Source organism: Lysinibacillus sphaericus, assembly GCF_000600105.1.
In the GTDB taxonomy this organism is placed as follows: domain Bacteria; phylum Bacillota; class Bacilli; order Bacillales_A; family Planococcaceae; genus Lysinibacillus; species Lysinibacillus sphaericus.
In genome coordinates this window covers 1-57,671 of sequence record NZ_CP006837.1, presented here as the reverse complement: position 1 = coordinate 57,671, position 57,671 = coordinate 1, and the positions used below count along the sequence as shown (strand labels likewise).

Annotated in this window: 35 protein-coding genes, 1 tRNA gene, 8 rRNA genes, 1 other RNA gene, 1 pseudogene and 1 other annotated feature (1 of these 47 running past the window's edge); of the genes and pseudogenes, 7 read left to right on the top strand and 39 right to left on the bottom strand. The window is 40.7% G+C overall.

The window, feature by feature from the left end:
- The 8 genes from T479_RS00220 to ffs all read right to left on the bottom strand — a co-directional run.
- Positions 1 to 1,893 (bottom strand): 23S ribosomal RNA (locus tag T479_RS00220); it reaches 1,035 nt to the left of the window's first position.
- 366 nt (positions 1,894 to 2,259) lie between these two features.
- Positions 2,260 to 3,812, bottom strand: a 16S ribosomal RNA gene (locus tag T479_RS00215).
- Together the 16S and 23S rRNA genes form the textbook arrangement of a ribosomal RNA operon.
- A gap of 291 nt (positions 3,813 to 4,103) precedes the next feature.
- A complete protein-coding gene (locus T479_RS00210) occupies positions 4,104 to 4,376 on the bottom strand; it encodes a pro-sigmaK processing inhibitor BofA family protein (RefSeq protein ID WP_024362957.1) in 273 nt (90 codons plus the stop codon).
- A 70-nt stretch (positions 4,377 to 4,446) separates the two neighbouring features.
- On the bottom strand, positions 4,447 to 4,662 hold the full coding sequence (locus T479_RS00205) for a YaaL family protein (protein ID WP_024362956.1): 216 nt from the start codon (positions 4,660 to 4,662) through the stop codon (positions 4,447 to 4,449).
- A gap of 13 nt (positions 4,663 to 4,675) precedes the next feature.
- Complete coding sequence (gene recR / locus T479_RS00200; protein WP_024362955.1) at positions 4,676 to 5,272, bottom strand: recombination mediator RecR; 597 nt, start codon at positions 5,270 to 5,272, stop codon at positions 4,676 to 4,678.
- Between the two features lie 11 nt (positions 5,273 to 5,283).
- Positions 5,284 to 5,598, bottom strand: coding sequence for a YbaB/EbfC family nucleoid-associated protein (locus T479_RS00195; RefSeq protein ID WP_024362954.1), 315 nt, complete (start codon positions 5,596 to 5,598; stop codon positions 5,284 to 5,286).
- Positions 5,599 to 5,618: 20 nt separating this feature from the next.
- Positions 5,619 to 7,406 (bottom strand): DNA polymerase III subunit gamma/tau, encoded by a 1,788-nt coding sequence (gene dnaX / locus T479_RS00190; RefSeq protein WP_025218323.1) that lies wholly within the window; start codon positions 7,404 to 7,406, stop codon positions 5,619 to 5,621.
- 144 nt (positions 7,407 to 7,550) lie between these two features.
- Positions 7,551 to 7,818: signal recognition particle sRNA large type (ffs, locus tag T479_RS23065), an RNA gene on the bottom strand.
- Between the two features lie 181 nt (positions 7,819 to 7,999).
- On the opposite strand from ffs, the gene T479_RS00185 reads away from it, so the two are divergent.
- The 4 genes from T479_RS00185 (at position 8,000) to T479_RS00170 (ending at position 11,748) form a co-directional block, all read left to right on the top strand.
- Positions 8,000 to 8,092: transfer RNA gene (locus tag T479_RS00185), tRNA-Ser, on the top strand.
- A gap of 147 nt (positions 8,093 to 8,239) precedes the next feature.
- On the top strand, positions 8,240 to 9,502 hold the full coding sequence (locus T479_RS00180; protein WP_025218322.1) for an ATP-binding protein: 1,263 nt from the start codon (positions 8,240 to 8,242) through the stop codon (positions 9,500 to 9,502).
- Positions 9,503 to 10,381, top strand: a complete 879-nt coding sequence (locus T479_RS00175) for a response regulator (RefSeq protein WP_024362951.1) — start codon at positions 9,503 to 9,505, stop codon at positions 10,379 to 10,381.
- A 92-nt stretch (positions 10,382 to 10,473) separates the two neighbouring features.
- Positions 10,474 to 11,748 (top strand): cation:dicarboxylate symporter family transporter, encoded by a 1,275-nt coding sequence (locus T479_RS00170; protein ID WP_024362950.1) that lies wholly within the window; start codon positions 10,474 to 10,476, stop codon positions 11,746 to 11,748.
- 48 nt (positions 11,749 to 11,796) lie between these two features.
- On the opposite strand, the gene T479_RS00165 is transcribed toward T479_RS00170, so the two are convergent.
- The 11 genes and pseudogenes from T479_RS00165 to T479_RS00120 all read right to left on the bottom strand — a co-directional run bounded on the left by T479_RS00165 (position 11,797) and on the right by T479_RS00120 (position 20,766).
- On the bottom strand, positions 11,797 to 12,417 hold the full coding sequence (locus tag T479_RS00165; protein WP_025218321.1) for an RraA family protein: 621 nt from the start codon (positions 12,415 to 12,417) through the stop codon (positions 11,797 to 11,799).
- A gap of 193 nt (positions 12,418 to 12,610) precedes the next feature.
- Entirely contained in the window at positions 12,611 to 13,102 is a 492-nt protein-coding gene (locus T479_RS24320) for a methyl-accepting chemotaxis protein (RefSeq protein ID WP_370510650.1), read from the bottom strand.
- A gap of 42 nt (positions 13,103 to 13,144) precedes the next feature.
- Positions 13,145 to 13,519 (bottom strand): annotated as a pseudogene (locus tag T479_RS24315) (PAS domain-containing protein); the annotation flags it as partial.
- 160 nt (positions 13,520 to 13,679) lie between these two features.
- Complete coding sequence (locus T479_RS00155) at positions 13,680 to 14,210, bottom strand: LOG family protein (RefSeq protein ID WP_038509323.1); 531 nt, start codon at positions 14,208 to 14,210, stop codon at positions 13,680 to 13,682.
- Between the two features lie 402 nt (positions 14,211 to 14,612).
- Positions 14,613 to 15,281 carry a deoxynucleoside kinase gene (locus T479_RS00150; protein ID WP_024362947.1) on the bottom strand — a complete coding sequence of 223 codons (669 nt, stop codon included), beginning with the start codon at positions 15,279 to 15,281 and terminating at the stop codon, positions 14,613 to 14,615.
- Complete coding sequence (locus T479_RS00145) at positions 15,278 to 15,916, bottom strand: deoxynucleoside kinase (protein ID WP_024362946.1); 639 nt, start codon at positions 15,914 to 15,916, stop codon at positions 15,278 to 15,280. Before T479_RS00145 ends, T479_RS00150 begins: the two co-directional genes overlap by 4 nt.
- A 369-nt stretch (positions 15,917 to 16,285) precedes the next feature.
- Positions 16,286 to 18,694: a heavy metal translocating P-type ATPase gene (locus T479_RS00140; RefSeq protein WP_025218320.1), complete on the bottom strand. Its 2,409-nt coding sequence runs from the start codon at positions 18,692 to 18,694 to the stop codon at positions 16,286 to 16,288.
- Between the two features lie 81 nt (positions 18,695 to 18,775).
- Positions 18,776 to 18,982 carry a copper chaperone CopZ gene (gene copZ, locus T479_RS00135; protein ID WP_024362944.1) on the bottom strand — a complete coding sequence of 69 codons (207 nt, stop codon included), beginning with the start codon at positions 18,980 to 18,982 and terminating at the stop codon, positions 18,776 to 18,778.
- Between the two features lie 57 nt (positions 18,983 to 19,039).
- Positions 19,040 to 19,372 (bottom strand): metal-sensitive transcriptional regulator, encoded by a 333-nt coding sequence (locus tag T479_RS00130; protein WP_024362943.1) that lies wholly within the window; start codon positions 19,370 to 19,372, stop codon positions 19,040 to 19,042.
- Positions 19,373 to 19,448: 76 nt separating this feature from the next.
- The gene (locus T479_RS00125; protein ID WP_025218319.1) at positions 19,449 to 20,399 is read right to left on the bottom strand and encodes a cation diffusion facilitator family transporter; all 951 of its coding nucleotides are present in this window, start codon (positions 20,397 to 20,399) and stop codon (positions 19,449 to 19,451) included.
- Between the two features lie 31 nt (positions 20,400 to 20,430).
- Positions 20,431 to 20,766 (bottom strand): ArsR/SmtB family transcription factor, encoded by a 336-nt coding sequence (locus T479_RS00120; protein WP_025218318.1) that lies wholly within the window; start codon positions 20,764 to 20,766, stop codon positions 20,431 to 20,433.
- Positions 20,767 to 20,904: 138 nt separating this feature from the next.
- Between T479_RS00120 and tadA the strand changes: the two genes are divergently transcribed.
- Together tadA and T479_RS00110 are read left to right on the top strand one after the other, a co-directional pair.
- Positions 20,905 to 21,420, top strand: coding sequence for a tRNA adenosine(34) deaminase TadA (tadA, locus tag T479_RS00115; protein WP_024362940.1), 516 nt, complete (start codon positions 20,905 to 20,907; stop codon positions 21,418 to 21,420).
- A 195-nt stretch (positions 21,421 to 21,615) separates the two neighbouring features.
- The gene (locus tag T479_RS00110) at positions 21,616 to 25,128 is read left to right on the top strand and encodes a S8 family peptidase (protein WP_025218317.1); all 3,513 of its coding nucleotides are present in this window, start codon (positions 21,616 to 21,618) and stop codon (positions 25,126 to 25,128) included.
- A 225-nt stretch (positions 25,129 to 25,353) separates the two neighbouring features.
- On the opposite strand, the gene serS is transcribed toward T479_RS00110, so the two are convergent.
- The 3 genes from serS to pdxS all read right to left on the bottom strand — a co-directional run bounded on the left by serS (position 25,354) and on the right by pdxS (position 28,429).
- Positions 25,354 to 26,634, bottom strand: coding sequence for a serine--tRNA ligase (gene serS, locus T479_RS00105; protein ID WP_025218316.1), 1,281 nt, complete (start codon positions 26,632 to 26,634; stop codon positions 25,354 to 25,356).
- Between the two features lie 79 nt (positions 26,635 to 26,713).
- Positions 26,714 to 26,930 (bottom strand) — a binding site (T-box leader).
- A 49-nt stretch (positions 26,931 to 26,979) separates the two neighbouring features.
- Positions 26,980 to 27,543 (bottom strand): pyridoxal 5'-phosphate synthase glutaminase subunit PdxT, encoded by a 564-nt coding sequence (gene pdxT / locus T479_RS00100; RefSeq protein WP_025218315.1) that lies wholly within the window; start codon positions 27,541 to 27,543, stop codon positions 26,980 to 26,982.
- Position 27,544: 1 nt separating this feature from the next.
- Positions 27,545 to 28,429 (bottom strand): pyridoxal 5'-phosphate synthase lyase subunit PdxS, encoded by an 885-nt coding sequence (gene pdxS, locus T479_RS00095; protein WP_024362936.1) that lies wholly within the window; start codon positions 28,427 to 28,429, stop codon positions 27,545 to 27,547.
- A 105-nt stretch (positions 28,430 to 28,534) separates the two neighbouring features.
- On the opposite strand from pdxS, the gene pdxR reads away from it, so the two are divergent.
- Entirely contained in the window at positions 28,535 to 29,965 is a 1,431-nt protein-coding gene (gene pdxR, locus T479_RS00090) for a MocR-like pyridoxine biosynthesis transcription factor PdxR (RefSeq protein WP_025218314.1), read from the top strand.
- Positions 29,966 to 29,984: 19 nt separating this feature from the next.
- On the opposite strand, the gene asnB is transcribed toward pdxR, so the two are convergent.
- The 17 genes from asnB to dnaA form a co-directional block, all read right to left on the bottom strand.
- Positions 29,985 to 31,823 (bottom strand): asparagine synthase (glutamine-hydrolyzing), encoded by a 1,839-nt coding sequence (gene asnB, locus T479_RS00085; protein ID WP_025218313.1) that lies wholly within the window; start codon positions 31,821 to 31,823, stop codon positions 29,985 to 29,987.
- Positions 31,824 to 31,930: 107 nt separating this feature from the next.
- Positions 31,931 to 33,262 carry a D-alanyl-D-alanine carboxypeptidase family protein gene (locus tag T479_RS00080; RefSeq protein WP_025218312.1) on the bottom strand — a complete coding sequence of 444 codons (1,332 nt, stop codon included), beginning with the start codon at positions 33,260 to 33,262 and terminating at the stop codon, positions 31,931 to 31,933.
- A gap of 140 nt (positions 33,263 to 33,402) precedes the next feature.
- Positions 33,403 to 34,866 carry an IMP dehydrogenase gene (guaB, locus tag T479_RS00075; protein ID WP_025218311.1) on the bottom strand — a complete coding sequence of 488 codons (1,464 nt, stop codon included), beginning with the start codon at positions 34,864 to 34,866 and terminating at the stop codon, positions 33,403 to 33,405.
- Between the two features lie 405 nt (positions 34,867 to 35,271).
- A 5S ribosomal RNA gene (gene rrf / locus T479_RS00070) occupies positions 35,272 to 35,387 on the bottom strand.
- Between the two features lie 66 nt (positions 35,388 to 35,453).
- Positions 35,454 to 38,381, bottom strand: a 23S ribosomal RNA gene (locus tag T479_RS00065).
- Between the two features lie 366 nt (positions 38,382 to 38,747).
- Positions 38,748 to 40,299 (bottom strand): 16S ribosomal RNA (locus T479_RS00060).
- 304 nt (positions 40,300 to 40,603) lie between these two features.
- Positions 40,604 to 41,497, bottom strand: a complete 894-nt coding sequence (locus T479_RS00055) for a patatin-like phospholipase family protein (RefSeq protein WP_024364927.1) — start codon at positions 41,495 to 41,497, stop codon at positions 40,604 to 40,606.
- Between the two features lie 527 nt (positions 41,498 to 42,024).
- Positions 42,025 to 42,140, bottom strand: a 5S ribosomal RNA gene (rrf, locus tag T479_RS00050).
- A 67-nt stretch (positions 42,141 to 42,207) separates the two neighbouring features.
- A 23S ribosomal RNA gene (locus tag T479_RS00045) occupies positions 42,208 to 45,135 on the bottom strand.
- Positions 45,136 to 45,501: 366 nt separating this feature from the next.
- Positions 45,502 to 47,053: ribosomal RNA gene (locus T479_RS00040) — 16S ribosomal RNA — on the bottom strand.
- 318 nt (positions 47,054 to 47,371) lie between these two features.
- Positions 47,372 to 48,460 (bottom strand): HD-GYP domain-containing protein, encoded by a 1,089-nt coding sequence (locus tag T479_RS00035; protein WP_024364622.1) that lies wholly within the window; start codon positions 48,458 to 48,460, stop codon positions 47,372 to 47,374.
- Positions 48,461 to 48,606: 146 nt separating this feature from the next.
- On the bottom strand, positions 48,607 to 51,075 hold the full coding sequence (gene gyrA / locus T479_RS00030; RefSeq protein WP_024364623.1) for a DNA gyrase subunit A: 2,469 nt from the start codon (positions 51,073 to 51,075) through the stop codon (positions 48,607 to 48,609).
- A gap of 25 nt (positions 51,076 to 51,100) precedes the next feature.
- Positions 51,101 to 53,035: a DNA topoisomerase (ATP-hydrolyzing) subunit B gene (gyrB, locus tag T479_RS00025; RefSeq protein ID WP_052599445.1), complete on the bottom strand. Its 1,935-nt coding sequence runs from the start codon at positions 53,033 to 53,035 to the stop codon at positions 51,101 to 51,103.
- A 91-nt stretch (positions 53,036 to 53,126) separates the two neighbouring features.
- On the bottom strand, positions 53,127 to 54,242 hold the full coding sequence (recF, locus tag T479_RS00020; protein WP_024364625.1) for a DNA replication/repair protein RecF: 1,116 nt from the start codon (positions 54,240 to 54,242) through the stop codon (positions 53,127 to 53,129).
- 3 nt (positions 54,243 to 54,245) lie between these two features.
- Entirely contained in the window at positions 54,246 to 54,470 is a 225-nt protein-coding gene (gene yaaA / locus T479_RS00015; protein ID WP_024364626.1) for a S4 domain-containing protein YaaA, read from the bottom strand.
- A gap of 173 nt (positions 54,471 to 54,643) precedes the next feature.
- Positions 54,644 to 55,780, bottom strand: coding sequence for a DNA polymerase III subunit beta (gene dnaN / locus T479_RS00010; protein ID WP_024364627.1), 1,137 nt, complete (start codon positions 55,778 to 55,780; stop codon positions 54,644 to 54,646).
- 168 nt (positions 55,781 to 55,948) lie between these two features.
- A complete protein-coding gene (dnaA, locus tag T479_RS00005) occupies positions 55,949 to 57,298 on the bottom strand; it encodes a chromosomal replication initiator protein DnaA (protein WP_024364628.1) in 1,350 nt (449 codons plus the stop codon).
- Positions 57,299 to 57,671 lie beyond the last annotated feature (373 nt).

Below are 57,671 nucleotides of genomic sequence, written 5' to 3'. Positions count from 1 at the left end.
ACCACTCCTCTTAACCTTCCAGCACCGGGCAGGCGTCAGCCCCTATACGTCACCTTACGGTTTTGCAGAGACCTGTGTTTTTGCTAAACAGTCGCCTGGGCCTATTCACTGCGGCTCTCATGCGCTTGCACGCTCAAGAGCACCCCTTCTCCCGAAGTTACGGGGTCATTTTGCCGAGTTCCTTAACGAGAGTTCTCTCGCACACCTTAGGATTCTCTCCTCGACTACCTGTGTCGGTTTGCGGTACGGGCACCTCTCACCTCGATAGAGGCTTTTCTTGGCAGTGTGAAATCAGGAACTTCGTCCATACGGACTCGCCATCACAGCTCAACGTTACAGTGTGCGGATTTGCCTACACACACGCCTTACTGCTTGGACGCGCACAACCAACGGCGCGCTTACCCTATCCTACTGCGTCCCCCCATTTCTCAAACGGTGAGGAGGTGGTACAGGAATATCAACCTGTTGTCCATCGCCTACGCCTATCGGCCTCGGCTTAGGTCCCGACTAACCCTGAGCGGACGAGCCTTCCTCAGGAAACCTTAGTCATACGGTGGACGGGATTCTCACCCGTCTTTCGCTACTCATACCGGCATTCTCACTTCTAAGCGCTCCACCAGTCCTTCCGGTCTGACTTCAACGCACTTAGAACGCTCTCCTACCACTGACATCGTAGATGTCAATCCACAGCTTCGGTGAATCGTTTAGCCCCGATACATTTTCGGCGCAGCGTCACTCGACCAGTGAGCTATTACGCACTCTTTAAATGATGGCTGCTTCTAAGCCAACATCCTGGTTGTCTGTGCAACGCCACATCCTTTTCCACTTAACGATTACTTTGGGACCTTAGCTGGTGGTCTGGGCTGTTTCCCTTTTGACTACGGATCTTATCACTCGCAGTCTGACTCCCGTGTATAAATATCTGGCATTCGGAGTTTGTCTGAATTCGGTAAACCGGGATGGCCCCCTAGTCCAAACAGTGCTCTACCTCCAGTATTCTCATCACGAGGCTAGCCCTAAAGCTATTTCGGAGAGAACCAGCTATCTCCAAGTTCGATTGGAATTTCTCCGCTACCCACACCTCATCCCCGCACTTTTCAACGTGCGTGGGTTCGGGCCTCCAGTAAGTGTTACCTCACCTTCACCCTGGACATGGGTAGATCACCTGGTTTCGGGTCTACGACCACGTACTAATTCGCCCTATTCAGACTCGCTTTCGCTGCGGCTCCGCCTTCTAAAGCTTAACCTCGCACGTAATCGTAACTCGCCGGTTCATTCTACAAAAGGCACGCTATCACCCATTAACGGGCTCTAACTACTTGTAGGCACACGGTTTCAGGATCTCTTTCACTCCCCTTCCGGGGTGCTTTTCACCTTTCCCTCACGGTACTGGTTCACTATCGGTCACTAGGTAGTATTTAGCCTTGGGAGATGGTCCTCCCGGATTCCGACGGAATTTCACGTGTTCCGCCGTACTCAGGATCCACTCTGGAGGGAACGAACTTTCGACTACAGGGCTTTTACCTGCTCTGGCGGACCTTTCCAAGTCGCTTCATCTAACTCATTCCTTTGTAACTCCGTATAGAGTGTCCTACAACCCCAAGAGGCAAGCCTCTTGGTTTGGGCTCTTCCCGTTTCGCTCGCCGCTACTCAGGGAATCGATTTTTCTTTCTCTTCCTCCAGGTACTTAGATGTTTCAGTTCCCTGGGTCTGCCTTCAAGACGCTATGTATTCACGTCAAGATACTACGCGATTAAACGTAGTGGGTTCCCCCATTCGGAAATCTCCGGATCAAAGCTCACTTACAGCTCCCCGAAGCATATCGGTGTTAGTGCCGTCCTTCTTCGGCTCCTAGTGCCAAGGCATTCGCCGTGCGCCCTTAATAACTTAACCTATCGGCTTCCAATCCACTGCGCATTTCGTTGTCAGCTTCTCTCGTTCAATCAGTCACGTACGTAAGTACGCTCCTTCATTCACTCGTTCGCTTCCTAGAACTGCTTGTGTCTTGAAACCCTATTTCGTTATTAAGCCTATAAAAAACTTAAAAAAATAAATGTGTTTGTTACAATTTCAATGTCGTTTTATCCAGTTTTCAAAGAACAAATTCACTACCTGTTTCTACTTCTTCGCAAATTTGCGACGAAAGCGTAGCGACAGGAGCACAGTTTTGAAGTATTTCATCGTAATGATGAACCTTCAAAACTGAACGCAAAACGTAATCTTACAAACCCAAGGTTTGTATTCCGAAAATATCCTTAGAAAGGAGGTGATCCAGCCGCACCTTCCGATACGGCTACCTTGTTACGACTTCACCCCAATCATCTATCCCACCTTCGGCGGCTGGCTCCAAAAGGTTACCTCACCGACTTCGGGTGTTACAAACTCTCGTGGTGTGACGGGCGGTGTGTACAAGGCCCGGGAACGTATTCACCGCGGCATGCTGATCCGCGATTACTAGCGATTCCGGCTTCATGTAGGCGAGTTGCAGCCTACAATCCGAACTGAGAACGACTTTATCGGATTAGCTCCCTCTCGCGAGTTGGCAACCGTTTGTATCGTCCATTGTAGCACGTGTGTAGCCCAGGTCATAAGGGGCATGATGATTTGACGTCATCCCCACCTTCCTCCGGTTTGTCACCGGCAGTCACCTTAGAGTGCCCAACTAAATGATGGCAACTAAGATCAAGGGTTGCGCTCGTTGCGGGACTTAACCCAACATCTCACGACACGAGCTGACGACAACCATGCACCACCTGTCACCGTTGTCCCCGAAGGGAAAACCATATCTCTACAGTGGTCAACGGGATGTCAAGACCTGGTAAGGTTCTTCGCGTTGCTTCGAATTAAACCACATGCTCCACCGCTTGTGCGGGCCCCCGTCAATTCCTTTGAGTTTCAGTCTTGCGACCGTACTCCCCAGGCGGAGTGCTTAATGCGTTAGCTGCAGCACTAAGGGGCGGAAACCCCCTAACACTTAGCACTCATCGTTTACGGCGTGGACTACCAGGGTATCTAATCCTGTTTGCTCCCCACGCTTTCGCGCCTCAGTGTCAGTTACAGACCAGATAGTCGCCTTCGCCACTGGTGTTCCTCCAAATCTCTACGCATTTCACCGCTACACTTGGAATTCCACTATCCTCTTCTGCACTCAAGTCTCCCAGTTTCCAATGACCCTCCACGGTTGAGCCGTGGGCTTTCACATCAGACTTAAGAAACCACCTGCGCGCGCTTTACGCCCAATAATTCCGGACAACGCTTGCCACCTACGTATTACCGCGGCTGCTGGCACGTAGTTAGCCGTGGCTTTCTAATAAGGTACCGTCAAGGTACAGCCAGTTACTACTGTACTTGTTCTTCCCTTACAACAGAGTTTTACGAACCGAAATCCTTCTTCACTCACGCGGCGTTGCTCCATCAGGCTTTCGCCCATTGTGGAAGATTCCCTACTGCTGCCTCCCGTAGGAGTCTGGGCCGTGTCTCAGTCCCAGTGTGGCCGATCACCCTCTCAGGTCGGCTACGCATCGTTGCCTTGGTGAGCCGTTACCTCACCAACTAGCTAATGCGCCGCGGGCCCATCCTATAGCGACAGCGAGATGCCGTCTTTCAGTATTGTCCCATGAGGGACAAAAGATTATTCGGTATTAGCCCCGGTTTCCCGGAGTTATCCCAAACTATAGGGTAGGTTGCCCACGTGTTACTCACCCGTCCGCCGCTAACGTCAAAGGAGCAAGCTCCTTCTCTGTTCGCTCGACTTGCATGTATTAGGCACGCCGCCAGCGTTCGTCCTGAGCCAGGATCAAACTCTCCATAAAAGAAATTTGATTAGCTCAAATTGTTTTGCTGGCATCAATTTTGATGTCCAAAATTTTGTTTCGTTCACTAACGAAGTTAGCTAGTAAAAACTATATTGATTACGTTTTGCTTGTTCAGTTTTCAAGGTTCATTTTGTCGCCTCTTGTTTCAGCAACTCTTATATAATACCATCTTTTCAAATCGATGTCAACAATTTATTTTAAATTGTTTTTTGTTTTATATAAGTTGTTTCAGTTGTTATCTTAACGACTCTTATTACTATATCACAATATTTATAGTTTGCAAGCCTTTTATAAAAATAATATTAAAAAAGTGATTCCTAGTACACCTGGAATGCCCAACAATGCAATTGTGAAAACGGAAAACAGGTTAATTGGTACATTATAACCGCTATAACCAACACCTAAATGAATAATGAATAATAATAAAAATGCAAATGCAAATCGGAACCAAAATACTGATAGTCCTTCTAATACTTTACCCAATTTAATGTGTCTTCCTACTATATAAAGAAAAAGAAGCGCTACAGGAACACAAATACTCACAATTACAGTCCACGGCATATGCTTGCCCCCTTCGATCATAATTATGTAATTTTATGATTCCTATAGCACGTCTATAACTCTACAATCATTATTTTATTAGTACTCGTCGAATTCTAGCTTCTTTAAATAAATAAAAATGAATACTCTCTGCTGCTTTTCGCTGAGCAATAACTTCTAAATCATAATCATTTAATAATTCTTCAATCAATTTTGCTTGTTGTAAATCTTCTTTTGTTTGTTTAATGAGATTAACAAGCTTTTCGTCAAATTCTCTTTTTAGCTTTCCTTTATTGCGGAAGAACATTTCAATCCCTCACTCATAACTCTCGGCGGCCTTCCATTGCCTTCGATAACGTTACTTCATCAGCATATTCTAAATCTCCACCTACTGGTAATCCGTGCGCAATGCGTGTTGTGCGGATGCCAGATGGTTTAACAAGACGAGAGATATACATAGCCGTCGCTTCACCTTCAATAGTAGAATTGGTTGCTAAAATAAGCTCCTGCACCGTTTCATCTTGTAAGCGTACTAACAGTGAGGCTACATTAATATCCTCTGGGCCGATACCATCCATTGGTGAAATAGCCCCCTGTAACACATGGTACTTACCATGGTAATCACGCATTTTTTCCATTGCAATAACGTCCTTTGTATCTTGAACAACGCAAATTACTGAGGCATCGCGTTGTTTATCGGTACAAATATGACAAGGGTCTACATCGGTAATATTGCCACAAACAGAGCAATAACTTAAATTACGTTTTGCATCTATTAAAGCTTTGGAAAAAGAAAGAACGTCATCTTCTTTCATTGTTAACACAAAAAACGCCAGTCGGGCTGCGGTTTTTGGCCCGATACCTGGCAATTTCATAAAACTATCGATTAATTTTGATATTGGTTCTGGGTAATACATATTGTTACCTCCTAGAATGGAAGGTTCATGCCTTGCGTAAATTTACCCATTGTTGCATTTGTTTTTTCTTCTACTTTCTTAAGTGCTTCATTCGTTGCAACAACAATTAAATCTTGTAACATTTCGATATCGTCAGGATCTACTACTGAAGTATCAAGATTCACTTCTACTACTTCACGTTGACCTGTAACTGTTACTTTCACCATACCGCCGCCAGCAACACCTTCAAATTGTTCAGCATTTAAAGCTTCTTGAGCTTCCATCATTTCTTTTTGCATTTTTTGCATTTTTTTCATCATGCCTTGCATATTTCCCATTCCACGCATAACCTATTCCTCCTAAGTAATCAGTCTTCAATAATTTCAATAAAATCCTTACCGAACAGCTTTTCCGCTTCCGTCACCAATGGATCTTGTGATGCCAGCGGTTGCGCATCATCGATAAAAGGTTCTTCTGGCATTTCTGCCGGTGGTGGTTCCAATAATTCAACATTCGGATCATCGTTAGCTAATGGTGCTTTCTTTTGATGTAATCCGTGATCACGAATGAACTCTTCACGCAACTTTAACCATGTTTCTTCTGGCGTACAAAGCATTTCATACATCGTGCCTGTTTGACCTGCAATAAGTTGTGTGAATTGTGCTTTTAGCATTTGATTATCAGCAACCATTTGACAATGAATATCATACTTGAATTTTAACACAAAAGCACTCGAAGATGCCGCAACAGGTTCAGCTTCTGCTAAAAGAGCTGATTGTGACTTTTGCAATTGATTTAACGCCTGCGCCCATACAGCCTTTACACGTTGCACATCTTGCTTTGTCGCATCCTTTAGCACTTCTTGAATACGACCAGTAGGCGCCTTATAACCATTTGGACTTTTTGCACGCGGACGTTGTTCTTTGGCAACCTGAGTAGCTTGTGACGGCGCACCATTTTGTATTTGTAAAGATAGTTGTTGCACCATTTGCTCAAGCGCAATGATTTTTTGCGCTAGTTCTGGGCTCATTACCGCCTCACTTGATGGGGCAGTTTGATTGACTACGCCACCCGAAAACTGTGTCATTTTTAGCAATGCTGTTTCCAAATAGATTTTCGTATGATGCGAGAAACGCATTTCTTGTTGTGTTTTCGCTAAAATATCGATGTAGCCGTAAAGCATATCTGGTGCAAAGTCATGTGCCAATGCAAATACGCGCTCCTCAGGTGATACTAACTCTAATAGTTCAGCTAAATTCTCACTCGTTTGTAAAAGCAGTAAATCGCGGAAAAATGTAATTAAATCCTCCGATAAGCGCAACGGATCCTTCCCATCTGCGATTAGCTGCTCTAACAGCGCAAGCATTTGTGCCACATCTTTGACCTTTAAAGCTTCAGCTAAATCATAGAAAACATCCTGACTAATTGAGCCTGTGACTAGTAGTGCATCCTCTAGTTTCAACATTTCACCGCTAAAGGAGACAACTTGGTCCAACAAGCTCAATGCATCACGCATACCGCCCGCAGCTGACTGCGCAATCACTTTTAGACCTTGTTCTTCAAACGGGAGTTCAATATCTTCTAGTACGACCTTCATGCGCTCGATAATATCGTTAGTTGAAAGTCGCTTGAAGTCAAAACGTTGGCAACGTGAAATAATCGTTGCAGGTAATTTATGAGGTTCTGTTGTTGCTAAAATAAATACAGCGTGAGGTGGTGGTTCTTCTAGCGTTTTTAAAAGCGCATTGAAGGCACTTGTAGACAGCATATGCACTTCATCAATGATGTACACTTTAAACCTGCTACTAGCTGGAGCAAAACGTACCTTTTCAATAATGTCCCGTATTTCTTCAACACGTGAATTAGAAGCTGCATCAAATTCAATAACGTCTGGATGAGAACCATCTGTAATGCTTAAACAAGTTGCACACTCATTACAAGGTTCACTTGCTGGAGCATGCTCGCAGTTTAAAGCCTTAGCAAAAATTTTAGCTGTACTTGTTTTCCCTGTACCCCGAGGTCCAGAAAACAAGTAAGCATGAGTTGTTTTATTCGCTAGGAGAGCATTTTGCAGCGTTCTTTTGACATGCGCTTGACCTGACATTTCTCGGAATGATTGTGGTCTATACACACGATAAAATGCTTGATACGTCAATGATTTCCTCTCCCCTTCTTTTTCAATATTAATAAAACTATTATAGCATCGGCAGCCTTGTTTATAAAACCGTGTCCTATTTTATAATATAAAAAAACGCATTCGCCTACAGTAGACGAATGCGTTTAAATTGGCAATTTAATGCCGTGCACCTTTCTTCGACAGCCGCACATAAGCGTTACTCTTGTCGTTAGCTCAGATTAGGCAACCCCGCGGCACATGAATAAGACCACTTAATGCTGCTTCCTTCCGGACCTGACATGGTTCATGGGTATCCATTGCGCAGGACCCAATCGTCAACACTACGTGCAAAAGGCAGACCAAACAATACGGACAGCCTCGAAAAAGGAATTCAGTCTCGCTAGAGCGGATTGCGAGTTACAGGACACCGCTACCTTCCCACCTAGCACGGCAATAACTAGTATACTTTCAGTTTGTATAAATTGCAACGAATTGCACAAATTATTTAAGTACATTCTTAATTAATAAAAATTAATTTTTTAAAACCTACTTTTTTTCAAAAAGATGTTGACGTCAAAATAAAATCATGATAAATTAGTTCTTGTCGATAAGACATCGAAGCAATATAGTATGGAGGTATACCCAAGTCTGGCTGAAGGGATCGGTCTTGAAAACCGACAGGCGGGTAACACCGCGCGGGGGTTCGAATCCCTCTACCTCCTCCAGTTTTTTAAAATCCGACTACACGATGTAGCCGTTTTTTTTTGCTTAAAAAATTGTATGTCATACTTATTAAATACCACTTCCGATTAGGTTGTGGTATTTTTTTATTAGCTATCTTGCTCTTAAATACTTTAGGGAGGATATTTAATATGTATTCCAAAGCCTTTATTTCTCGTAGTTCCCTCACATGGATTATATCCATCGCTTTATTAACGGCTATCGGTAGTGAAATTAAAATCATCCCTTTCGCCAATACTTCTTTTCGCTTTGGTCTGGGGACAATTATATTCTTTTTATGCACCTTACTTAGACCGACACCTATTATATTAGCGGGTATTGTAACTAGCATTGTAACAACCACTTTACGAATCGCTATTAGTTACTATACGCATAATACATCTTTAATAGATGGTATTTATACTCACTTACCTGCTGGGACATTTTATTTATTGTTTGCAATATGCCTACAGCTTTTAAATATTCATCAATATCGTGAAAAGCCATTAAAGTTAGGATTACTAGTAGCCTTCAGTGAGGTCATTAGTAATTTAGCGGAACAATTGCTACGTTTCCTTGTCCAATCTTATACAATTTTATTTATTCATGACCTGCTCATCTTATTAGCCGTTGCCCTATTACGTAGTTTTTTTGTTGTTGGCATTTATAGCTCTATTGTTATTGCCGAGCAAAAAAAACGCGTGCAGGAAATGCTTACGATTGGTTCAGATTTATATGTAGAGACGCTCTATTTAAAAAAATCTATGAATCATATTGAAACGATTACTGCTAATGGGTTTGATTTGTATAGACAATTAAAAGCACAGGGCAATCGTTCAGAAAGTATACAAGCACTTCATATTGCCCAGGAAATTCATGAAGTCAAAAAAGATTCTCAGCGTATTTATGCGGGTATATCTAAAATTGTTGGGGACAAGAGCTTTGGCTCATTACGATTATCAGAATTATTACATTATATAGAAGACGGCAATCGCAAATACAGTGAGTTACTCGGTAAAGACATCCAGTTTAATATAAGTTTAGATACTGATTTTTTAACGAAAGAGCATATTGCCTTGCTGGCACTATTAAATAATTTAACTGCTAATGCCATTGAAGCAATAGAAAAGCAAGGTATCATATCTATTGATATTCAACAGCAGGAGGTTGATACTGTAATAACAGTAAGTGATGATGGAAAAGGCATCTCCGAAAGTGACCTTTCTATTATTTTTGAACCTGGCTATACGACGAAATACAATGTTGAAGGTGTAGCAGCTACAGGAATTGGACTATCACATGTCGCTGAATTAATTTCAAAATTAAATGGCTCCATTTCAGTTGAATCAAATAACTACAAAACGGTGTTTAAAATTATAATTCCTACGCAAACTATTCTAACGGGAGAGACTTAAATGAGGTATTTTATTGTAGATGATGATCGTGCAAGCCGCGTGATGCTAAAACAAATTATTGAAGATAGTGGTTTAGGTACAGTAATCGGCGAAGCACGCAATGGAGTAGATGCCATTCCACAAATATTAATGACACAACCTGAATTTGTACTAATCGACTTACTTATGCCTAAGTTAGACGGTATAGCAACAGTGGAGCATCTTCTTCAGAATCGATTTGAAGGACAGTTTATTATGATTTCACAAGTTGTGAATAAGGAAATGGTCGGCGAGGCCTATGAACAAGGGATAGATTTCTTTATTCATAAACCCATTAACCGTATTGAGGTTGAAAATGTTTTACGCAAAACAACGGAACAATTTCGCCTAAAAAATTCCCTATTAGTTATTCGACAATCGCTAACGAACATCGATCTAAGTGAGCAAATAAACAATAAAGCTACATCGCGAGACCACATCCAATCGATCTTAAATGATATGGGGATTGTCGGTGAAATTGGAAGTGAGGATATTATAGCAATTATTGAAACATTATTAGCTCATCAGCACAAAATTGCGCCACTTCCTCCATTAAAAGAGCTCTATGAGGAAATAGCAGCTGTCACAAAGTCAACTCCTGATGAAATATTGAAAGAGAGTAAAGCGATTGAACAGCGTGTACGTCGAACGATTTTAGCTGCCATGATTAATCTCGCCAATTTAGGAGTCGTTGATTATACAAACTCTGAATTTGAATATTATGCACCTCGATACTTTGATTTTAAAGAGATTCGCCAGCTTATGACGCAAATCGAAGACCACGGGAATCGCAAAGCAAAGGTCAATATTAAAAAGTTTATTCAGGTGTTATATTCAGACATTTTAACAAAAGTAAATTAATTTTCTCGGATTTTGTCGGATTTCATAAGTCCTCCGTATTATTAAAGTAAGGCGTGTCCTAAAAATTTTAATATAGGGGAGGAATTAAGATTTTGAAAAAGAAATTTAAAATCAGTTTAGCCGCTCAAATTTTAATCGGTTTGATTTTAGGGATAATTATTGGTGGTATCTTTTATGGTAACCCCAAAGTTGAAACATATTTACAACCATTAGGGGATATCTTCCTACATCTAATTAAGATGATTGTAGTACCTATTATCATTTCGACTTTAATTGTTGGTGTTGCTGGAACTGGAGACATGAAACAGCTCGGAAGATTAGGCGGAAAATCGCTTATTTACTTTGAAATCATTACAACAGTAGCGATTGTTGTTGGATTACTTTCAGCAAACCTGTTCCAACCAGGTGCTGGCATCAATATGAACGAACTTTCGCAAGGGGATATTTCAAAATACGTTTCAACAACTGAAGAAGTACAGCATGAAGGTCCATTTGATATTATTGTAGGTATTGTACCGACAAATATTATTCAATCAATGGCTGAAGGCAATATGCTTGCCATCATCTTCTTCTCTGTTATTTTTGGTTTAGGGGTAGCTGCAATTGGAGAACGAGGTAAACCAGTATTGGACTTCTTCCAAGGTGTAGCAGATGCTATGTTCTGGGTAACGAACCTTGTGATGAAATTCGCTCCAATTGGGGTATTTGGTTTAATTGGTGTAACCGTTTCCAAATATGGTTTTGCTTCCCTCATACCTTTAGGTAAGCTTGCAATACTTGTATATGCCACAATGTTATTCTTCATCTTTGTTATTCTTGGCCTCGTTGCAAAATTTGCCGGTGTCAACATTTTCTACTTAATCAGAGTGTTAAAAGATGAGTTAATTTTAGCCTTCTCCACTGCTAGTTCGGAAGCTGTCTTACCACGAGTGATGTTGAAAATGGAGAAATTAGGTGCACCAAAAGATATTGTTTCTTTTGTTATTCCAACAGGTTATTCTTTTAACTTAGATGGTTCAACATTGTATCAAGCAATTGCTGCATTATTCATTGCCCAAATGTATGGTATTCACCTAAGCATCGGGGAACAAATTACATTAATGCTTGTATTAATGGTTACTTCTAAAGGGATTGCCGGTGTACCAGGCGTATCATTCGTAGTATTACTTGCCACTTTAGGTACTGTTGGTATTCCAATCGAAGGTTTAGCATTTATTGCTGGTATCGACCGTATCCTTGATATGGGACGAACAGTAGTTAACGTAATCGGTAACTCACTAGCTTCATTAGTAATGGCGAAATGGGAAGGCCGCTTCGATAAAGAAAAAATGAAAAACTACTTTAAAGAAAATGAAAATTTAGCATAAATTCATAAAAAATGCCTCACGATGGCTTATGACATCGTGAGGCATTTTTTATTTTGTCAGTACTTTATCTAAATAAGCAATAATAGACGCTTTGCCATTGACATGGGCTTCTTGTGCACGCACTTCATCCTTTTCGACTTTCGCCTCAGCGGCTGCAACAATACGCTCTGCATCCTCTTGAGGCACGACAATAACGCCATCTATATCTCCAATAATATAATCACCTGGTTGCACTGTTACACCGCCAATTGCGATTGGCACATTCACTTTACCGCCGCCATTTTTGTTGCCTGCTGCTACGGTTGTCCCAAGTGAAAATACAGGAAAATCTAGTTCCCGAATCGCGGCAATATCACGAATAACCCCGTCTACTACAAAGCCCTGTACACCCATACCCTTTGCTAAAGAAATAACAAAATCTCCTGCTACCGCACGATTTCTATTACCCTTTGCATCAATGACCAAAATATCACCCTCGCTAGCTGCTCGAATCGCTTCAAGTACAGCTCCATTTTCGCCATCTGGTAAACGTACAGTAACCGCTCGACCTGCTATTTTAAAATGGTCTGCTAACGGTTTAATGTCACTGCGTAAATTTGTATGTCCCCCAGTTGCATCTGAAATTGCTGTCGTTGGTAAATGTTTAAAACTTATTTCCACCTTTTCCATGCATAACACCCCTATTATGATTTATGAATACCTTACACAATTATTGTAAATAAAACACATCTACTATTTCAATATAATTCAGAAAATTTAGTAAAATATGTTGTTAAAAACAAATCGCCGTTATCCCGTTTTTTAAACAAAATAAAACACCTAAGGCAATGTTCATATCATGACCATTTGCCTCAGGCGTCTTTTAAATTATTTCAATAAATTGTTTAGACCGTTCATCTAAAGCCTCTGCTGCAGAAGCGATTTCAGCAAAATCACTCGTCGTCACAGTAATTTGCCCATTCGTTTTTTCAATTTCCTCAGAAATTCGCGTGATGCTTTCTGTTACTTGCCCAACCTCGCGTACAATCCCTTCCACATTTTCTTTCACTTCTGAAATTGATTGCTCTACTCTTACGGAAAGTTTTCGTACCTCTTTGGCGACAACATCAAAACCTCTGCCATACTCTCCAGCTCTTGCGGCTTCAATAGCTGCATTTAAAGCTAGTAAGTTTGTTTGGGAGGCAATTCCTTGAATTGTTTTGACAATGCCTTTAATGGAATCTGCTTGATTTTGTAATTGATCTAAATTTTTAACATTTTCCGAAGATTCCTTTGAAACTTGTTGAATTGTTGCAAGTAAATTTTCACTATTTTTAATACCTGCCTCTGAACGACTGTAAAGCTTAGTGGACATTTGTTTTAACTGATCTGCTACATTGACAATGGTATTTTGACGTTCCGTAATATTTGTTGCTATTTTGGATACACCAATAACTCTTCTTGAATGATTATCAAATACGGGCATATAGGTAGCTTCTAGCCAAATACTATTTCCACGAGCATCCATTCGTTCTACTTTATCTTGATAGCTCTTACCTGCTGCTAAATTACGCCAAAACCTCTCGTATTCAGGACTCTTCACGTAATTAGGAAAACAAAATTCCTTATGGTCTTTCCCCATCATTTTTTCTACTGTATAGCCCATTGTTTTCGCAAAAAGCTCATTTACATAAGCAACTTTTCGGTTCATATCAAATCGGATAATCGCTATATTACGCTCAATTGCTTGAACAACTAAATCATCTGTGACTTGTGTATCATTCTTTTGCACAACATCCACCTCTATCACCCTATTGTACTAGCGTTATCTCTAATCTACTTTCTTCTTTTTAAAAAATGCATTGTTATATATTATAATATATCTAATAGCATCTTAAAAATACTATAAATTTGTATTTTTACTATTCTTATGCTCAATTATGCTTTTTTTCTTATTTTATCATTGTTAAAACTTCTTCTGCCGTTGTTGCGACACGAATTAACGCCTTGTGTTCTGGGCGTATAAAGCCCTCCTCTAGCATTATAGAAAAATGTTGTAGCAGTGCGTCATAAAAACCATTGACGTTAAATAAAATAACAGGTTTTTCATGTAATCTAATCTGCGCCCATGTAAATACTTCAAAATATTCGTCCAGTGTACCGCCACCACCTGGTAACGCAATAAAAGCATCTGCTAATTCAACCATTTTTGCCTTACGTATATGCATGGATTCTACAAAATGGATTTCTGTCAATGCGGCATGAACAATTTCTTGTTTTTGTAAATGAGTAGGCATGACACCAATCACTTCTCCACCTGCTACTAATGCAGCATCTGCCACTTTGCCCATCAATCCTATTTTAGAACCTCCATAAACAATACCATGTCCATGGTGTGCTAATACCGTTCCTAATTCACTTGCCTTTTCAGCATAAATCGGGTTATTGCCAAGTCCTGATCCACAATATACTGCGATTCTCATATTTATTCCTCCTATTACAAAAGACGTGAAAACAATAGGTATCATATTGTCTCACGTCTCTTGGTCTTATTTCTGTTATTTATTTTAAAATACAAAGTCCTTATATTTCTATCTGGAAGCTTTCTACGTTCCTTTTGCTTTCGGCCAGAACGCTTTGATATTCCCTTCTTCAACGTCTTTACTGTTACATAGCTTTTCTTCTATTTACGTAAATGACTTGTTTGGGCCTGACGCTTTGCTTTCGGCCAGAACGCTTTGATATTCCCTTCTTCAACGTCTTTACTGTTGCATAGCTTTTCTTCTATTTACGTAAATGACTTGTTTGGGCCTGACGCTTCGCTTTCAGCCAGAACGCATGGAGATTCCCTGTTTTAAAGCATAGGGGTTTTCCTAGTACTTCTCTTATTTTCGTAAATGACTTGTTTGCTTTAGCATATGACTTATGCGACTGACAATTGATTCAATTGCGTCTGGATTTTTTAATAAATCATAATCATTAATATCTAAACGTAGGACAGGGCATGAATTAAAATTATTTATCCAATTTTCGTAACGCTCATGCATTTCAATCCAATAATCATTCGGTGTTTGCTGCTCCATCTCACGACCACGCTCTTGAATACGTCCAATGACATCATCAATCGGCCCCTCTAAATAAACTAATAAATCTGGGTGCGGGAAATACGGTGTCATCACCATCGCATCAAATAAATTACGATACGTTTCATAATCAGTTGGACTCATTGTTCCTTTATCATAATGCATTTTGGCAAAAATCCCTGTATCTTCATAAATAGAACGATCTTGCACAAAGCCCCCACCATATTCGAAAATACGCTTCTGCTCTTTAAAACGCTCTGCTAGAAAATAGACTTGTAAATGGAAGCTCCATTTTTCAAAGTCATCATAAAACTTATCTAAGTATGGATTGGTATCTACTTTTTCAAATGATGTACGGAAATTTAACGCTTGTGCTAGCGCCTTTGTCATCGTTGATTTTCCTACACCTACTGTTCCGGCAATTGTAATAACAGTTTGTGGTGGAATATCATATTTCTCTCTCAAATTCATTGTTGCAAGCTCCTTTGTTGTAACGTATCTTCGATTGTTTTTAATACATATTGTAAATCTTGTGGGTTTTTCACAAAATCAAGTTGATCTCCATTAAATCGGATTACAGGTATTTCGGGATGTAGCTGCTCAAAGTGCTCTGTAAAAGTATGATAGTCTGCTACTAACTGCTCCATATATTCACGTGAAATCATTTTCTCAAATTCACGCCCTCGTTTAGCAATGCGTTTCATTAACGTATCAACACTAGCATGTAAATAAACAACGACATTAGGCACAGGCATATCCTTTGTTAAAATTTGATAGATTTCTTCATACTTTTCGTACTCGGCAGGTGGCAATGTACGCTTTGCAAAAATTAAATTTTTAAAAATATGATAGTCCGATACAACTGATGTCTTTTGTGCTAAACGTAACTTCTTTATATCTGTTAATTGTTTATAGCGATTACATAGGAAGAACATTTCCGTTTGGAAACTCCATTCCTCTATATTTTCATAAAACTTATTTAAAAACGGATTTTCGTCTACAATTTCTTTTAATAGATGGTAATTAAATGTCGCCGCTACCTCTTTTGCCAATGAAGTTTTGCCTACACCAATCGGACCTTCTACTGCAACAAATGGAACCGTCACTAGAAGTTCCTCCTTTATATTTAGGATTCTATAAGTCAATTATGCCACTATTTTAAGGCTATATTGTATGAAACTAAAATGAATCAGTGCTTTTCATTGTATCATAGTGAGAAAATGAAAAACAGAATCAACATGTATCTCAATTTTTAACATTATTTGACCTGCCCAGTTGATAGATATCAAACAAACTTATAGCTCCATGCAACAAAAAAGACCCACCTTAGTGGGCCTAACTTTAGCCAGCAAATACTGCATAGATTTCCGCTAGGTGGACGCTTTCCTCTCTGCACAAGTAACGTCCATTCTACGCAGGCGTTTTAGTAAAAATCTACTTAGAGAATTGTTTCAGAATTGTTTGAGTGACTGGCACTATAATTTTACTCGTTGTAAACGTAAGGCATTTAACACGACGGACACTGAGCTGAATGCCATAGCTGCACCCGCTACCCATGGTGCAAGAAGGCCCATAGCTGCAATTGGAATCCCTAATGTATTATATGCAAATGCCCAAAATAGATTTTGCTTAATATTGCGCATTGTTTTACGACTCATAATAATGGCATCCGCAATGCTAGTTAAATCACCACGAATAAGCGTAATATCAGCAGCCTCCATTGCCACATCTGTACCAGTTCCTATGGCCATCCCAATATTGGCAGTTGCTAATGCTGGTGCATCATTAATGCCATCACCAACCATCGCTACGTTTTTGCCTGTAGCTTGCAGTTTTTTCACTTCATCCGCTTTTCCTTCTGGAAGTACTTCTGCGATAACATGGTTAACCCCAACTTCCTGACCGATTGCTTGCGCAGTCCGTTCGTTATCACCCGTCATCATAATGACTGTAATACCCATATCCTGTAAACGACGAATGGCTTCTTTTGACGTATCTTTTACCGTATCTGCAACAGCAACAAGGCCAGCATATTGACCGTTTATAGCAGCCAACATAGCGGTTTTACCGTTTTCCTCTAATGTCTCCATTGTCGGCAATATATGCTGAATATCTATATCATATTGTTGCATTAATTTACGTGTCCCGATTACCACACCTTGACCAGAAACGGTTGCTTGCACGCCGTAACCTGGAATGGCCTCAAAAAATTGAACATCGCCAAGTGTGATACTTCGCTCTTCAATTCCTTGCACAATGGCTTGTGCTAGCGGATGTTCGGATTGTTTCTCTGCTGCCCCAATCAATGAAAGAAAGGATGCTTCTTCTTGCCCCGTTGCTAGTACAACGTCTGTTAATATCGGTTTGCCGTGTGTTACGGTTCCTGTTTTATCGACAACAACTGTATCAATGCGTTGCGTTTGTTCTAAATGCTCGCCACCTTTAAACAAAATCCCAAATTCAGCGGCGCGACCAGAACCTGCCATAATAGAGGTCGGTGTCGCTAAGCCTAGCGCACAAGGACAAGCAATAACAAGAACCGCAATTAACACTTCTAGTGCAGGTGTAAATTCACCAGGTTTTACCCATAAAATCCAAACAAGGAATGTCACAATCGCAATACCAACAACAATCGGCACGAATATACCCGAAATTTGGTCTGCTAAACGTTGTATGGGGGCTTTTGAACCTTGTGCATCTTCTACAACTTTAATAATTTGAGCAAGTGCTGTGTCTCGACCAACTTTGGTTGCTGACATTTTCACAAAGCCATTTTTATTAATGGTTGAACCGTATAATACATCCCCTTGTTTTTTATCTACCGGAAGACTTTCCCCTGTTAGCATTGATTCATCAACGGCTGTTGTACCTTCTACTACTTCACCATCTACAGGAATTTTTTCACCTGGTTTAACTAATAAAATATCACCAATCACAACTTCTTCTAATGGGACTTCTTTTTCTACTCCATCTCGCACAACTATCGCAGATTTTGCTTGCAGACCCATTAGCTTTTTAATCGCTTCTGATGAACGCCCTTTTGCCTTTGCTTCGAATAATTTACCTAAAAGAATTAACGTAATTAAAACGGCACTCGTTTCAAAGTATAGATGCGGTCCATGATGTGAATTAACTGTAACAATGGCTTGATAAACGCTGTAAAAATAAGCTGCTGAAGTCCCCATAACGACAAGGACATCCATATTAGCACTGCCATTACGTAAAGCTTTATATGCACCTACATAAAATTGTTTCCCAATAATAAATTGAACTGGTGTAGCTAACACTAATTGCACCCAAGGATTCATTAAAAAATCGGGGACATATAAAAACGATGTCAATGAAAAGTGAGCAACCATCGTCCACAGTAATGGTAGCGAAAGAATAGCTGAAAAAAGAAATTTTTGTTGCTGTTGTTTTATTGCCTTTTCTCGATAATCTTCAGTTGCTCGCTCATCCGCTTTTTGATGAGCACCATATCCCAGCTTCTCAACCTTACCGATAATATCCGATACAGAAACCTCTGTTGGATTAAATTCGATGGATGCTTTTTCAAGTGCCAAGTTTACAGTTGCTGTAACACCTGAAAGCTTATTTAAACCTTTCTCAATACGAGTGGCACATGCAGCACACGTCATACCTGTAATATCAAGTTCCGCTTTCTGTTTTACGACGCCATAGCCTAACGCTTCGATTTTCTTTTCAAAGTCTACTTCACTCAATATTGCTGGATCATATTTTATAGAGGATTTTTCAAGCGCTAAGTTTACGGTTGCTTGCTCGACACCCTCCATTTTTTTCAAGCCTTTCTCAATACGCGTAGCACACGCTGCGCAAGTCATGCCAGTAATTTGTAGGTTCGTTTCCTTCAATTCAGAACGCATTAACTTCCCACCTCTTTCTATACCATATAGGGGTATATAAATTTGAAAATAATAGAGTGCCTTGTGAGCACCCTATTGATCTTATTCTACCTCGTAGCCTTGATCGTCAATCGTTTCTTTAATTTGCGCAAGTGATACTTGGGCATCGTCAAATGCGACATCTACCAAACCATCTGCTAAATTTACTGTTACTTGTTCTACACCTGCTAAAGCGCCGACACTTTTTTCCACTGCATTGACACAATGTCCACATGACATTCCTTGTACGTTTAATGTTACATTTTGCATAAATATCTCTCCTTTAAATTTAATGTACATGCTATATAAGAGTAACTACCCGTAAAATTATTTTTTCATTAATTTTTGAATGGTCACGACTAACTCATCTAGAACCGCTTCATCGCCTTCAGATAGGCGATCTACGACACAGCCTTTTAAATGACCTTCTAATAAAATTTTCGCTACGCTATTCAAAGCTGATTGCGTGGCAGACAGTTGCGTGATGATATCATCACAGTAAACGTCTTTTTCAATCATTCCCTTAATACCTCGGATTTGACCTTCTACTCGATTTAAGCGAGTCGTTAAATCCTTTTTCACGCGCTCAGGGTGATGACTTTTTCGACACGATGCAGTTTCCTCTGTATGACAAGCATCCTCTTTCACTGTGTCCTCCAAATTCTTCACCTCCTATTTGCTAATATCATACTATACCCACGAAGGGTATGTAAATAGGCGTTTTATTTTTTTATAATTAATGGTGATCGTGATGAACTGGCTCACTCTTTAGATTACATAAAATTGATTCATCATGGCGGTTCTCTGCGGTTTCCAATTGAATCGTTATATGCTTTATGCCCTTATGTTCAAGATTATGTTCAATTTCACGTAAAATATGCTCGCTTTCTCCAATGTTTAGCTGGTCATCGACAACTGCATGACAGGACAGTGCATTTGTTCCGCTAGTTATCGTCCAGATATGAAGATCATGAATACTTTGCACACCTTCAGTTTGCTCCATTATTTGAATGATTTCCTGAACGTCGACATTTGAAGGTGTTCCTTCCATAAGAACATGGATAGCAGACTTTGTCACAAAATATCCACTACGTAGTACTAATAATGCAACAATAACACTGGCAAGTGGATCGGCCCAGCCCCAGCCGAAAAACATAATGACTAAAGCAGCAATGATGGCACCGACAGAGCCAAGCATATCACTAAGAACATGTAAAAATGCACCACGCATGTTTAAATTGTCTTCCGTATCTCCACCCCGCATCATAATCCAAGCCACTACTATATTAATTAACAAACCAATTACACTAATAATCAGCATACCTGTTGTTGCTACTTCTGGTGGATTTGCAAAACGCTCAATGGCTTCGAAAAAAATAAATAACGCAATTAAAATTAATGTTACACCATTTAACACTGCAGCTAATATTTCAAACCTTTTATAACCATATGTTTTACTAAAGCTAGCTGCTTTTTCTCCAAAAATAAAAGCAAGAAGTGCAATGGCTAAAGAAATTGAGTCACTTAACATATGGCCAGCATCCGATAAAAGTGCCAAACTATTTGTTAAGAACCCACCAATTGCTTCAATCACCATATAACTCGTAATGATGATAAAGGATAGTAAAAGCACCTTTTTATTTGCACCATGTGTATGATCATGACCGTGATCGTGATTATGCCCCATCGTTTTCCCCTCCAAATATTAATTCATACAATTAGTTGTGCGTAGCGTGTTCAATTGCCTGCTTCAATAAATTCATAATGTGGTCATCATCTTTTGAATAATATAAGCTTGTTCCTTCCCTCCTGAATTTTACTAATCGTAAATTTTTTAAAAATCGTAATTGATGGGATACCGTTGACTGACTTAAGTCTAATATTTCAGCAATGTCGTTAACCGAATGCTCATCTGAACATAATAAATTTAAAATCCGTATTCTTGTTGGATCACTCAATGCTTTAAACGTTTGAGAAACAACAAATAACGTTTCCTCATCTAAGTGCTTGCCATTACCGATTTCTATTTCGCCCTGTTTAACTTGTTCATCCATTTTCCGTTCCTCCTATAGTTTATTTATATATGAGCATGTGTTCATATATAAATATATAGGGTTATTTTAGAAATGTCAATTCAAAGCAAAATACAAAACGCCACCCGCATGATACACTACTCTTAAGGAGAGATTCTAGTGGATATTTTTGAAAAAGACCGCATATTTATGAACCAAGCTTTAGAGGAAGCAAAAAAAGCTGCTTTGCTTGGTGAGGTACCAATAGGGGCCGTTCTTGTATATGAAGGAGAAATTATTGCGCGCGCGCATAATCTACGTGAAACAACTCAAAATGCAACTACTCATGCCGAATTAATGGTGATTCAAGAAGCATGTAAAAAACTTGGTAGTTGGCGTCTTGAACAAACAACACTTTATGTCACACTGGAACCTTGCCCTATGTGTGCAGGGGCTATTTTGCAGTCGCGAGTGCCACGTGTTGTATACGGCGCACGGGACATAAAAGCTGGCTGTGTCGATTCACTCTATCATTTATTAAATGATGCGCGCTTCAACCATGACTGTGATGTAACGGAAGGTATATTAGCTGAAGAATGCGGACAAATTTTAACCGATTTTTTTAGAGCATTACGCGAACGAAAAAAAGCTGAGAAAAAAGCACGGAAAATGGCAGAATCTAGTGAGCCACAATAAGTGGTATTTACGAGAGCATTTGCTGTCAACATGAAAAAGGTACCCCAAAATTTAGGTGGGTACCTTTTTCTATTCTCTAATAATAGGGGGTAAATCAGGAAAGTAGACCGAAATTATCCTTTTATCCGAAACTTTTCCACGTTTCATTCGTATTAGATATAGAAAATAAATAAAACATCATGGGAGAGAGAACAATTGAAAAAATGGATGAAGAAATCAATTGCTTTAGTAGCGTCAGCTTCACTAATGGTTCCTGCTGCTTCTGCCTATGCTACAGCACCAGAAAAAACAGCACAGCACACAGAAGTAGAGAAAAGTCTTATAGCTAGCAATAAGGAAAAAGCATTAAAGTATGTAAAAAATGATAAGGAATGGATTAGTAAAGATACCATTATCGTCAAGCATACAGGTCTTGCTAAGAACGCACATAAAAACATTGGCTCCAAAGTAATACGATCTATTCCATCACTAGGATATGATGTAATCCAACTGAAAAAGGGAATTTCTTTAGAAAAAGCAGTTTCTTATTATGCAAAGCAAGACGGCGTTAAAAGTGTATCCCCAAGCTACGTTTATCATTCCTTCGCTAACGGAGCAGATCCAAAGAAAAAAGATATGTATCATTTAAACTTACTTCAAATGGATAAGGCACTAGAGTTAGCAGGTAATCATGAAGTAAAAGTAGCGGTTATTGATTCTGGTGTGGATTTTAAACACCCTGATTTAAAATCTCAAGTACTTCCACCGTATAATGCCGCAGCACCAGCCAATACCACTTATAATGGTGACCACGGAACACATGTAGCGGGCATTATTGGCGCTGCAAAAGATAATAATGTAGGAGGACATGGGATTAATCCAAATGCTAAGCTTCTTCCAATTGATGTATTCAACGGAGAAGAAGGTGCCAATGATTTCGTCATTGCACAAGGTATTCTTTACGCCATTGAACAGGGCGCTGATGTTATTAACATGAGTCTTGGTGGTTATGGAGAATCTCCATTAATGAAAGACGCTGTTAAGCAAGCGATAGATAAAGGAATTACGATTGTAGCAGCAGCAGGAAACGAATCGACAGATGAATATTCTTTCCCTGCTTCTTACGAAGGTGTCATTAGCGTAGGTTCTACAAATGATATCAACAAACTATCAAGCTATTCAAACTATGGTCCATCGGTTGACGTGGTAGCACCAGGTGAGGAAATATACAGTACCGTTCACGACGAGAAAAAGGGATCATCCTTTGTCAAATTTAGTGGGACATCAATGGCGGCTCCCGTTGTAGCAGGTGTTGCCTCCCTACTAAAATCAAAACATCCAAATTTAAAGCCTCATGAAGTAGAAGCTATTCTTGAAATGACTGCAAATAATCTAGGCGAGAAAGGCTATGATCTTACATATGGACATGGTCTTATCAACCCGCTGAAAGCATTACAGTTTAATGTCAATAATCTTCCGAAAGAGTATTCAGAAACAACGGAAGAACGTATTAAAAACGCCAAAGTTCTTGCAAAGAATACATTGAATTCAGAAAAAGGTGAATTCAAACAACCAAACGAAAAAAAATGGTACAAGGTTGATTTAGATGCAAATGAATATGCTCAACTGACATTAAAGGGTGCAAACAAATACGATTATGCACTTGAATTGTATTTCTACCCTACAGATAGCAAAGAGGAAGTCGACCCAATCCATGTCAATGATGTGCGTGTAGGAAAGCAAGAGGGATACCTATACAAAGCAGATCAAAAAGGAACACTGCTTGTTGGGGTTAAAGATTATAATGGCAGCTATAACTTAAATGGTGAGTCGAATTATGTATTCACTGCTCAAACAACGAAGGATTTACCAGTCGATTCATTAGAGATGGACAAAAAGGAGAACATTCAACAGTTCCCATTCAGTACAAAAGGGAAAAACTATACCCTCCTTTCTAAAGATCAACAAAGCGACCAAGATTATTTCACATTTTCAGTAAAAGAACCAACAACGCTGCGATTTGATTTGTCTGGTATTCCAGGTGTTACAGCCTCTATGGAACTTTATCTAAAGGAAGAATTAGATGCTGTACCAGCAGAAAACGTTAATGATGAGGAAATGTATGAGGCCTATCCAATTCAAACAAGCTATAGCGCAGATAAAGGCGACGGTGTAAACCTTATTGTTGACGCTATTCCTGGGACAGAATATGTATTAAACGTATCCAATCAAGGCAGTAGTGCTTTTTCACTTGATATGTTCTTTAGCGGCGGCATTGAAAATGAAGAAACGATAAGTGAATCCATCATCCCTTATACATTAAAGGGTGAAGTCGTTACCCTTCCTGAAGATGAAGACGGGTTACCGTTAAATGAGGAAATGCCAGAAGGTAATGTAGAAAATGAGCTTTTACCTTTAACTCAATATCAAACAAAAAAAGACAATCAAATAAATAATTTATTCAATATGTTTATGGATCCTGGTGCTATGGGTAATCCGGAAGACATAGCTCTAATTATGGAGCAAGCCGTTCCTTTTGACATTGGTCAAGATAAAAAAGCTTACTTCCAAACAGAATTTGATGAAGATTACTTCTTATTAAAGCCAGAAGAAGATGCCGTATATGGTTTCCAAGTTAAAAAAGGCATGAATCAAATTCCAGCTGGAACTATTTTTGAATATGATGAGGAAACAAACGAATTATTAGCAGTTTCTTCATTAAGTAATGATATGGGGATACTAAGTTTACTTCTTGGCTCAACTAGTAATGCCAATGATGCAAAAGCAGTCGCATTGAAAAAGGACAAAACTTATGTTGTAAAGGTAATGAATCAAGGTGCTCGCTCGGCTGAACCATATACTCTTAAAACAAGTAAATTAGCAGCTATCCCATCAGATTATAAAAGTGATAATAACACAACAATAAATGCTCAAGCGGTGCAACCTGGTACAATCTATAAAGATCATATCATTTATCAAGATGATATTGATTACTACTACTATAAACAACGCGGTCAAGATGAAATCATGAGCCTTCTTGTTTCTTCTGTACCTATGACAAATGAACAGCTAAATCAATTACCTAAAGAGCTTCAAAATGCCTTTAAATTTTCAGGTTCTATAATTGAAGATACAAATGGCAACATGGAAATTGATCCAAAAGAATTGGAAACCGAAATTCAATTTGGACAAGGCAATAACATTTTTGAACTATTACTCGGTATTATTGGCACAACTGATGTTAATACCTCTTTTAAAGCGAAAAAGAATCATGGTTATTTTATTATTATTAACGGTATGAACCTTGAACAAGTATCGATTCATCCATATACTTTAAGCATGTATAAACACAATCAAGTCGATGAAGATAAGGATTCCGAATTAATCAATGGTGTACCAACAAAGCCATCTAAGCTTACGAAAAAAGATAACAAATGGGTTGCTTCGCAATATTTAAATGCCGGTGTTCCGTTTGGCGATAAAGACTACTTTGAATTAAATATTGATAGCAAACGCGATGTATTCTTCTCTCTACAAACAGAAAAAGCACTGGATGGTGTTATCCGTATTATTGATGCAAAAGGAAAAACAGTAGGAACTTTTGATCTTTACGGAACTGAAGATCCGGAAGTAGGTACAGTTGAATTAGACAAAGGAACTTACTATATTGAAGTAAGTGAATTAAACGGTAAAGCTAGTACTCAACCATATACACTTGAAGTACAATAGGGTATAAATCACCTAAACATAATCACTTCTGTTGTCTGATTTAGAACTAAAACAAAAGAGAAAAAGTGTTAGATTGACTGTAGTCAATCTAACACTTTTTTGCTATGCCGTTGTTGTCTGCAACGGCGGTGCTTTCCGCTACCAACAACTAGTGAACAGTTCTAATTTTTAAGTAGTTGCAAAAGCAAGAATAGCTAAATTCTCTATATAGTTTGGAGATTTTAATTACTTCGGTGCAATAACTTTTTTGCCGCCCATATAAGGAACTAATACCTCTGGAATAGCTACGCTTCCGTCGGCTTGCTGATAGTTTTCAAGGATGGCAGCCACTGTTCGACCAATAGCAAGACCTGAACCATTTAATGTGTGTACGTATTCTGGTTTAGCATTTGGCTCACGGCGGAAGCGGATATTGGCACGACGCGCTTGGAAATCCTCAAAGTTTGAGCAAGAAGAAATTTCACGGTACATATTTTGTGCTGGAATCCATACTTCTAAATCATATTTTTTGGCAGCAGTGAAGCCTAAATCAGCTGTACACATTTTTAATTTACGATAAGGTAAACCTAATAATTGTAATACTTTTTCAGCGTGACCTGTTAATAATTCTAGCTGTTCATAAGATTCCTCTGGTTTTACAAAACGGACTAATTCCACTTTATTAAATTGGTGCTGACGAATTAAGCCACGTGTATCGCGACCGGCAGAGCCCGCTTCTGAGCGGAAGCAAGCGCTATATGCTGCAAAGCCTTGTGGTAAAACTTCAATAGGTAGAATTTCATCACGATAGAAATTCGTCACAGGTACTTCCGCTGTTGGAATCATAAAGTAATCTGTATCATCTAGTTTAAATACATCTTCTTCAAACTTAGGAAGCTGACCTGTACCTGTTAAGCTATCTCGATTTACGATAACAGGTGGTAGCATTTCTTCATAGCCATGTTCTTCTGCATGTAAATCCATCATAAAGCTCATTAATGCACGTTCTAAACGAGCACCTAAACCACGATAGAATAAGAAACGACTGCCCGCTACTTTTGCTCCGCGTTCAAAATCTACAATTTGTAAATCTGTTGCGATATCCCAGTGAGCTTTAATATCAAAATCAAAAGTTGGTACTTCTCCCCACGTATATTCCACTACATTGTCGTCTTCCGTAGTACCGACTGGCACAGATTCATGCGGCACGTTTGGTAAACGCATCATCATATCTTTAAAACGGTCTTCTACTTCATTGAGTTGTGTATCTAGCTCTTTAATTTCATCGCCAACTTGACGCATACGTGCGATGACTTCATCAGCATTTTTTTTATTACGTTTCATAACAGAAATTTGTTCAGATACTTTATTTCGTTCAGCTTTCAGTTCTTCTGCTTTCGCGATTAATTCGCGACGTTTTGTATCTAAAGCTTCAAAATCATCTAAGTTTCCTAAATCTTCGTTGCGTGTTAATAGCATTTCTTTAATTTCCGCGAAGTTATCACGGACGCGTTTAATATCTAACATCCTTCATACCTCCAGTAGTAGATTCATAAATGATGGGAATTTATAGATAAGATAGAACACAAAAAAGCCCTCATCCCATGAAAGGGACGAGAGCTACCCGCGTTGCCACCCTAATTGACCAGACAGATTGCCTAGTCCACTTATCTCATAACGGCATTTCAGCCGGCGACAGCCTACTTCATTCACTTCGACTGCGCAACTCCAGGACGGATTCACAAGTGCTTTTATCAGCTTCCACCACCCGCTGACTCTCTAAAAAAAACGTGCTTGCTACTACTTCCCATCATCGTGTTCAATTATTTAAATTTTATCCATACTGTACTATATGAAACGACATTTTGCAAGTCACACCATAGTCGTCACAAAATATTTGGCAATGCGCAAATCTGTCGTTAGTTCAGGATGAAATGAACAGCCAAGTAAATGACCATCTCGCGCTAGCACAATTTTTCCGTCATGCTCCGCTAACACTTCAACACCTTCCCCAACTGACACAATATGCGGTGCGCGTATAAAGACAGCTGGTATTGCTTCGCCAATCGCTTGGATATTTAAATTCACTTCAAAGCTATCTACTTGACGTCCATATGAATTTCGAGCAACGACAACATCCATTACAGCTAAATGTGGATCATGGTCAACTACTTCTTTTGCCAATAATATCAATCCAGCACACGTGCCGAACATTGGTACGCCTTTTTGCACAAGTGAACGAATGGGTCCTATTAGTTCATAGCGATCAAGTAACTTGCGCATTGTTGTACTTTCTCCACCTGGTAATATAAGACCATCAAGCCCTTCTAATTGCTCCTTATGCTTGACTAAAACCGTTTGACAACCAAGTGCCTCTAACATTCGTACATGCTCTCTAACAGCACCCTGTAATGCTAATACACCGACTCTCTTCATATTACCAGCCTCGTTCTTGCATACGTTCACTTTGACTAAGTTGTGCAATATCAATACCTTTCATCGGCACACCCAGCTCTTTTGAAATTTCTGCAATCAATTTATAATCTTTATAATGCGTCGTTGCTTCTACAATGGCACGTGCAAATTTCTCAGGATTTTCCGATTTAAAAATACCAGAGCCCACAAATACTCCATCAGCACCTAACTCCATCATTAATGCTGCGTCTGCTGGTGTCGCAACACCACCTGCGGCAAAGTTTACAACTGGTAATCGACCAAGCTTTTTAATTTCTCGTAATAATTCAAATGGAGCACCCAGCAATTTTGCCTCAGTCATTAACTCATCCTCAGTCATCCCGACAACTTTTCGTACTTGGGCATTGACCTTACGAATATGGCGTACAGCCTCTACAATATTCCCTGTACCTGGCTCACCTTTCGTCCGTAGCATAGATGCCCCTTCACCGATACGACGAGCCGCTTCTCCTAAATCACGACAGCCGCATACAAATGGCACTGTATAGTCACTTTTCAATAAATGATATTCCTCATCCGCTGGTGTTAACACTTCACTCTCATCAATATAATCAACGCCCATTGCCTCTAACACGCGAGCTTCAACGATATGACCAATACGTGCTTTCGCCATAACAGGAATTGTGACAGCCGCCATAACCTCCTCTACAATACGAGGATCTGCCATGCGTGCCACTCCTCCTGCCTTTCGTATATCTGAAGGCACTCGCTCTAATGCCATCACAGCCACAGCACCCGCTGCTTCAGCAATTTTCGCCTGCTCCGCATTAATGACATCCATAATGACGCCACCCTTTTGCATTTCTGCCATCCCACGTTTTACTAATTCTGTTCCTGTTTGCTTCATTCTTTTCTACCTCCACCTTTGTGATGAAATTTAGTATAATAGAAATTGACCATATCAAAATATTCAGTTTATAAAATAATTATAAGGTCAGGTGAAAAATCGAACATGGATATGCTTTTATTTCAGCTTGAAAAAAACGGTGGAAAACCGCTATATGATCAGCTTTATAGCGGTATTAAAGAAGCGATTATTACAAAGAAAATTACGGTCGGAGAAAAATTACCTTCAAAGCGAAAATTGGCAGATTTTTTAAATATTTCTCAAACAACAATCGAAATTGCCTATGCCCAATTACTTGCAGAGGGTTATATAATATCAAAGTCTCGGGTCGGTTATTTTGTAGAGGATATTGATGAGCTCCCCTATATACAGCAAGACACATCTATGCTGCTAAAAGAGCAACCTCGGAAAAAAACATATGCCATTGATTTTAACCCTGGTTCCATAGATATTGATGCCTTCCCATTTCAAACATGGCGAAAATATGCAAAAGAACTTTTTGATGATACCTCCAAAGAATTATTATTGACTGGAGAACCTCAAGGAGAATTAGCGTTACGTACAGAGATTGCAAATTACTTATATCAATCGCGCGGCGTTATTTGCAGCCCAGAGCAAATTGTCATTGGTTCAGGTACAGAACAACTGCTCCCGATGATTTTGCGTCTTTTCAGCGAAGACACTTGCTTTGCACTCGAAAACCCTGGTTATCCGACCGTGCATCGGATGTTTTTACAACACAAACGACAGGTTTGTCCAATTGCAGTAGATGATGAAGGTATCCTTATTCATGAACTGGAAAAAACAGCTGCTAATGTTGTTTATATCACGCCGTCGCACCAATTCCCTACTGGTGCTGTCTTGTCTGCCACAAGGCGCGCACAAGCTTTAAATTGGGCGGCTCAAAGTCCATCACGATATATCATTGAAGATGATTATGATTCGGAATTTCGTTATACTGGAAAACCAATTCCCGCGCTACAAGCTTTAGATCGCAATGATAAAGTCATCTATATGAGTACATTTACCAAATCATTAATGCCTTCCTTGCGAGTCGCCTATTTTGTACTACCACCTAAGCTACTTACTACTTATAATGATGTCTTTAATTATTATTCATCAACAGTACCAAGGTTCGATCAGCACATTGTAGCTAATTTCATGAGAGACGGACATTTTTCAAAACATTTAAATCGTATGCGAAAAGTATATCGAAAAAAGCATGAGAAGCTCACGACGATATTAGAAAATTATTCTAATCAAATAAAAATCACTGGGGAGCAGGCAGGTATGCATATCTTGCTCAATGTGCAACATGAACTATCCGAGCAACAATTACAGCACAGTGCCAATGATGCAGGTATCGGTATCTATCCATTATCCGCTTATCGTCTTGATGAAAATACGGCCACACAAGCTCAATTTTTACTCGGCTTTGGCGGCATTCCTGTACACGAGATTGAATCTTCCATTGAGAAGTTAATGAATTGTTGGGCAATACAAACGAAACAACCATCTCCGTCACGATTCAAGTGACAAGATGGTTGTGCTTTTTTTAATTTTCTTTTAGTTGAATGTTATAATGCTTAAACCATGTATCAATTTGCCCCAAATAGGCTAACAGTTGTGGTCCTGCCATTAATTGTCCATACCAAGGTTCTTTAAATGAACTTCCTCCAGAGTCAATTAGCTCCACTAGTTTTTGTCGTTCAAAAAATTCATGAAGAACTGAATGTTTATCGTTCATAATTTCTGTTAACCATCGTTGAACACCTGCTGTATAAACTGGATGATAGGTTTTTGGATAAGGATTTTTTTTTCGATATAATACTTCCTCTGGTAATAAATGCGACATCGCCTTGCGAAGCAAACCTTTTTCCATACCGTCTAAATTTTTCATTTCCCAAGGAATATTCCATGCGTATTCCACAAGCCGATGATCTGCAAATGGCACGCGCACCTCAAGACTCGCGCCCATACTCATCCGATCTTTTCGTTCTAGCAATGTTTGCATAAACCATACCGTGTTTAAATAAAACATTTCACGATGTTGAGCTGCGTCTGTACTTTCCCCTTCTAAATAAGGTACTTCACCAATCGTTTGTTTATAAACATGCTGCGCGTAATTTTCAACAGCTAACTTTGTACGCCATTCCTCGCGTAACATAGCTGTTCTTTCGGGTAATGAACGAATCCAAGGGAAACCAGTCGCTCTTTCTTTGAACCATGGATAACCACCGAATATTTCATCGGCACATTCCCCTGATAAAGCAACCGTAAAATCTTTTTTTATTTCTCGGCAAAACCATAGTAAGGATGAGTCAACATCAGCCATACCAGGTGCATCTCTTACAAAGACAGCTTCTTTCAACAAGTCAATTAACTGTTGTTGGCTAATTTGCTCCGCATGATGTGTTGTATCAAACGAGTCTTTCATTTTTTGTATCCAATAGGTATCCGTTGAATTTTGAAAAGCATGCGGATTAAAGAAACGTTCATTGTCCTCATAGTCGATAGAGTACGTGTGGATTTTACCTTTCTTTTGTTGTTGAAAGCTGTTTGCCGCAATTCCAGTAATAATACTGGAATCAAGCCCTCCAGAAAGGAATGTACAAATCGGTACATCTGATACTAGCTGACGCTCAATAGCATCGGTTAGTAAATACCGTACATGGTCAATCGTTTCTTCTAATGATTCTTCATGTTTTTTACTTTGAAGTTGCCAGTATTGCCATATACGTAATCCTTCTTTTGAATACCGCATTGCGTATCCTGGTCGTAGCTCATGAATATTATGGAACAGCGACTTTCCGGGCGGTTTAGATGGTCCTACAGCCATGATTGTCGCAAGCCCTTCCCTATTAACAATTGGTTGGACTGCTGGATGTGCAAATAATGCCTTGACCTCCGAGGCAAATAGTAATCCTTCTTGTTGCTCAGTGTAATACAGAGGCTTTACACCTAGACGATCACGACACAGAAAGAGCGATGCCGTTTGTTCATCCCACACACCAAATGCAAAAATGCCATTTAGATAGTTCACACACTGTTCTTTCCACTCAATATACGCAGTTAATAATACTTCTGTATCTGACTGGGTTGTAAAGTCGTGTCCTCTTGTTTGCAGTTCTTTTCGCAATTCTTTGGTATTATACAGTTCGCCATTATATGTAATGACATATGTTACGCCATCATGTTTTTTCACCATTGGTTGCTTGCCACCTATTAAGTCAATGACCGCTAACCGTCGGTGGCCAAATGCGATATGTTCATTACACCAAATATTTTCATCATCTGGTCCCCGTTTACTTAATGTTTGCGCCATTAACTTCACAATGCTCTCGCTTGTTCGTAAATCTTTTTTAAAACTAGCCCACCCGGTAATTCCACACATTTAGCCACATCCTTTCGCCTATTAGCGTATGCACATTGACTGTAAAACGTGAAAAAAAGAACACGCTATGTTTTTTCAAACATAAACGTGTTCTTACTAGTTAGTTTTTAAAATAATCCACCAACAAAATCAGTAATGCCGCCCCATAAGTTTCCGAAGAAGTTACCGATACCTTGGAAGAATAGAGAAATACCGCTAGCACGTTCTACAGACGCTGTTGTCACGACATCAGATGTAAACTCCTTACCATCAATAAAGCCGTAATCTTTGCCTTCTGTGCGCTCTATAACGACCTTCCCTACTACTGTATCTTTCTTAACTTTAGCTTCAAGGCTTTTTTTATCTAAAACTAATTTAGGTTGATATAAATCCTTTTCAGAAGATTTCACCATAAATGAAATTGGTTCTTTCACAGCAATGGCTACTTTGTCTTCTTGCCCTTTAGTTACTTTCACGGTCTTTTGGTCTTTAAACTTATAGTTTGCTGGAATAATTTCATGTTTTGTAAATTGTGTGAAGCCATAATTAAATAACTTAGCCGTAGCATCAAAACGTGCTTTATAAGAGCCTTCTCCTTTTGCATCGACAGCTTTCATTACGACTGCGATTAAGCGTGTCCCATTGCGTTCTGCAGTACCAGTGAAGCAATGCCCTGCAAAGTTAGTAGTACCTGTTTTTAGGCCATCTACGCCTTCATATTGGAATACTAGACCTGGTAACATAAAGTTCCAGTTTGACATTTCAATCGCGTCATCTGTTCCTTCACGGAATATCTTTTTTGTTATTTTAGATGTCTCTAAAACCTTTGGATGATCTTTTAATAAATGATAGGCTAATTTTGCTACAGATTTAGCAGGCATTACATTCTCATCTTCTGGACCAGTACCTGATGGGTGCATACCAAATAAATCAGCATTGTTAAGACCTGAAGCATTTACAAACTTATAGCCTTCAAGGCCAAGCTCTTCTGCCTTTTTGTTCATTAGTTTTAAAAACTCAGTTTCAGTACCAGCAATTGTTTCTGCAATTGCCACTGTAGCTGCATTAGCAGAGTAGATAGCCATTGCTTCATATAGTTCACGAATTGTATATGATCCGTCTCTTCGTAACGGTACATTACTTAATGCACGGTTTTGAGACATACGATACGTATAATCCGTCACATGATATTCCTGATCCCATTTCACCGTACCTGCATCAATTGCGTCCAGTAGTAGGTACTCCGTCATCATCTTCGTCATACTAGCGATACCTAGTGAAGTATCTGCATTTTGTTCATATAAAATTTTTCCTGAATCTGCGTCTATTAAAATCGCAGCATCAACCGTCAGCCCTAAATCTGTTTCTGCATTTGCTTTTGCAGGAAGACCTGCAAATATACTAAATAATAGAACAGGAATTAGGAGCAAACGTAATACGGTGTTCGTTGTTTTTTTCACCTTTATTGCCCTCCAAAAAATAATCTTGTCCTCGACATTTTAACATAGATATCCTAGTAGGTGCGCAATCTATCTCATAAAAAATGCCCTCGTATCATCTTTGTAGACGATACGAGAGCATAAAAGTTGCTTGAAATATATTACATTGAATAGTTCGGTGATTCTTTTGTAATTTGAACATCATGCGGGTGTGATTCACGAAGACCTGCACCTGTCATACGGACAAACTGAGCGTTGTCACGTAAATATTCAAGGTTAGGAGCACCACAATAACCCATACCTGCTCGAATACCACCAATCAATTGATAAACTGTATCTGCTAGAGGACCTTTATAAGGAAGTCGACCTTCAATTCCCTCTGGTACTAGTTTTTTTGCATCTTCTTGGAAATAGCGATCTTTTGAACCTTTTTCCATTGCGCCAATAGATCCCATACCACGGTAAACTTTGAAGCGACGACCTTGGAAAATTTCAGTATCTCCTGGAGATTCAGAAGTACCTGCAAGAAGTGAGCCAAGCATTACGATATTACCGCCTGCTGCAAGAGCTTTTACGATGTCTCCAGAGTATTTAATACCACCATCGGCAATAATTGTTTTACCTAATTCACGCGCTACTGTAGCACAATCATAAATGGCTGTAATTTGAGGTACACCTACACCTGCAACAACTCGTGTTGTACAAATTGATCCTGGTCCAATACCAACCTTCACTACATCTGCACCAGCTTCAAATAATGCACGCGCTCCCTCTCCAGTTGCCACGTTACCAGCAATAATTTCTAATTCTGGGTATGCTTCGCGGATAGAGCGAATTGTTTGTAGTACACCCTCTGAGTGACCGTGAGCTGTATCGATTACTACGATATCCACCTGTGCTTCAACAAGCTTCTCAATGCGAATCATTGTATCTTTAGATACACCTACAGCTGCTCCTACTAATAAACGACCATGTACATCTTTTGCAGCATTCGGGAACTCAATTACTTTTTCGATATCCTTAATTGTAATTAAACCAGTTAACTTACCTTCTTCATCTACAATAGGAAGTTTTTCGATTTTATATTGTTGAAGAATCTTTTCCGCATCCTCTAAAGTCGTTCCAATAGGAGCCGTAATCAAATCTTCTTTTGTCATTACATCTTCAATTTTTAAAGAGTAGTCAGAAATAAAACGTAAATCACGATTTGTAATAATTCCTACTAGCTTTTGGTTTTCCATACTATCCACAATTGGTACACCTGAAATTCGGTATTTACCCATTAAATGTTCAGCATCAAAAACTTGGTGAGTCGGAGTTAAGAAGAATGGGTTTGTAATAACACCATTTTCAGAACGTTTTACTTTTTCAACTTGTTCCGCTTGCTCATCTATGCCCATATTTTTATGGATAATACCGATACCACCTTGACGTGCCATAGCAATAGCCATCTTAGATTCTGTAACTGTATCCATACCTGCACTGACCATTGGAATATTTAATTTAATCTTTGGTGTAAGTTGAACTGATAAATCAACATCTTTCGGTAGTACTTCTGAATGAGCTGGTACTAATAATACATCATCAAAAGTTAAACCTTCTTTGGCAAATTTAGATTCCCACATTTTCGTAACTTCCTCCTATAGTTAAAAGAATATTAATTGTAAGATTAACAACGTGTCATGCTACTGTCAAGAAACTTATAAAAGAAAGACAATTCAGATTTTTTAGTTTGTCCAAACTTATACCTAATTATTCATTTTTAAAACCATTTTTCTATATTTAATGCTGAAATATCTCTTTTTAAAATATTTTTCTGTTAAACAATCAGCTACCAAGAAAAAATTAAACATCCAAACATTATTGATAGAATTAATAGTTAGCATATTTAATTTCCTTTATTTTTTCACACGATTTGAAAAAATAATAGCACTAATGGACTCATAAGAACGCTTACAATTTTATTGAAATCGTTTTCGAAAGCTAAAAATAGACAAAAAACAGCCAGCAATATGCTGACTGCTTTGTGTGCCTAGCGACGTCCTACTCTCACAGGGGGAAGCCCCCAACTACCATCGGCGCTAAAGAGCTTAACTTCCGTGTTCGGTATGGGAACGGGTGTGACCTCTTTGCCATCATCACTAGACAGTATTTAATTGAAAGATTGTTCTTTCAAAACTGGATAAACGGTTCATTGAATGTTTCAAACTTTTTGGTTAAGTCCTCGATCGATTAGTATTCGTCAGCTCCATGTGTCACCACACTTCCACCTCGAACCTATCTACCTCATCGTCTTTGAGGGATCTTACTTACTTGCGTAATGGGAAATCTCATCTTGAGGGGGGCTTCATGCTTAGATGCTTTCAGCACTTATCCCGTCCACACATAGCTACCCAGCGATGCCTTTGGCAAGACAACTGGTACACCAGCGGTGTGTCCATCCCGGTCCTCTCGTACTAAGGACAGCTCCTCTCAAATTTCCTACGCCCACGACGGATAGGGACCGAACTGTCTCACGACGTTCTGAACCCAGCTCGCGTACCGCTTTAATGGGCGAACAGCCCAACCCTTGGGACCGACTACAGCCCCAGGATGCGATGAGCCGACATCGAGGTGCCAAACCTCCCCGTCGATGTGGACTCTTGGGGGAGATAAGCCTGTTATCCCCGGGGTAGCTTTTATCCGTTGAGCGATGGCCCTTCCATGCGGAACCACCGGATCACTAAGCCCGTCTTTCGACCCTGCTCGACTTGTAGGTCTCGCAGTCAAGCTCCCTTGTGCCTTTACACTCTACGAATGATTTCCAACCATTCTGAGGGAACCTTTGGGCGCCTCCGTTACCTTTTAGGAGGCGACCGCCCCAGTCAAACTGTCCGCCTGACACTGTCTCCTGCCCCGCTAAGGGGCATGGGTTAGAATTTCAATACAACCAGGGTAGTATCCCACCGACGCCTCCTTCGAAGCTGGCGCTCCGAGATCTCTGGCTCCTACCTATCCTGTACAAGTTGTACCAAAATTCAATATCAGGCTACAGTAAAGCTCCACGGGGTCTTTCCGTCCTGTCGCGGGTAACCTGCATCTTCACAGGTACTATAATTTCACCGAGTCTCTCGTTGAGACAGTGCCCAGATCGTTACGCCTTTCGTGCGGGTCGGAACTTACCCGACAAGGAATTTCGCTACCTTAGGACCGTTATAGTTACGGCCGCCGTTTACTGGGGCTTCAATTCGCAGCTTCGCTTGCGCTAACCACTCCTCTTAACCTTCCAGCACCGGGCAGGCGTCAGCCCCTATACGTCACCTTACGGTTTTGCAGAGACCTGTGTTTTTGCTAAACAGTCGCCTGGGCCTATTCACTGCGGCTCTCATGCGCTTGCACGCTCAAGAGCACCCCTTCTCCCGAAGTTACGGGGTCATTTTGCCGAGTTCCTTAACGAGAGTTCTCTCGCACACCTTAGGATTCTCTCCTCGACTACCTGTGTCGGTTTGCGGTACGGGCACCTCTCACCTCGATAGAGGCTTTTCTTGGCAGTGTGAAATCAGGAACTTCGTCCATACGGACTCGCCATCACAGCTCAACGTTACAGTGTGCGGATTTGCCTACACACACGCCTTACTGCTTGGACGCGCACAACCAACGGCGCGCTTACCCTATCCTACTGCGTCCCCCCATTTCTCAAACGGTGAGGAGGTGGTACAGGAATATCAACCTGTTGTCCATCGCCTACGCCTATCGGCCTCGGCTTAGGTCCCGACTAACCCTGAGCGGACGAGCCTTCCTCAGGAAACCTTAGTCATACGGTGGACGGGATTCTCACCCGTCTTTCGCTACTCATACCGGCATTCTCACTTCTAAGCGCTCCACCAGTCCTTCCGGTCTGACTTCAACGCACTTAGAACGCTCTCCTACCACTGACATCGTAGATGTCAATCCACAGCTTCGGTGAATCGTTTAGCCCCGATACATTTTCGGCGCAGCGTCACTCGACCAGTGAGCTATTACGCACTCTTTAAATGATGGCTGCTTCTAAGCCAACATCCTGGTTGTCTGTGCAACGCCACATCCTTTTCCACTTAACGATTACTTTGGGACCTTAGCTGGTGGTCTGGGCTGTTTCCCTTTTGACTACGGATCTTATCACTCGCAGTCTGACTCCCGTGTATAAATATCTGGCATTCGGAGTTTGTCTGAATTCGGTAAACCGGGATGGCCCCCTAGTCCAAACAGTGCTCTACCTCCAGTATTCTCATCACGAGGCTAGCCCTAAAGCTATTTCGGAGAGAACCAGCTATCTCCAAGTTCGATTGGAATTTCTCCGCTACCCACACCTCATCCCCGCACTTTTCAACGTGCGTGGGTTCGGGCCTCCAGTAAGTGTTACCTCACCTTCACCCTGGACATGGGTAGATCACCTGGTTTCGGGTCTACGACCACGTACTAATTCGCCCTATTCAGACTCGCTTTCGCTGCGGCTCCGCCTTCTAAAGCTTAACCTCGCACGTAATCGTAACTCGCCGGTTCATTCTACAAAAGGCACGCTATCACCCATTAACGGGCTCTAACTACTTGTAGGCACACGGTTTCAGGATCTCTTTCACTCCCCTTCCGGGGTGCTTTTCACCTTTCCCTCACGGTACTGGTTCACTATCGGTCACTAGGTAGTATTTAGCCTTGGGAGATGGTCCTCCCGGATTCCGACGGAATTTCACGTGTTCCGCCGTACTCAGGATCCACTCTGGAGGGAACGAACTTTCGACTACAGGGCTTTTACCTGCTCTGGCGGACCTTTCCAAGTCGCTTCATCTAACTCATTCCTTTGTAACTCCGTATAGAGTGTCCTACAACCCCAAGAGGCAAGCCTCTTGGTTTGGGCTCTTCCCGTTTCGCTCGCCGCTACTCAGGGAATCGATTTTTCTTTCTCTTCCTCCAGGTACTTAGATGTTTCAGTTCCCTGGGTCTGCCTTCAAGACGCTATGTATTCACGTCAAGATACTACGCGATTAAACGTAGTGGGTTCCCCCATTCGGAAATCTCCGGATCAAAGCTCACTTACAGCTCCCCGAAGCATATCGGTGTTAGTGCCGTCCTTCTTCGGCTCCTAGTGCCAAGGCATTCGCCGTGCGCCCTTAATAACTTAACCTATCGGCTTCCAATCCACTGCGCATTTCGTTGTCAGCTTCTCTCGTTCAATCAGTCACGTACGTAAGTACGCTCCTTCATTCACTCGTTCGCTTCCTAGAACTGCTTGTGTCTTGAAACCCTATTTCGTTATTAAGCCTATAAAAAACTTAAAAAAATAAATGTGTTTGTTACAATTTCAATGTCGTTTTATCCAGTTTTCAAAGAACAAATTCACTACCTGTTTCTACTTCTTCGCAAATTTGCGACGAAAGCGTAGCGACAGGAGCACAGTTTTGAAGTATTTCATCGTAATGATGAACCTTCAAAACTGAACGCAAAACGTAATCTTACAAACCCAAGGTTTGTATTCCGAAAATATCCTTAGAAAGGAGGTGATCCAGCCGCACCTTCCGATACGGCTACCTTGTTACGACTTCACCCCAATCATCTATCCCACCTTCGGCGGCTGGCTCCAAAAGGTTACCTCACCGACTTCGGGTGTTACAAACTCTCGTGGTGTGACGGGCGGTGTGTACAAGGCCCGGGAACGTATTCACCGCGGCATGCTGATCCGCGATTACTAGCGATTCCGGCTTCATGTAGGCGAGTTGCAGCCTACAATCCGAACTGAGAACGACTTTATCGGATTAGCTCCCTCTCGCGAGTTGGCAACCGTTTGTATCGTCCATTGTAGCACGTGTGTAGCCCAGGTCATAAGGGGCATGATGATTTGACGTCATCCCCACCTTCCTCCGGTTTGTCACCGGCAGTCACCTTAGAGTGCCCAACTAAATGATGGCAACTAAGATCAAGGGTTGCGCTCGTTGCGGGACTTAACCCAACATCTCACGACACGAGCTGACGACAACCATGCACCACCTGTCACCGTTGTCCCCGAAGGGAAAACCATATCTCTACAGTGGTCAACGGGATGTCAAGACCTGGTAAGGTTCTTCGCGTTGCTTCGAATTAAACCACATGCTCCACCGCTTGTGCGGGCCCCCGTCAATTCCTTTGAGTTTCAGTCTTGCGACCGTACTCCCCAGGCGGAGTGCTTAATGCGTTAGCTGCAGCACTAAGGGGCGGAAACCCCCTAACACTTAGCACTCATCGTTTACGGCGTGGACTACCAGGGTATCTAATCCTGTTTGCTCCCCACGCTTTCGCGCCTCAGTGTCAGTTACAGACCAGATAGTCGCCTTCGCCACTGGTGTTCCTCCAAATCTCTACGCATTTCACCGCTACACTTGGAATTCCACTATCCTCTTCTGCACTCAAGTCTCCCAGTTTCCAATGACCCTCCACGGTTGAGCCGTGGGCTTTCACATCAGACTTAAGAAACCACCTGCGCGCGCTTTACGCCCAATAATTCCGGACAACGCTTGCCACCTACGTATTACCGCGGCTGCTGGCACGTAGTTAGCCGTGGCTTTCTAATAAGGTACCGTCAAGGTACAGCCAGTTACTACTGTACTTGTTCTTCCCTTACAACAGAGTTTTACGAACCGAAATCCTTCTTCACTCACGCGGCGTTGCTCCATCAGGCTTTCGCCCATTGTGGAAGATTCCCTACTGCTGCCTCCCGTAGGAGTCTGGGCCGTGTCTCAGTCCCAGTGTGGCCGATCACCCTCTCAGGTCGGCTACGCATCGTTGCCTTGGTGAGCCGTTACCTCACCAACTAGCTAATGCGCCGCGGGCCCATCCTATAGCGACAGCCGAAACCGTCTTTCAGTATTGTCCCATGAGGGACAAAAGATTATTCGGTATTAGCCCCGGTTTCCCGGAGTTATCCCAAACTATAGGGTAGGTTGCCCACGTGTTACTCACCCGTCCGCCGCTAACGTCAAAGGAGCAAGCTCCTTCTCTGTTCGCTCGACTTGCATGTATTAGGCACGCCGCCAGCGTTCGTCCTGAGCCAGGATCAAACTCTCCATAAAAGAAATTTGATTAGCTCAAATTGTTTTGCTGGCATCAATTTTGATGTCCAAAATTTTGTTTCGTTCACTAACAAAGTTAGCTAGTAAAAACTATATTGATTACGTTTTGCTTGTTCAGTTTTCAAGGTTCATTCGCGCTAACTGTTTTTAAAAGAGTTAACTTTTATATAATAACATGTTTCTAAAATAATGTCAAACATTTTTTTGTTTTTATTTTTTTAGTTACATGTTGTAACAGCAACTTTTATATAATAACATCTAGTTTTTGAAACGTCAACTGGTTTTATTATTTTTTTTAAAAAAACTATATTCTAAACCTCGGCCAAGTTTTTAAAAATTGAATAGTACGATTTCTACCTATCTCTAACAACGTTTCCTTTGTCTCTTCATTTAAATCGAATTGGGTAGCACTATAATCATCTACTGGAATAAAAACAATATCCCTTTCGTGTCTTCTTGAAATATATCTTTCATCATGAGCCCCTTTCATAGTAGCAAATAACGCTTCAAATAAATTCAAGCCATTCTTTATCTCTTGTGGGCATTGTTCTTCACTACTTCTACTTAGTTTAAGACCAAGTACAGGTCGCTTTTTACGCCCTTCTTTGTCATCAAATATCCATAAAGGGAAATTACTTAGTACGCCTCCATCAACAATGACTGATTCCCCCCTTCCTGTTTTCAATGTGACTGGTTCAAAAAAGAACGGAATGCCACAACTCATACGTAATGCACAAGCAACAGAAAAATTATTGGCATCAATTTGATATTTGTGTAAATCATCTGGTAAAACAATAATTCTTCCATTCGATAAATCGGATGCTACTAATTTTAATGAACCTTTAGGTAAATCCGAAAAAGTATAAACCCCCTTATCCGCTAATTTTTGAAAAAACCATTTTTCTAATGCTTTCCCTTTATACAAACCTAAATGGTTATAAACATTTATCCATTTCATAAACGGGAATGGTAGAAATGTTTTTCGAGGATCTAATAATGAAGGTACATCTAACTCTTCAAGTATACATTCAATTTCCTTTCCACTATAACCAGCAGCAATAAAAGCAGCTAAAATTGCTCCAGCACTTGTTCCTGCAACTCGTTTAAAATGAAAATTTTCAGCTTCTAATACTTGATACGCTCCAACCAAAGCAAAGCCTTTCAATCCTCCACCAGAAAAAACCCCATCAATCCACAAAATTCCCTCTCCTTTTTTAAGTAATCGTTATATTATAGAAAATTATCAAAGTGATTAGAACTTTAAAAAATGAATTTTGTCGAACTAACGGGCTTATTAGATTGTTTACGTAATCATTAAAAATACATAATAAAAAATAGAACGCCTGCCAGCATAAATCTCAATCCTAAATAAATAAGTAATACTTCAATATCTGCATGTATTCTATTAATGTTCTCATATAGAATATTCAAACCTCCAGCTTTCAAGCCCGTCTTAAGTAACTTATTTGTTTCATAATTAAAACATGCCATACAGTCACTAGAATGCCCTTAACGGGCTTTAAAATTGCAAAAATAGTATATTGCCAGCATCTACACTTCACTTTCTAATTCTTCTTCTATTGATACTTTGTTAAAATTTAAAATGCTTGATAATGAATTATAATTTTTCCATTTTAAAAAAATAACGAGAACCTATAAAAATAATAGATTCTCGTTATTACTCAAAATAAAAAAACAGCCAGCAATATGCTGACTGCTTTGTGTGCCTAGCGACGTCCTACTCTCACAGGGGGAAGCCCCCAACTACCATCGGCGCTAAAGAGCTTAACTTCCGTGTTCGGTATGGGAACGGGTGTGACCTCTTTGCCATCATCACTAGACAGTATTTAATTGAAAGATTGTTCTTTCAAAACTGGATAAACGGTTCATTGAATGTTTCAAACTTTTTTGGTTAAGTCCTCGATCGATTAGTATTCGTCAGCTCCATGTGTCACCACACTTCCACCTCGAACCTATCTACCTCATCGTCTTTGAGGGATCTTACTTACTTGCGTAATGGGAAATCTCATCTTGAGGGGGGCTTCATGCTTAGATGCTTTCAGCACTTATCCCGTCCACACATAGCTACCCAGCGATGCCTTTGGCAAGACAACTGGTACACCAGCGGTGTGTCCATCCCGGTCCTCTCGTACTAAGGACAGCTCCTCTCAAATTTCCTACGCCCACGACGGATAGGGACCGAACTGTCTCACGACGTTCTGAACCCAGCTCGCGTACCGCTTTAATGGGCGAACAGCCCAACCCTTGGGACCGACTACAGCCCCAGGATGCGATGAGCCGACATCGAGGTGCCAAACCTCCCCGTCGATGTGGACTCTTGGGGGAGATAAGCCTGTTATCCCCGGGGTAGCTTTTATCCGTTGAGCGATGGCCCTTCCATGCGGAACCACCGGATCACTAAGCCCGTCTTTCGACCCTGCTCGACTTGTAGGTCTCGCAGTCAAGCTCCCTTGTGCCTTTACACTCTACGAATGATTTCCAACCATTCTGAGGGAACCTTTGGGCGCCTCCGTTACCTTTTAGGAGGCGACCGCCCCAGTCAAACTGTCCGCCTGACACTGTCTCCTGCCCCGCTAAGGGGCATGGGTTAGAATTTCAATACAACCAGGGTAGTATCCCACCGACGCCTCCTTCGAAGCTGGCGCTCCGAGATCTCTGGCTCCTACCTATCCTGTACAAGTTGTACCAAAATTCAATATCAGGCTACAGTAAAGCTCCACGGGGTCTTTCCGTCCTGTCGCGGGTAACCTGCATCTTCACAGGTACTATAATTTCACCGAGTCTCTCGTTGAGACAGTGCCCAGATCGTTACGCCTTTCGTGCGGGTCGGAACTTACCCGACAAGGAATTTCGCTACCTTAGGACCGTTATAGTTACGGCCGCCGTTTACTGGGGCTTCAATTCGCAGCTTCGCTTGCGCTAACCACTCCTCTTAACCTTCCAGCACCGGGCAGGCGTCAGCCCCTATACGTCACCTTACGGTTTTGCAGAGACCTGTGTTTTTGCTAAACAGTCGCCTGGGCCTATTCACTGCGGCTCTCATGCGCTTGCACGCTCAAGAGCACCCCTTCTCCCGAAGTTACGGGGTCATTTTGCCGAGTTCCTTAACGAGAGTTCTCTCGCACACCTTAGGATTCTCTCCTCGACTACCTGTGTCGGTTTGCGGTACGGGCACCTCTCACCTCGATAGAGGCTTTTCTTGGCAGTGTGAAATCAGGAACTTCGTCCATACGGACTCGCCATCACAGCTCAACGTTACAGTGTGCGGATTTGCCTACACACACGCCTTACTGCTTGGACGCGCACAACCAACGGCGCGCTTACCCTATCCTACTGCGTCCCCCCATTTCTCAAACGGTGAGGAGGTGGTACAGGAATATCAACCTGTTGTCCATCGCCTACGCCTATCGGCCTCGGCTTAGGTCCCGACTAACCCTGAGCGGACGAGCCTTCCTCAGGAAACCTTAGTCATACGGTGGACGGGATTCTCACCCGTCTTTCGCTACTCATACCGGCATTCTCACTTCTAAGCGCTCCACCAGTCCTTCCGGTCTGACTTCAACGCACTTAGAACGCTCTCCTACCACTGACATCGTAGATGTCAATCCACAGCTTCGGTGAATCGTTTAGCCCCGATACATTTTCGGCGCAGCGTCACTCGACCAGTGAGCTATTACGCACTCTTTAAATGATGGCTGCTTCTAAGCCAACATCCTGGTTGTCTGTGCAACGCCACATCCTTTTCCACTTAACGATTACTTTGGGACCTTAGCTGGTGGTCTGGGCTGTTTCCCTTTTGACTACGGATCTTATCACTCGCAGTCTGACTCCCGTGTATAAATATCTGGCATTCGGAGTTTGTCTGAATTCGGTAAACCGGGATGGCCCCCTAGTCCAAACAGTGCTCTACCTCCAGTATTCTCATCACGAGGCTAGCCCTAAAGCTATTTCGGAGAGAACCAGCTATCTCCAAGTTCGATTGGAATTTCTCCGCTACCCACACCTCATCCCCGCACTTTTCAACGTGCGTGGGTTCGGGCCTCCAGTAAGTGTTACCTCACCTTCACCCTGGACATGGGTAGATCACCTGGTTTCGGGTCTACGACCACGTACTAATTCGCCCTATTCAGACTCGCTTTCGCTGCGGCTCCGCCTTCTAAAGCTTAACCTCGCACGTAATCGTAACTCGCCGGTTCATTCTACAAAAGGCACGCTATCACCCATTAACGGGCTCTAACTACTTGTAGGCACACGGTTTCAGGATCTCTTTCACTCCCCTTCCGGGGTGCTTTTCACCTTTCCCTCACGGTACTGGTTCACTATCGGTCACTAGGTAGTATTTAGCCTTGGGAGATGGTCCTCCCGGATTCCGACGGAATTTCACGTGTTCCGCCGTACTCAGGATCCACTCTGGAGGGAACGAACTTTCGACTACAGGGCTTTTACCTGCTCTGGCGGACCTTTCCAAGTCGCTTCATCTAACTCATTCCTTTGTAACTCCGTATAGAGTGTCCTACAACCCCAAGAGGCAAGCCTCTTGGTTTGGGCTCTTCCCGTTTCGCTCGCCGCTACTCAGGGAATCGATTTTTCTTTCTCTTCCTCCAGGTACTTAGATGTTTCAGTTCCCTGGGTCTGCCTTCAAGACGCTATGTATTCACGTCAAGATACTACGCGATTAAACGTAGTGGGTTCCCCCATTCGGAAATCTCCGGATCAAAGCTCACTTACAGCTCCCCGAAGCATATCGGTGTTAGTGCCGTCCTTCTTCGGCTCCTAGTGCCAAGGCATTCGCCGTGCGCCCTTAATAACTTAACCTATCGGCTTCCAATCCACTGCGCATTTCGTTGTCAGCTTCTCTCGTTCAATCAGTCACGTACGTAAGTACGCTCCTTCATTCACTCGTTCGCTTCCTAGAACTGCTTGTGTCTTGAAACCCTATTTCGTTATTAAGCCTATAAAAAACTTAAAAAAATAAATGTGTTTGTTACAATTTCAATGTCGTTTTATCCAGTTTTCAAAGAACAAATTCACTACCTGTTTCTACTTCTTCGCAAATTTGCGACGAAAGCGTAGCGACAGGAGCACAGTTTTGAAGTATTTCATCGTAATGATGAACCTTCAAAACTGAACGCAAAACGTAATCTTACAAACCCAAGGTTTGTATTCCGAAAATATCCTTAGAAAGGAGGTGATCCAGCCGCACCTTCCGATACGGCTACCTTGTTACGACTTCACCCCAATCATCTATCCCACCTTCGGCGGCTGGCTCCAAAAGGTTACCTCACCGACTTCGGGTGTTACAAACTCTCGTGGTGTGACGGGCGGTGTGTACAAGGCCCGGGAACGTATTCACCGCGGCATGCTGATCCGCGATTACTAGCGATTCCGGCTTCATGTAGGCGAGTTGCAGCCTACAATCCGAACTGAGAACGACTTTATCGGATTAGCTCCCTCTCGCGAGTTGGCAACCGTTTGTATCGTCCATTGTAGCACGTGTGTAGCCCAGGTCATAAGGGGCATGATGATTTGACGTCATCCCCACCTTCCTCCGGTTTGTCACCGGCAGTCACCTTAGAGTGCCCAACTAAATGATGGCAACTAAGATCAAGGGTTGCGCTCGTTGCGGGACTTAACCCAACATCTCACGACACGAGCTGACGACAACCATGCACCACCTGTCACCGTTGTCCCCGAAGGGAAAACCATATCTCTACAGTGGTCAACGGGATGTCAAGACCTGGTAAGGTTCTTCGCGTTGCTTCGAATTAAACCACATGCTCCACCGCTTGTGCGGGCCCCCGTCAATTCCTTTGAGTTTCAGTCTTGCGACCGTACTCCCCAGGCGGAGTGCTTAATGCGTTAGCTGCAGCACTAAGGGGCGGAAACCCCCTAACACTTAGCACTCATCGTTTACGGCGTGGACTACCAGGGTATCTAATCCTGTTTGCTCCCCACGCTTTCGCGCCTCAGTGTCAGTTACAGACCAGATAGTCGCCTTCGCCACTGGTGTTCCTCCAAATCTCTACGCATTTCACCGCTACACTTGGAATTCCACTATCCTCTTCTGCACTCAAGTCTCCCAGTTTCCAATGACCCTCCACGGTTGAGCCGTGGGCTTTCACATCAGACTTAAGAAACCACCTGCGCGCGCTTTACGCCCAATAATTCCGGACAACGCTTGCCACCTACGTATTACCGCGGCTGCTGGCACGTAGTTAGCCGTGGCTTTCTAATAAGGTACCGTCAAGGTACAGCCAGTTACTACTGTACTTGTTCTTCCCTTACAACAGAGTTTTACGAACCGAAATCCTTCTTCACTCACGCGGCGTTGCTCCATCAGGCTTTCGCCCATTGTGGAAGATTCCCTACTGCTGCCTCCCGTAGGAGTCTGGGCCGTGTCTCAGTCCCAGTGTGGCCGATCACCCTCTCAGGTCGGCTACGCATCGTTGCCTTGGTGAGCCGTTACCTCACCAACTAGCTAATGCGCCGCGGGCCCATCCTATAGCGACAGCCGAAACCGTCTTTCAGTATTGTCCCATGAGGGACAAAAGATTATTCGGTATTAGCCCCGGTTTCCCGGAGTTATCCCAAACTATAGGGTAGGTTGCCCACGTGTTACTCACCCGTCCGCCGCTAACGTCAAAGGAGCAAGCTCCTTCTCTGTTCGCTCGACTTGCATGTATTAGGCACGCCGCCAGCGTTCGTCCTGAGCCAGGATCAAACTCTCCATAAAAGAAATTTGATTAGCTCAAATTGTTTTGCTGGCATCAATTTTGATGTCCAAAATTTTGTTTCGTTCACTAACAAAGTTAGCTAGTAAAAACTATATTGATTACGTTTTGCTTGTTCAGTTTTCAAGGTTCATTTTGTTTCGTTTAGTGCGTCACCTCTTGGCGACTCATTTATAATATCAAGATTCATAAACTATGTCAACACTTTATCTAAAAAAATTAAAATAGTTTTTCATTACATGCATTTACTCTAGTAGAACAACGGAGTAATAAGGCAATCACAACTCTTTTATGACTGCCTTATTAGTTCTTTATTTACTCTATTCATTTGTGATTATTCGTGAAATATAAAACGTACGATTTTTTCCTAAATCAAAAATTTCACCTGTAATACTTAATTTAATAATAGGACGTGTAGGTGCATATCTATTAACGAACATTACTTCACCACGTTCTAGATTAGAAAGTTCAATAATTGTTCCAATTGGTAAGTCTGCCACTAAGTCAATCAACGCTCTTACTACTTTAATATCAAATTTTCCAAACTCAGACTCATTAATCATTTCTATTACTTTAAATGAGGATTGTTTGGAGCGATAAACACGCTCACATGTCATAGCATGAAAAACATCGGCAACTGCAATAATCTGCGCAAAAACCGATATGTTTGCGATTTTCTCACCTTTAGGATATCCGCTTCCGTTTAAGCGCTCATGATGCTGGAAAATGGCTTCTTTAATTGTATCTTTTAAGATTGTTAAATCCTTTACCATGTTATAACTATATATAGGATGTTTATGAATCTCTGAAAATTCTTGTTCAGTTAATGTAGTTTTTTTATCTCGAATACGTGGGTGAATTTTAGCCATACCGCAATCTGCTAGTAGACCGCCAATTGCAATTTGAATAGTTAACCCTTTATCGTAACCTAATTTTTGAGCGATTACAGAAGAAATCAGTGCTGTTCCTACACAATGGTGGTATAAATAATCTTTTGGATTCGAATATTCGTTTAAGTTAAAAATAATTGTACGATCTTCTAAGACCATATCCAATAATGGCAAAATGATCGAACGTGCTTTTGTAATATCTACCTTCGCACCAGCTTCCCAATTTTTAAACTCTTTCTTAAATTGTTCAACAGAATTACTATAAACTCTTTTAAACGTTGGAACAGCTTCTGGTTGGAAAGCAAAATCTATTTCTTTTTCAGTCTCTACTGAAACTTCTTTTAAATTATCTTTGTATACAGGAGCTCTTGAAATATTAAATGCGCTAAAAACTTGTAAATGCTCATGTGATACTACTGTATCTTTAAAAATTATTGGATATTGTGTATTAGCAAAAATATCTTCAGAAATAACTTTTCCAATACGTAATTCTGAAATTGGGACATGTACCGTTTCCACGAAATTAAACACCTCTTTACTATTTCACTTACTTGAACTAAGGTCTATTTATATATTATCACGAATTTCTAAATTATTACTTATTTTTCACGATATATAATAAAAACCGATGAGCAGCAACAAACGCTGTCTTCATCGGTTATTTTTTATTCTTCTATTTCCTCATTTTCATCAGTGGCCTCTTCGTCTTCTTTTTCAACTTTTGCAACAGTTGCAACAAGTTCGTCATCCCCTAAACGAATTAAACGAACACCTTGAGTACTACGACCAATTAATGAAATATCATTGACATCCATACGTATCAGCATTCCGTTGATTGTAATAAGCATTAAATCTTCAGAACCATCAACAGTTTTAACAGCCACCATAGGACCATTTTTATCGGTAATTTGAATTGTTTTTAAACCAACGCCACCACGACTTTGTAAACGATACTCCTCTTCAGTTGTACGCTTACCATAGCCTTTTTCGGTAACGACTAAAATTTCTTGTCCAGGTTCGACGATTTCCATACCAACTACTTCATCGCCTTCTCGTAGCTTAATACCACGTACCCCACCTGCTGTACGTCCCATTGAACGGATATCATCCTCTTGGAAACGAACAAGCATACCATCACGCGTTCCGATAATCACTTGCTTCATACCATCCGTTAAACGAACAGCAATTAAATCATCATCTTCTCGTAAACTAATAGCAATTAAGCCATTCGTACGGATATTTGCAAATTGAGATACAGGTGTACGTTTTGAAATACCTGTTTTCGTTGTAAAGATAAAGTAAGCATCCTTGTCAAATGAATCAACACGAATCATTGCCGTAACTTTCTCACCTTTATCGATATTCAGTAAGTTAACGATTGGTAAACCTTTCGCCGTGCGACCGTACTCTGGAATTTCGTAACCTTTAGCACGGAATACTTTCCCCTTAGACGTGAAGAATAATATAGTATCGTGCGTAGATGTATTCATAAGGTGCTCGACGAAGTCATCCTCATTAGTTCCCATTCCTTGTACACCACGACCACCGCGCTTTTGACTGCGATATGTATTGGCAGCTAAGCGCTTAATATAGCCATTATGCGTTAACGTAACAACTGAATTTTCTACAGGAATTAAATCCTCATCCTCAATCATTTCCATACCGCCAGATGTAATCTCTGTACGACGGGCATCATTGAAGCGCTCTTTCAGTTCTAATATTTCAGTGCGAATAATCTCAACAATTTTAGCTTCATCGGCTAAGATTGCTTTTAATTCAGCAATTAGCACTTGTAACTCTTGATATTCTGCTTCAATTTTTTCTCGTTCTAAGCCACTTAAACGTACTAAACGCATATCTAAAATTGCTTGGGCTTGACGTTCAGATAAATTAAACCGTTCCATTAATTGCGGTTTAGCTTCCTCACCACTACGAGAACCGCGGATAATCGCAATAATTTCATCAATATGATCTAGGGCAATTCGTAAGCCCTCTAAAATATGAGCACGGTCTTCTGCTTTCTTTAAATCGAATTCAGTACGGCGGCGAATGATGACTTTTTGATGCTCTAAATAATGATACAGCATCTCTTTAATGCCCATTACTTTTGGCTGTCCATTTACTAAAGACAGCATATTAACACCAAAGCTTGATTGCATCGCTGTTTGCTTATAAAGATTATTTAACACGACATTTGCATTGGCATCTTTTCGTATTTCAATAACTACACGCATACCACGGCGGTCAGATTCATCTCGTAGATTGGTAATGCCATCGATTTTTTTATCGCGAACTAGCTCAGCAATCTTTTCAATTAATTTTGCCTTATTTACTTGGTAAGGTAATTCATGAATAAGAATTGTTTCTTTACCGTTTGACTTTTGTTCGATTTCTACTTTAGCTCGAATAATAATGGAACCACGGCCTGTTTCATAGGCACGGCGAATACCACTGCGTCCTAAAATCAATCCACCAGTTGGGAAATCCGGTCCTGGAATAATTTCCATCAATTCTTCCGTAGTAATTGCAGGATTTTCAGATAGTGCTAACACTCCATCAATCGTTTCCCCTAGGTTATGTGGAGGAATGTTTGTTGCCATACCAACCGCAATTCCTGCCGCTCCATTTACTAATAAGTTTGGATAGCGACTTGGTAAAACGACCGGTTCTTTTTCAGAGCCATCATAGTTATCAGTATAGTCAATTGTGTTTTTATTAATATCTCGAAGCATTTCCATTGCAATACGAGACATACGCGATTCTGTATAACGCATCGCAGCTGCTCCGTCGCCATCAACAGAACCAAAGTTTCCGTGACCATCAACAAGCATGTAACGATAACTAAAATCTTGTGCCATACGTACCATGGCATCGTAAATTGAAGAGTCACCATGTGGATGGTACTTACCCATTACATCCCCAACGATACGTGCTGATTTTTTGTACGCTTTATCTGCTGTATTTCCTAACTCTTGCATGCCGTATAAAATACGACGATGAACTGGCTTTAATCCATCGCGTACATCTGGTAATGCACGCGAAACGATTACACTCATTGCATAATCGAGGAAGGATGTTTCGATTTCTTCTGTTATATTAACTCCTTTAACACCGGAGCGTTCTTGTTCTGACAAAGTGTAGACCTCCCCTCAAGAAAAATTAAATATCTAAATTAGCGTATACCGCATTTTCTTCGATAAATTGACGACGAGGTTCTACTTCATCGCCCATTAAGCGTTCGAATGCTTCGTTCGCTTTAATTGCATCATCTAATTCCACTTGTAATAATGTGCGGTGCTCTGGATCCATTGTTGTATCCCACAGTTGCTCCGCATTCATTTCACCAAGACCTTTGTAGCGTTGAACTACAGGCTTAGGCATGTTTGGCAGTCGCTCTAAAATCTCTTGTAGCGCAATATCATCATAGCAATATTCAACATGCTTCCCTTGCTTCACTTGATAAAGTGGTGGCTGTGCAATATAAATATAACCAGCATCTACTAAAGGTCGTAAGAAACGGAAGAAGAATGTTAACAATAATGTACGGATATGTGCTCCATCTACATCGGCATCGGTCATTATAATAATTTTATGATAACGCGCTTTTTCTAAATTAAATTCTTCCCCAATACCAGTCCCGAAGGCTGTAATCATTGCTCGAATTTCAGCATTGGATAATATTTTATCTAATCGTGCTTTTTCCACGTTTAAAATTTTACCACGTAAAGGTAAAATTGCTTGGAAGTGACGGTCACGTCCAGATTTCGCCGAACCACCGGCAGAGTCACCCTCTACGATGTAAATTTCACAGTCAGCTGGGTTTGTAGAAGAACAATCAGCAAGTTTACCCGGTAAGCTTGATACTTCAAGCGCTGATTTGCGGCGTGTAAATTCGCGTGCCTTTTTGGCTGCCACACGTGCCCGAGCTGCCATTAAACCTTTATCGATAATTTTTCGCGCTACAGTTGGATTTTCTAACATGAAACGTTCAAAACCATCTGAAAATAACGCATTCGTAATTTGGCTTACTTCGGAGTTACCAAGCTTTGTTTTCGTTTGTCCCTCAAATTGAGGATCAGGGTGCTTAATAGATATAATAGCCGTTAACCCTTCGCGAACATCTTCACCTGTAAGGTTCGTATCAGCTTCTTTTAATAAGCCATTTTTACGCGCGTAATCATTGATAACACGCGTAAGTGCTGTTTTAAAGCCTGACTCATGTGTACCACCTTCATACGTATTGATGTTATTTGCGAACGAGAAAATATTCGATGAAAAACCAGCATTATATTGCATGGCGATTTCAATAGAAATACCGTCCTTTTCGCCAAGAACATCAATCGGCTCATGGATAGGCTCTTTAGATTTGTTCAAGTGCTCTACATAAGAACGAATACCACCTTCATAATGATATGTAGTGGAACGTATCTCATCTTCACGCTCATCTGCAATTGTAATTCGAATACCGCGATTCAAATAGGCTAATTCGCGAATACGATGTGCTAAAATATCGAATTCATATTCTGTTGTTTCTTTGAAAATTTCAGGATCTGCTTTGAAACGAGTAGTTGTTCCGTTATGATCGGTTTCACCAATAACAGTTAATGCCTGTGTTGTTTGACCACGTTCAAATTTTATTTCGTGGATTTGTCCCTCGCGATGAACTTGAACAATTGTCTCAACTGACAAAGCATTTACTACTGATGCCCCTACACCATGAAGACCGCCTGATACTTTATAGCCCCCACCGCCGAATTTACCACCGGCATGGAGCACTGTCATAATGACTTCGACAGCTGGTTTACCCATCTTTTCTTGAATACTGACAGGAATTCCTCGACCATTATCTTCTACACGAATCCAATTGTCTTTTTCAATCGTAACTGAGATATCAGTACAAAAACCTGCAAGTGCTTCGTCTATACTATTATCAACAATTTCCCATACTAAATGGTGAAGTCCTTTAGAGCTTGTTGAACCGATATACATCCCCGGTCTTTTTCGAACCGCTTCTAAACCTTCTAATACCTGTATTTGATCGGCTTCATACGCTTGATCTTGTAAACCTTCGTTTTCTATAGCCACGGCTTCCATCTACTCCTTCATAACATCATTGTGTGTAAATGAATGAACAGTCAACCGAGCTGACTATTACCATTCTTTTATAATCTAAAAAACTCCCTGGCTAACTTTCTTCAATCGCACCTTGTTTCACGTGGAACAGCTGAGCATGTTCCATCGTCTCATGATGAATTCCATCAACACTTGTAGTCGTTACAAAGGTTTGGACTTCACCTTGAATGGTATTTAATAAATGCGATTGGCGATAATCATCGAGTTCCGACAATACATCGTCTAAAAGTAGAATGGGTGTTTCATTTGTTTCTTGTTTAATTAACTCAATTTCGGCGAGCTTTAATGACAGAGCAGTTGTTCGTTGTTGCCCTTGTGAGCCATATGTTTGCACATCATAGCCATTCACTAAAAATTGTAAATCATCACGATGTGGTCCAACCATCGTGACACCACGCTCAAATTCACGATTCTTTGCCTCTACTAACTTTTTCAGTAAGAGATCTTCCATTTCACTAGCAGTCTGTCCTTTATCAATACCTGCTACAGTGCGGTATTTAATCATTAAAGTTTCCTTACCTTGTGAAATTCCTGCATGAATCGGCTCTGCCCACTCTTGTAATAAATCCATAAATTGAAATCTTTTTCGAATAATTTGGGTAGCTGCGTGAATATACTGCTCATTATAAACATCATACATCACGTCGTTTGTCATTATCTTACCCTGATTCATTTTCAAATAATGATTGCGTTGTTTTAAAATCTTTTGAAAGGTTAATAAATCATGTAAGTAGACGGGCGAAATTTGCCCAATCTCCATATCAATAAAACGTCGTCGTATTTGCGGGCTCCCTTTAACAACATTTAAATCTTCTGGCGCAAACATAACCACATTCATTTGACCAATATAATGACTAAGACGACTTTGTTCAATATGATTAATTTTACCCTTTTTGCCCTTTTTCGTAATGGTAAGCTCTATTGGTAAAATACCGTGCCTTTTTTGAACGGCCCCTTCTATTTTACCATAGTCTGAATCCCAACGTATCAATTCTTTATCGTTCGTCGTGCGATGTGATTTAGCCATCGCTAATACGTAGATGGATTCCATCACATTTGTTTTTCCTTGGGCATTTTCACCAATAAATACATTTATTTTTGGAGAGAATTTTAACGTTAACGCATCATAGTTGCGGTAATTTGTAAGTTTTAACTGCTCAATATGCATAATTTATTGTCCAGTGGGCCCAACAATTCGGAACCGGCCACATCCAGGAATATTTACAACATCTCCGTTACGTAATTTGCGACCACGGCGATCATCTACCTCGCCATTTACGTAAACATCATTTTCGTGTAAAAACCATTTTGCCATACCGCCTGAGCTAATCGCATCAGTCATTTTTAAAAGTTGCCCTAACGTGACAAACTCTACATCGATTTCAATGTCTTTCATAGCTGTGTTACCCTCCAAATACAGAATGTCTATCTCTCTATCATACCTAAAAATGCTTCATAAGTAAAAAAAGATAGCCGCAACGAGCGACTATCCCAAAGTTTATCAAAGCAAGTGAACATAACTTAAAATCCAATTTATTCTATATAATACAACTAATAGAAATTAGACGATTAATATGTGCGCACTGGTAAAATTAGTTGCAGAATTGCATCATCATGAACAGAGCGTAAAATAAATGGTCTCATCGCACCAGTAAATTGAATAACCACATCTTGACCATCAATTGCTTTCAATGCTTCCATCATGTATTTAGCGCTAAAGGAAATTTTTAAGTTATCCCCTTCTAATGCTTCCACAGGTATTTCTTCTTGTACTTTACCTATCTCTGGAGAATTCGATGAAACTTCAACCGCTTGACTATCTAAAATTTCGAAGCGCACGACATTATTACGATCTCCTCGTGCGACAAGTGATGCACGATCAATTGCTTGTAATAAAGCTTTACCGTTAATCGTTACATTTGTTTGATATTCTTCTGGAATTAAACGTGATGTATCTGGGTAGTTCCCTTCAAGTAAACGAGAGAAGAATAATACATCTCCTGTTTTAAATAATACTTGCTGACTTGTAATAACAATTTGGACAAGATTTGTAGAATCTTCTAACACCTTATTTAACTCATTTAAACTTTTACCAGGAATAACTACACTATGTTCAACTTCAGGTAAATCTTCTAACTGTACTTTACGTCTTGCTAAACGGTGGCTATCTGTTGCAACACAGATTAATGTTTCGTTTTTAATCTGCCAGTTTACACCTGTCAACACGGGTCTGCTTTCAGAAGTCGCCACTGCGAATACTGTTTCACGGATAATTGATTTTAGTAAGTCTGCAGGAATAGTAAATTTTTGATCCTCTGTTAATTCAGGTAATAAAGGATATTCAGCAGCATCAGAGCCAATTAAATGGAATTCTGATTTTCCTGAACGAATATGCGTTTGGAAACCTGTCGTTACTTGAATTTCAACCTCGTTTGTCGGCAATTTACGAACAATTTCATTGAACATACGTGCTTGTACAACGATTGAACCAGTTTCCGCAATGTGAATAATTTGTTGTCCATCTTCTTCTACTGGGATAAATGTTTGAATTGTAATATCTGCATCACTACCAGTTAGACGAATTCCTTCGTTTGTTACATCAATTTTAATCCCCGTTAATATCGGAATTGTTGTTTTAGAACTTACGGCTTTCATGACATCATTTAAACCTTCTAGTAAACGGTCACGTAAAATATCAAATTTCATTTGTTTTCCCTCACATATTTATATTATTTATTTATTAAATATAAAAAGATATAGTAATAGGTCCTGTGGATTTGTGGATAAGTGCTTCTAGGTGAATAAAATCAGTCTATCCACATGTAGATAGACTGTGTATAAGTTTGTGTTTAAAAATTAGAGTTGTCCACAAGTTTATTTCCCTAGCATGCTACGAATTTGTTTAATATCTTGTTGCAGTTGAACGTCATTTTTCAACAAAGAAGATATTTTTTCATGCGCATGGATAACAGTAGTATGGTCACGACCACCAAACTCTTCGCCAATTTTCGGCAGCGAGAAATCTGTTAATTCGCGTGATAAAAACATCGCAATTTGTCGAGGAAAGGCGATTAGCTTAGTTCGTTTTTTAGCTGAAAAATCTTCTAAACGAATATTAAAGTGCTCTCCTACTGCGTTTTGAATATCTAAAATTGTCACAGTTCTAGGTTTTGCATTAGGAATGATATCTTTTAATGCTTCAGCGGCTAATGTAGCTGTAATATCCTTGTTCACTAACGAAGAGTAAGCTACGACACGAATAAGCGCACCTTCAAGCTCCCGGATATTGGAGTCAATCTGGTTCGCAATATAGAGCATTACTTCGTTTGGTACATCCAAACCGTCCGCTTTTGCTTTTTTTCGTAGAATAGCGATACGAGTTTCTAAATCAGGTGGAGCTATATCAGTAATTAGCCCCCACTCAAATCGAGAACGTAAGCGATCCTCTAAAGTAGGTATTTCCTTAGGTGGACGGTCACTTGATATGACAATTTGTTTTGATTCCTCGTGTAATGTGTTAAAAGTATGGAAAAATTCTTCTTGAGTCGATTCTTTTCCAGCAAGGAATTGAATATCATCAATTAGCAGCACATCTACATTACGATATTTGTTGCGAAAATCGAGTGCTTTATTATCGCGAATAGAGTTAATAAATTCATTTGTAAACTTTTCTGATGATAAGTACACGACTTTTGCGTTTGGATTATGTTCTAACACATAATGGCCAATTGCGTGCATTAAATGCGTTTTGCCAAGCCCTACGCCCCCATATATAAAGAATGGGTTATAAGCCTTTGCAGGGGCTTCAGCAACAGCTAACGATGCAGCATGTGCGAAGCGGTTTCCAGAGCCAATAACAAACGTATCAAATGTATATTTCGGATTTAACATCCCTGGTGAAATATCATGATGGTCGTTATTTTTTGCTTGGATAATCGGCGCTGGTAAGTCAAAATCGTCCGAATCCTGGTTTTTTTGAACAACAAATTTAATAAGCAAGTCTTCGCCTGTTAGCTCCGTTAATATACCTGTAATCAAATGAATATAATGATTTTCAAGCCAGTCTCGAGCAAACGAATTTGGCGCTGCTATTGTCACGGTTGAACCACTTCCATTGTAAGAAAGTAATTTAGTAGACTTTAGCCACGTTTCGAAGCTTGGTTTAGAAATTTTTTGTTCAACTTGAGCCAGGACATTATTCCATAATTCTTCTAAATGTTCCAAGCTGCTATTCTCCTTTACAGTTCAATACATATACAGCAATAAAAAATATAGTGCATTTATGTGATAAGTAAATACGTTCATTTTACGACTAATCCACAAAATCACAAGTTGTGGATAATACTTAACCAAAGGCTGTGATAAAAATTATCCACAGCATATCAACAGTTGTGGATAAAAGATTAGTTCGTTTTAGTTTTCAACAAAGTGAAGCACAGTAATCGTATCAGAAAAACAAAGCTATTTCAATAGTTTATGAAACTTATCCACATAACTTTGATTTACTCACTTTCAAGTTGTCCACAAGCACTGCTTATGTGAAAAAGCTGTAGATAACAGTTGTGGATAAAAAATAATGCAAAAAATACTATACACA

Coding starts and splice junctions, on each gene's coding strand:
- T479_RS00120 (WP_025218318.1), bottom strand. CDS start 20,766: ATGGATGAACAAGTTAAACAGGGCGAAATAGAAATCGGTAATGGCAAG.
- T479_RS24320 (WP_370510650.1), bottom strand. CDS start 13,102: ATGTCCACTAAGCTTTACAGTCGTTCAGAGGCAGGTATTAAAAATAGT.
- T479_RS00210 (WP_024362957.1), bottom strand. CDS start 4,376: ATGCCGTGGACTGTAATTGTGAGTATTTGTGTTCCTGTAGCGCTTCTT.
- T479_RS00175 (WP_024362951.1), top strand. CDS start 9,503: ATGAGGTATTTTATTGTAGATGATGATCGTGCAAGCCGCGTGATGCTA.
- recR (WP_024362955.1), bottom strand. CDS start 5,272: ATGTATTACCCAGAACCAATATCAAAATTAATCGATAGTTTTATGAAA.
- T479_RS00140 (WP_025218320.1), bottom strand. CDS start 18,694: ATGCGTTCTGAATTGAAGGAAACGAACCTACAAATTACTGGCATGACT.
- T479_RS00180 (WP_025218322.1), top strand. CDS start 8,240: ATGTATTCCAAAGCCTTTATTTCTCGTAGTTCCCTCACATGGATTATA.
- pdxT (WP_025218315.1), bottom strand. CDS start 27,543: ATGAAGAGAGTCGGTGTATTAGCATTACAGGGTGCTGTTAGAGAGCAT.
- T479_RS00150 (WP_024362947.1), bottom strand. CDS start 15,281: ATGAATTTGAGAGAGAAATATGATATTCCACCACAAACTGTTATTACA.
- serS (WP_025218316.1), bottom strand. CDS start 26,634: ATGTTAGATATTAAACGCGTCCGTGATAACTTCGCGGAAATTAAAGAA.
- T479_RS00125 (WP_025218319.1), bottom strand. CDS start 20,399: ATGGGGCATAATCACGATCACGGTCATGATCATACACATGGTGCAAAT.
- T479_RS00155 (WP_038509323.1), bottom strand. CDS start 14,210: ATGAGAATCGCAGTATATTGTGGATCAGGACTTGGCAATAACCCGATT.
- gyrB (WP_052599445.1), bottom strand. CDS start 53,035: ATGGAAGCCGTGGCTATAGAAAACGAAGGTTTACAAGATCAAGCGTAT.
- recF (WP_024364625.1), bottom strand. CDS start 54,242: ATGCATATTGAGCAGTTAAAACTTACAAATTACCGCAACTATGATGCG.
- dnaN (WP_024364627.1), bottom strand. CDS start 55,780: ATGAAATTTGATATTTTACGTGACCGTTTACTAGAAGGTTTAAATGAT.
- T479_RS00165 (WP_025218321.1), bottom strand. CDS start 12,417: ATGGAAAAGGTGGAAATAAGTTTTAAACATTTACCAACGACAGCAATT.
- yaaA (WP_024364626.1), bottom strand. CDS start 54,470: ATGAAAGACATTGAAATCGATGTAGAGTTTGTCACGTTAGGGCAACTT.
- asnB (WP_025218313.1), bottom strand. CDS start 31,823: ATGTGTGGAATTACCGGGTGGGCTAGTTTTAAAAAAGATTTACGAACA.
- pdxS (WP_024362936.1), bottom strand. CDS start 28,429: ATGAAGCAAACAGGAACAGAATTAGTAAAACGTGGGATGGCAGAAATG.
- pdxR (WP_025218314.1), top strand. CDS start 28,535: ATGGATATGCTTTTATTTCAGCTTGAAAAAAACGGTGGAAAACCGCTA.
- copZ (WP_024362944.1), bottom strand. CDS start 18,982: ATGCAAAATGTAACATTAAACGTACAAGGAATGTCATGTGGACATTGT.
- T479_RS00195 (WP_024362954.1), bottom strand. CDS start 5,598: ATGCGTGGAATGGGAAATATGCAAGGCATGATGAAAAAAATGCAAAAA.
- T479_RS00205 (WP_024362956.1), bottom strand. CDS start 4,662: ATGTTCTTCCGCAATAAAGGAAAGCTAAAAAGAGAATTTGACGAAAAG.
- guaB (WP_025218311.1), bottom strand. CDS start 34,866: ATGTGGGAATCTAAATTTGCCAAAGAAGGTTTAACTTTTGATGATGTA.